The organism is Pseudomonas sp. B1(2018), from assembly GCF_003097365.1.
Taxonomy (GTDB): Bacteria; Pseudomonadota; Gammaproteobacteria; order Pseudomonadales; family Pseudomonadaceae; genus Aquipseudomonas; species Aquipseudomonas laurylsulfatiphila.
The window spans coordinates 173,015-230,685 of record NZ_PYUK01000001.1 but is presented as its reverse complement, the minus strand read 5'-3'; the positions used below and the strand labels follow the sequence as shown (position 1 = coordinate 230,685).

44 protein-coding genes (2 of these 44 running past the window's edge) are annotated in these 57,671 nt (G+C 61.0%); 33 read left to right on the top strand and 11 right to left on the bottom strand.

Annotated features, from left to right (window positions below; all coding sequences use genetic code 11):
- On the bottom strand, window positions 1-586 hold the 5' portion of the coding sequence (gene xerC, locus C9422_RS00940) for a tyrosine recombinase XerC (RefSeq protein ID WP_116579341.1). It extends 353 nt beyond the left edge of the window; only the first 586 of its 939 coding nucleotides appear in the window; its start codon is at window positions 584-586; its stop codon lies off the left edge, out of view.
- A 392-nt stretch (window positions 587-978) separates the two neighbouring features.
- On the opposite strand from xerC, the gene arnB reads away from it, so the two are divergent.
- From arnB to C9422_RS00870, 14 genes are all read left to right on the top strand, one after another.
- Entirely contained in the window at window positions 979-2,127 is a 1,149-nt protein-coding gene (arnB, locus tag C9422_RS00935) for a UDP-4-amino-4-deoxy-L-arabinose aminotransferase (protein ID WP_116579340.1), read from the top strand.
- The gene (arnC, locus tag C9422_RS00930) at window positions 2,124-3,143 is read left to right on the top strand and encodes an undecaprenyl-phosphate 4-deoxy-4-formamido-L-arabinose transferase (RefSeq protein ID WP_007974303.1); all 1,020 of its coding nucleotides are present in this window, start codon (window positions 2,124-2,126) and stop codon (window positions 3,141-3,143) included. Before arnB ends, arnC begins: the two co-directional genes overlap by 4 nt.
- Window positions 3,140-5,131 (top strand): bifunctional UDP-4-amino-4-deoxy-L-arabinose formyltransferase/UDP-glucuronic acid oxidase ArnA, encoded by a 1,992-nt coding sequence (gene arnA / locus C9422_RS00925; protein WP_116579339.1) that lies wholly within the window; start codon window positions 3,140-3,142, stop codon window positions 5,129-5,131. The genes arnC and arnA overlap by 4 nt, the downstream gene beginning before the upstream one ends.
- Window positions 5,131-6,015 carry a 4-deoxy-4-formamido-L-arabinose-phosphoundecaprenol deformylase gene (gene arnD, locus C9422_RS00920; protein ID WP_116579338.1) on the top strand — a complete coding sequence of 295 codons (885 nt, stop codon included), beginning with the start codon at window positions 5,131-5,133 and terminating at the stop codon, window positions 6,013-6,015. Before arnA ends, arnD begins: the two co-directional genes overlap by 1 nt.
- A complete protein-coding gene (gene arnT / locus C9422_RS00915) occupies window positions 6,012-7,661 on the top strand; it encodes a lipid IV(A) 4-amino-4-deoxy-L-arabinosyltransferase (protein WP_116579337.1) in 1,650 nt (549 codons plus the stop codon). The genes arnD and arnT overlap by 4 nt, the downstream gene beginning before the upstream one ends.
- Complete coding sequence (gene arnE / locus C9422_RS00910; protein ID WP_116579336.1) at window positions 7,658-8,002, top strand: 4-amino-4-deoxy-L-arabinose-phosphoundecaprenol flippase subunit ArnE; 345 nt, start codon at window positions 7,658-7,660, stop codon at window positions 8,000-8,002. Before arnT ends, arnE begins: the two co-directional genes overlap by 4 nt.
- A complete protein-coding gene (gene arnF / locus C9422_RS00905) occupies window positions 7,999-8,400 on the top strand; it encodes a 4-amino-4-deoxy-L-arabinose-phosphoundecaprenol flippase subunit ArnF (protein WP_116579335.1) in 402 nt (133 codons plus the stop codon). Before arnE ends, arnF begins: the two co-directional genes overlap by 4 nt.
- Window positions 8,397-9,776, top strand: a complete 1,380-nt coding sequence (locus C9422_RS00900; protein WP_116579334.1) for a UDP-glucose/GDP-mannose dehydrogenase family protein — start codon at window positions 8,397-8,399, stop codon at window positions 9,774-9,776. The genes arnF and C9422_RS00900 overlap by 4 nt, the downstream gene beginning before the upstream one ends.
- Before the next feature lie 5 nt (window positions 9,777-9,781).
- Window positions 9,782-11,365, top strand: coding sequence for an ArnT family glycosyltransferase (locus C9422_RS00895; protein ID WP_371924642.1), 1,584 nt, complete (start codon window positions 9,782-9,784; stop codon window positions 11,363-11,365).
- Window positions 11,366-11,452: 87 nt separating this feature from the next.
- Window positions 11,453-12,631 carry an MFS transporter gene (locus C9422_RS00890; protein WP_116579573.1) on the top strand — a complete coding sequence of 393 codons (1,179 nt, stop codon included), beginning with the start codon at window positions 11,453-11,455 and terminating at the stop codon, window positions 12,629-12,631.
- A gap of 159 nt (window positions 12,632-12,790) precedes the next feature.
- On the top strand, window positions 12,791-13,498 hold the full coding sequence (locus C9422_RS00885; RefSeq protein WP_116579332.1) for an HPP family protein: 708 nt from the start codon (window positions 12,791-12,793) through the stop codon (window positions 13,496-13,498).
- Between the two features lie 97 nt (window positions 13,499-13,595).
- On the top strand, window positions 13,596-15,059 hold the full coding sequence (locus C9422_RS00880; RefSeq protein ID WP_116579331.1) for a nucleobase:cation symporter-2 family protein: 1,464 nt from the start codon (window positions 13,596-13,598) through the stop codon (window positions 15,057-15,059).
- Window positions 15,060-15,125: 66 nt separating this feature from the next.
- Window positions 15,126-15,596 (top strand): LEA type 2 family protein, encoded by a 471-nt coding sequence (locus tag C9422_RS00875; RefSeq protein WP_116579330.1) that lies wholly within the window; start codon window positions 15,126-15,128, stop codon window positions 15,594-15,596.
- Between the two features lie 27 nt (window positions 15,597-15,623).
- Window positions 15,624-16,169 carry a GNAT family N-acetyltransferase gene (locus tag C9422_RS00870; RefSeq protein ID WP_116579329.1) on the top strand — a complete coding sequence of 182 codons (546 nt, stop codon included), beginning with the start codon at window positions 15,624-15,626 and terminating at the stop codon, window positions 16,167-16,169.
- Window positions 16,170-16,171: 2 nt separating this feature from the next.
- On the opposite strand, the gene C9422_RS00865 is transcribed toward C9422_RS00870, so the two are convergent.
- Together C9422_RS00865 and pssA are read right to left on the bottom strand one after the other, a co-directional pair.
- Window positions 16,172-17,188, bottom strand: a complete 1,017-nt coding sequence (locus C9422_RS00865; RefSeq protein WP_116579328.1) for an AraC family transcriptional regulator — start codon at window positions 17,186-17,188, stop codon at window positions 16,172-16,174.
- 176 nt (window positions 17,189-17,364) lie between these two features.
- Complete coding sequence (gene pssA / locus C9422_RS00860) at window positions 17,365-18,708, bottom strand: CDP-diacylglycerol--serine O-phosphatidyltransferase (protein ID WP_116579327.1); 1,344 nt, start codon at window positions 18,706-18,708, stop codon at window positions 17,365-17,367.
- 216 nt (window positions 18,709-18,924) lie between these two features.
- Between pssA and C9422_RS00855 the strand changes: the two genes are divergently transcribed.
- From C9422_RS00855 to C9422_RS00845, 3 genes are all read left to right on the top strand, one after another.
- Window positions 18,925-19,488, top strand: a complete 564-nt coding sequence (locus tag C9422_RS00855; protein ID WP_033047828.1) for a TetR/AcrR family transcriptional regulator — start codon at window positions 18,925-18,927, stop codon at window positions 19,486-19,488.
- A 55-nt stretch (window positions 19,489-19,543) separates the two neighbouring features.
- On the top strand, window positions 19,544-20,020 hold the full coding sequence (locus tag C9422_RS00850) for a nuclear transport factor 2 family protein (RefSeq protein WP_102700058.1): 477 nt from the start codon (window positions 19,544-19,546) through the stop codon (window positions 20,018-20,020).
- A 223-nt stretch (window positions 20,021-20,243) separates the two neighbouring features.
- Window positions 20,244-21,023, top strand: a complete 780-nt coding sequence (locus C9422_RS00845) for a TSUP family transporter (RefSeq protein WP_007974280.1) — start codon at window positions 20,244-20,246, stop codon at window positions 21,021-21,023.
- Here C9422_RS00845 and nudC read toward each other — a convergent pair.
- Complete coding sequence (nudC, locus tag C9422_RS00840; protein WP_116579326.1) at window positions 20,991-21,821, bottom strand: NAD(+) diphosphatase; 831 nt, start codon at window positions 21,819-21,821, stop codon at window positions 20,991-20,993. The genes C9422_RS00845 and nudC overlap by 33 nt on opposite strands.
- A 6-nt stretch (window positions 21,822-21,827) precedes the next feature.
- On the bottom strand, window positions 21,828-22,640 hold the full coding sequence (locus C9422_RS00835) for a crotonase/enoyl-CoA hydratase family protein (protein WP_116579325.1): 813 nt from the start codon (window positions 22,638-22,640) through the stop codon (window positions 21,828-21,830).
- A gap of 559 nt (window positions 22,641-23,199) precedes the next feature.
- On the opposite strand from C9422_RS00835, the gene glgA reads away from it, so the two are divergent.
- The 11 genes from glgA (at window position 23,200) to C9422_RS00775 (ending at window position 43,383) form a co-directional block, all read left to right on the top strand.
- The gene (gene glgA, locus C9422_RS00830; protein ID WP_116579324.1) at window positions 23,200-24,783 is read left to right on the top strand and encodes a glycogen synthase GlgA; all 1,584 of its coding nucleotides are present in this window, start codon (window positions 23,200-23,202) and stop codon (window positions 24,781-24,783) included.
- Between the two features lie 12 nt (window positions 24,784-24,795).
- Window positions 24,796-26,595, top strand: a complete 1,800-nt coding sequence (gene treZ, locus C9422_RS00825; protein ID WP_116579323.1) for a malto-oligosyltrehalose trehalohydrolase — start codon at window positions 24,796-24,798, stop codon at window positions 26,593-26,595.
- Window positions 26,588-28,666: a 4-alpha-glucanotransferase gene (gene malQ, locus C9422_RS00820; protein ID WP_116579322.1), complete on the top strand. Its 2,079-nt coding sequence runs from the start codon at window positions 26,588-26,590 to the stop codon at window positions 28,664-28,666. Before treZ ends, malQ begins: the two co-directional genes overlap by 8 nt.
- Window positions 28,663-31,458 (top strand): malto-oligosyltrehalose synthase, encoded by a 2,796-nt coding sequence (locus C9422_RS00815; RefSeq protein ID WP_116579321.1) that lies wholly within the window; start codon window positions 28,663-28,665, stop codon window positions 31,456-31,458. The genes malQ and C9422_RS00815 overlap by 4 nt, the downstream gene beginning before the upstream one ends.
- 21 nt (window positions 31,459-31,479) lie before the next feature.
- On the top strand, window positions 31,480-31,800 hold the full coding sequence (locus tag C9422_RS00810; protein ID WP_116579320.1) for a DUF2934 domain-containing protein: 321 nt from the start codon (window positions 31,480-31,482) through the stop codon (window positions 31,798-31,800).
- Between the two features lie 199 nt (window positions 31,801-31,999).
- Complete coding sequence (glgX, locus tag C9422_RS00800) at window positions 32,000-34,162, top strand: glycogen debranching protein GlgX (RefSeq protein ID WP_116579319.1); 2,163 nt, start codon at window positions 32,000-32,002, stop codon at window positions 34,160-34,162.
- 215 nt (window positions 34,163-34,377) lie between these two features.
- A complete protein-coding gene (locus C9422_RS00795; RefSeq protein ID WP_116579318.1) occupies window positions 34,378-35,136 on the top strand; it encodes a PIG-L deacetylase family protein in 759 nt (252 codons plus the stop codon).
- 270 nt (window positions 35,137-35,406) lie between these two features.
- Entirely contained in the window at window positions 35,407-36,207 is an 801-nt protein-coding gene (locus tag C9422_RS00790; protein WP_116579317.1) for an endonuclease/exonuclease/phosphatase family protein, read from the top strand.
- A gap of 273 nt (window positions 36,208-36,480) precedes the next feature.
- Entirely contained in the window at window positions 36,481-39,078 is a 2,598-nt protein-coding gene (locus tag C9422_RS00785; RefSeq protein WP_116579316.1) for an autotransporter outer membrane beta-barrel domain-containing protein, read from the top strand.
- A 300-nt stretch (window positions 39,079-39,378) separates the two neighbouring features.
- A complete protein-coding gene (locus C9422_RS00780) occupies window positions 39,379-40,446 on the top strand; it encodes an autotransporter outer membrane beta-barrel domain-containing protein (protein WP_116579315.1) in 1,068 nt (355 codons plus the stop codon).
- A gap of 81 nt (window positions 40,447-40,527) precedes the next feature.
- Complete coding sequence (locus C9422_RS00775; protein ID WP_256589841.1) at window positions 40,528-43,383, top strand: RHS repeat-associated core domain-containing protein; 2,856 nt, start codon at window positions 40,528-40,530, stop codon at window positions 43,381-43,383.
- Window positions 43,384-43,518: 135 nt separating this feature from the next.
- Here C9422_RS00775 and glgB read toward each other — a convergent pair whose 3' ends face one another.
- The 3 genes from glgB to C9422_RS00760 all read right to left on the bottom strand — a co-directional run bounded on the left by glgB (window position 43,519) and on the right by C9422_RS00760 (window position 51,228).
- Window positions 43,519-45,750 (bottom strand): 1,4-alpha-glucan branching protein GlgB, encoded by a 2,232-nt coding sequence (glgB, locus tag C9422_RS00770; RefSeq protein WP_116579314.1) that lies wholly within the window; start codon window positions 45,748-45,750, stop codon window positions 43,519-43,521.
- Window positions 45,751-45,752: 2 nt separating this feature from the next.
- Complete coding sequence (gene treS, locus C9422_RS00765) at window positions 45,753-49,094, bottom strand: maltose alpha-D-glucosyltransferase (RefSeq protein WP_116579313.1); 3,342 nt, start codon at window positions 49,092-49,094, stop codon at window positions 45,753-45,755.
- 136 nt (window positions 49,095-49,230) lie between these two features.
- Window positions 49,231-51,228, bottom strand: coding sequence for an alpha-1,4-glucan--maltose-1-phosphate maltosyltransferase (locus tag C9422_RS00760; protein WP_116579312.1), 1,998 nt, complete (start codon window positions 51,226-51,228; stop codon window positions 49,231-49,233).
- 203 nt (window positions 51,229-51,431) lie between these two features.
- Here C9422_RS00760 and C9422_RS32135 point away from each other — a divergent pair, with 203 nt between their 5' ends.
- Both C9422_RS32135 and C9422_RS31965 read left to right on the top strand, forming a co-directional pair.
- A complete protein-coding gene (locus tag C9422_RS32135; protein WP_165824736.1) occupies window positions 51,432-51,599 on the top strand; it encodes a hypothetical protein in 168 nt (55 codons plus the stop codon).
- A gap of 246 nt (window positions 51,600-51,845) precedes the next feature.
- Complete coding sequence (locus C9422_RS31965; RefSeq protein WP_133248991.1) at window positions 51,846-52,082, top strand: hypothetical protein; 237 nt, start codon at window positions 51,846-51,848, stop codon at window positions 52,080-52,082.
- Window positions 52,083-52,088: 6 nt separating this feature from the next.
- Here C9422_RS31965 and C9422_RS00755 read toward each other — a convergent pair whose 3' ends face one another.
- Window positions 52,089-52,589, bottom strand: coding sequence for an MgtC/SapB family protein (locus tag C9422_RS00755; protein ID WP_116579311.1), 501 nt, complete (start codon window positions 52,587-52,589; stop codon window positions 52,089-52,091).
- Between the two features lie 121 nt (window positions 52,590-52,710).
- Here C9422_RS00755 and C9422_RS00750 point away from each other — a divergent pair, with 121 nt between their 5' ends.
- The 3 genes from C9422_RS00750 to mapR all read left to right on the top strand — a co-directional run bounded on the left by C9422_RS00750 (window position 52,711) and on the right by mapR (window position 56,103).
- On the top strand, window positions 52,711-52,944 hold the full coding sequence (locus C9422_RS00750; RefSeq protein ID WP_015095303.1) for a DUF3203 family protein: 234 nt from the start codon (window positions 52,711-52,713) through the stop codon (window positions 52,942-52,944).
- A gap of 195 nt (window positions 52,945-53,139) precedes the next feature.
- The gene (ccoG, locus tag C9422_RS00745; protein ID WP_116579310.1) at window positions 53,140-54,552 is read left to right on the top strand and encodes a cytochrome c oxidase accessory protein CcoG; all 1,413 of its coding nucleotides are present in this window, start codon (window positions 53,140-53,142) and stop codon (window positions 54,550-54,552) included.
- 141 nt (window positions 54,553-54,693) lie between these two features.
- Window positions 54,694-56,103 (top strand): GntR family transcriptional regulator MpaR, encoded by a 1,410-nt coding sequence (mapR, locus tag C9422_RS00740; protein ID WP_116579572.1) that lies wholly within the window; start codon window positions 54,694-54,696, stop codon window positions 56,101-56,103.
- 149 nt (window positions 56,104-56,252) lie between these two features.
- Here mapR and C9422_RS00735 read toward each other — a convergent pair whose 3' ends face one another.
- Both C9422_RS00735 and C9422_RS00730 read right to left on the bottom strand, forming a co-directional pair.
- Complete coding sequence (locus tag C9422_RS00735) at window positions 56,253-56,999, bottom strand: SDR family oxidoreductase (protein WP_007974372.1); 747 nt, start codon at window positions 56,997-56,999, stop codon at window positions 56,253-56,255.
- Between the two features lie 178 nt (window positions 57,000-57,177).
- Window positions 57,178-57,671, bottom strand: the end of a protein-coding gene (locus tag C9422_RS00730; RefSeq protein WP_116579309.1) for a bifunctional diguanylate cyclase/phosphodiesterase. 1,588 nt of this gene lie beyond the right edge of the window; 494 of the gene's 2,082 nt are visible here — the last part of the coding sequence; the start codon falls outside the window, past its right edge — the gene reads right to left on this strand; it ends in the stop codon at window positions 57,178-57,180.

Below are 57,671 nucleotides of genomic sequence, written 5' to 3'. Positions count from 1 at the left end.
CCGGCGCGTACTTGATCAACTGCTTGTTGCCCTTGGCCGTCACCTGCAGGCTGCGCTGGGTGAAGTCGACCTGATTCAACTCCAGGTTCACCGATTCGGACTTGCGCATTCCCGAGCCGTACAAAATCCCGATGATCGCGGCATCCCGCAAGCCTTGTGGTCGCGGATCGGCGGCGCAGGCGGCCATCAGCTCCTGGATCAGCGTACGCCTGAGGTTGCGTCCCTGGGACAGCCGTGTACCGGCGATGCCCTTCACCGAGCGCATCTTCAACAGGTGCTCCTGAGAGATCAGGCTCATGCGCCACGCTTCGTTCATCACCCCGCGCACCGCGTTGACATACAGTGAAGAGGTGTTCGGCGCATAGCCATCTGAACGCAATGTAGCCACCAGTGCGATCACGTCTTCGGGCTGCAGGTTGTGCCAGGGTATCTCTTCGATATCGCAGTCTTCGAAGCCCAGGCGGTCGGCGGCGTCCTGCAACACATAGCGCATGGTCAGTTGGCTGGAGGGTGCCAGTCGCGCCAGATACAGGGTCAGCGGATTGGTCAGGGGCGTGCGAGAATCAGTTACAGGTAAGTCAATCAAACGAAACGGCCTTGAATGTAAACAGTTCAATGAAGCAACTAAGAAGAGAAATAACGATGATGTAAAAGACGCTACAACTGTAGGACCTTTCCTAAAATTCACGATAAACGGAAGAAGTCTGAACAGCGGCTTAATGGCCTTCAGATAAAATGATTCCCCAACCGTTTTTTCATGTTCCTTTCACAAAATCGGGCATAACCTTCTATAAAGTCGGCGCAACCCGAATGGACGTCCAACCTGCCGCCCACGGCGAAAAAAGTCAACCGATGCAGTTTTTTACCGCCAACCGGTAACTAGTTGATTTGATGCAAATTCTGTTTTAGCGTCTAAGCTGATTTTTGGATCCCTTTTAGCCTCAAAGGCTATTTACGTTTTCAGCCCCAGAGGTGCCCATGAGTCAGGCGTTTCTCCCTTTCTCCCGTCCCGGTATCGGTGACGAAGAAATCGCCGCCGTCGAGCAAGTATTGCGTTCCGGGTGGATCACTACCGGGCCGAAGAACCAGGCACTGGAAGAACACTTTGCCAACTACGTCGGTTGCCGGCATGCCGTGGCACTTTCCTCGGCCACTGGCGGCATGCATATTACCCTGCTGGCATTGGGCATCGGGCCCGGCGATGAAGTCATTACTCCGTCGCAGACCTGGGTGTCCACCGCCAACATGATCACCCTGCTGGGTGCCACGCCAGTGTTCGTCGACGTCGACCGCGACACGCTGATGACCGACGTGGCCATGATTGAAGCTGCGATCACGCCGCGCACCAAAGCCATCATCCCGGTGCATTACGCCGGTGCGGCATTCGATCTCGATCCGCTTTACGCCCTGGCCGACAAACACGGCATTGCCGTGATCGAAGACGCCGCCCACGCCGCAGGCACGCTATACAAAGGTCGTCACGTCGGCGCCAAAGGCACGGCCATCTTCTCGTTCCACGCAATCAAGAACATGACCTGCGCCGAAGGCGCCATGTTCGTCAGCGACGATGAAGCCCTGGCCTCGCGGGTACGCATGCTCAAGTTTCACGGGCTGGGGGTCGATGCCTACGACCGCCTGACCCACGGCCGCAAGCCCCAGGCCCAAGTGGTCGAGCCCGGATTCAAGTACAACCTGGCCGACATCAACGCGGCCATCGCCCTGGTGCAACTGGAACGCCTGGACGAGATCAACGCCAAGCGCACTCAACTGGCCCAGGCCTACTTGCAGCGCCTGGAAGGTCTGCCGGTGCAACCGCTGGCCGTCCCCGCTTATTCGCAACAACACGCCTGGCATCTGTTCATCCTGCGTATTGATGCCGAACGATGCGGGCTGGATCGCGAAGCGTTCATGAAAGCCCTCCAGGAGCAGAATATCGGCACCGGCATTCACTTCATTGCCACTCACCTGCACTCCTACTACCGCCAGCGCTACCCCAACCTGTACCTGCCCAACACCGAATGGAATTCGGCACGGCTGTGTTCGATCCCGTTGTTCCCCGACATGACCACCGATGATGTCCAGCGCGTCGTCGGCGCCATTGAAAACTGCATGGATAGAAGCCTTTGAGACCTTACCCAATCAACTTCGTGTCGATCGTCATTCCGGTCTACAACGAACAGGACAGCCTGCCGGAGTTGCTTCGTCGCACCGAAGCAGCCTGCCAGCAGTTGCACCATGCCTACGAAATCGTACTGGTCGACGACGGCAGCCGCGACGACTCCGCACAGATCCTGGAAGACGCCGCGTCGCGCGAAGGCAGCCCGGTGGTGGCCGTCATCCTCAACCGCAACTACGGCCAGCACGCGGCGATCATGGCCGGTTTCGAACAATGCAAGGGCGATGTCGTCATCACCCTCGATGCCGACCTGCAAAACCCGCCCGAAGAAATCCCGCGGCTGATCGAACAGGCCGAGCTGGGTTATGACGTCGTCGCGACGGTGCGCAACAACCGCCAGGACTCGGCGTTGCGCCGCTGGCCATCAAAGTTGATCAACCTCGCCGTGCAACGCTCCACCGGCGTGGCCATGAGCGACTACGGCTGCATGCTGCGCGCCTACCGACGCACCATCGTCGACGCGATGCTCGCCTGCCGTGAACGCAGCACCTTCATTCCGATCCTGGCCAACAGCTTTGCCCGCCACACCACGGAAATCCTCGTGACCCACGCCGAGCGTGAACACGGCGATTCCAAGTACAGCCCGATGCGCCTGATCAACCTGATGTTCGACCTGGTCACCTGCATGACCACCACGCCCCTGCGACTGCTGAGCATCGTCGGCGTCGGCATGGCGGCCCTGGGCATGCTGTTCGCCATCGCCCTGGTCCTTTTGCGCCTGGTGTTCGGGGCCGGCTGGGCCGGTGGCGGTACCTTCGTCCTGTTCGCCGTGCTGTTCGTCTTCACCGGTGGTCAATTCATCGGCATGGGCCTGTTGGGTGAATACCTGGGCCGCATGTACAGCGACGTGCGCGCACGTCCGCGCTTCTTCATTGAAAAGGTGCTGCGCAGCCAGCCCGCCTCCCCTGCTTCCGTTGTCACCGTCGACGGCCTAACTTCCACTTCTTCAGATCAGGTTCCTTCATGAGTGCAAAAGCTGTTGTCTTCGCCTATCACGATATTGGCTGTGCCGGCATCGAATCCCTGCTCTCCTCGGGTTTCGAGATCGCTGCGGTGTTCACCCACGCCGACGATCCGAAGGAGAACGCCTTCTACGGCTCCGTCGCGCAGCTGTGCGCCCGCCACGGCATTGCCGTGCACGCACCGGAGGACGCCAACCACCCGTTGTGGATCGAACGTATCGCCAAGCTCGATCCCGACTACATTTTCTCCTTCTACTACCGCAACCTGCTGAGCGAGCCGCTGCTGGCCACGGCGCGCAAAGGCGCGTTCAACCTGCACGGTTCGCTGCTGCCGCGCTACCGTGGTCGCGCACCGGCCAACTGGGTGCTGGTCAATGGCGAAACCGAAACCGGCGTGACCCTGCACCGCATGGTCAAGCGTGCCGATGCTGGCGCTATCGTTGCCCAGCAAAAAGTCGCGATCGAGCGCAGCGACACGGCGCTGAGCCTGCACGGAAAACTGCGCACGGCGGCCGCCGATCTGTTGCGCGATACCTTGCCGGCGCTGCTGCAAGGCAAAGTCAGCGAAACACCACAGGACGAATCCAAGGCTACGGTGTTCGGCCGTCGCACGCCGGCTGACGGCAAACTGGTCTGGGCCAATCCGGCCGAAGAACTGTTCAACCTGGTGCGCGCCGTGACCCAGCCGTACCCGGGCGCCTTCTGCGCGGTGGGCGAGCACAAGCTGATTGTCTGGAGCGCCGAAGTCGCCAAGGGCAACGAAGGCCAGGCACCGGGCCGTGTGATCAGCGTCGATCCGCTGCGCATCGCCTGCGGTGAAGACTCGCTGATCATCAACGCCGGTCAGCGCAACGACAACGGCCTGTACCTGAGCGGTCCGCAACTGGCCAACGAACTGGGCCTGGTGGACGGTTCCGTACTGCGCGGTGCCGAATCCGGTCGTGCCCCGCGTCGCACCCGCGTGCTGATCCTCGGCGTCAACGGCTTCATCGGCAACCACTTGTCCGAGCGCCTGCTGCGCGACGACCGCTACGAAGTCTACGGCCTGGACATCGGTTCGGACGCCATCGATCGCCTGCGCAGCCACCCGAACTTCCACTTCGTCGAAGGCGACATCAGCATCCACTCCGAGTGGATCGAATACCACATCAAGAAGTGCGACGTGGTGCTGCCGCTCGTGGCCATCGCCACGCCAATCGAATACACCCGCAACCCGCTGCGCGTATTCGAACTGGACTTCGAAGAAAACCTGAAACTGGTTCGCTACTGCGTCAAGTACAACAAACGCGTGATCTTCCCGTCGACCTCGGAAGTCTATGGCATGTGCCAGGACCCGAACTTCGACGAAGACAGCTCCAACCTGGTGGTCGGCCCGATCAACAAGCAGCGCTGGATCTACTCGGTCTCCAAGCAATTGCTCGACCGCGTCATCTGGGCCTACGGCCAGAAGGGCCTGAACTTCACCCTGTTCCGTCCGTTCAACTGGATGGGTCCACGTCTGGACCGCCTGGACTCGGCCCGAATCGGCAGCTCCCGGGCGATTACCCAGTTGATCCTGAACCTGGTGGAAGGTACGCCGATTCGCCTGTTCGACGGTGGCGAGCAAAAACGCTGTTTCACCGACATCGCCGACGGTGTGGAAGCCCTGGCACGGATCATCGACAACGACAACGATGTCTGCAACGGCCAGATCATCAACATCGGCAACCCGGACAACGAAGCCAGCATCCGTCAGCTGGGCGAAGAGTTGCTGCGCCAGTTCGAAGCTCACCCGCTGCGCGCCAACTTCCCTCCGTTCGCCGGCTTCCGCGATATCGAGAGCAAGGCGTTCTACGGCACCGGTTACCAGGACGTGTCCCATCGCAAACCGAGCATCGCCAACGCCAAGCGCCTGCTGGACTGGACGCCGACCGTGGAGATGAGCGAAACCATCGGCAACACGCTGGACTTCTTCCTGCGTGAGGCCATGCTCGAAATCGCGGACAAGCGTTGATGCAGGCGGGACTGCGGATTGATGTCGACACCTACCGAGGCACCCGTGAAGGGGTGCCCCGGTTGCTGGAAATCCTTGATGAAGCACAGGTCAAGGCGACGTTCTTCTTCAGTGTCGGGCCGGACAACATGGGGCGCCATTTGTGGCGCCTCATCCGTCCACAGTTTCTCTGGAAAATGCTTCGCTCCAATGCAGCCGGCCTGTATGGCTGGGACATTCTGCTGGCGGGCACCGCATGGCCCGGAAAACCGATCGGCCGCGACCTGGGGCACTTGATGCGTCAGGCCCGGGACGCCGGGCATGAAGTCGGCCTGCACGCCTGGGACCACCACGGCTGGCAAGCCAATGCCGGGCGTTGGAGCGATGCACAACTGGTCGAACAGATACGCCGTGGCGTGGACACCCTCAGCGACATTCTCGGGGCAAAGATCACCTGCTCGGCCTCCGCCGGCTGGCGTGCCGACGAGCGTGTGATCGAGGCCAAGCAAGGGTTCGGCTTTCGCTACAACAGCGATTGCCGTGGCCAGAGCCTGTTCCAGCCGCGATTGGCCAATGGTTGCCTGGGCGCACCGCAAATTCCGGTGGACCTGCCGACCTTCGACGAGGTGGTCGGACCGAGCGTCGCCGCCAAGGACTTCAACAGGTTCATCCTGGACCGGTTCACTCCGGAAAAACTCAATGTCTACACGATCCATGCCGAGGTAGAAGGGATTCTGATGGCCAACGATTTCCGTCAACTGCTGAGCGATGCGCGTCAGCGGGACATCCGTTTTCAACCCCTGGGCGACTTGTTGCCCCAGGCCCCTGACAGTCTGCCGGTCGGCCGCGTGGTACGCGGTGCGCTCGAAGGTCGCGAAGGCTGGCTGGGAGTGCAAGGCGCATGAGCAAACGCTGGGCTTTGCCGTTGTTGTTGGCCATGGTGGCGCTGGCGTACCTGCTGCCACTGGGCAGTCATGGCTTGTGGATTCCCGACGAAACCCGCTATGCCCAGATCAGCCAGGGCATGCTCCTGAGCGGCAACTGGGTATCGCCGCACTTCATGGACGTACGCTATTTTGAAAAACCGGCGGCCGGCTACTGGATGATTGCCCTCGGGCAGGCGTTGTTCGGCCAGAACCTTTTCGGGGTGCGCTTCGCTTCTGCCCTGAGCACCGGCTTGAGTGTGCTGCTGTGCTACCTGATCGCCCGCCGCCTGTGGAACGAACCGCGCAAGAGTTTTGCCTGCGCCTTGCTCTACATGAGCTTTACGGTCATCGCCGGGCAGGCCGGGTACGCCAACCTCGATCCGCAATTCACCTTCTGGGTCAACCTCAGCCTGGTCGCCTTGTGGTTTGCGCTGGACAGCGTCGGCCGCCGTCAACGGCTGGTGGCGTGGGCGGTGCTGGGCCTGGCCTGTGGCATGGGTTTCCTCACCAAGGGTTTCCTGGCCTGGTTGCTGCCCGTGTTGATCGCCCTGCCCTGGGTGATCTGGCAAAAGCGCTGGCGTGAACTGCTGGTCTACGGCCCGGTGGCGGTCGTGGTCGCCATCGCTGTCAGCCTGCCGTGGGCACTGGCCGTGCACGCCCAGGAGCCGGACTACTGGCGGTTTTTCTTCTGGCACGAACACATCCGCCGCTTTGCCGGAGACGACGCCCAGCATAACGCGCCCTGGTGGTACTACCTGCCGCTGCTGGTGGCGTTCAGCATGCCGTGGGTTGCCTTGTTGCCGCCCGCGCTCAAGCAAGCCTGGCAGACCCGGCGTCAGTCCGGTATCGGCTTCCTGCTGCTGTGGCTGTGGATGCCATTGATCTTCTTCAGCCTGAGCAAAGGCAAACTGCCGGCCTACATCCTGCCGTGCCTGTTACCCCTGGCCTTGTTGCTCGGCCATGCGCTGGCTGACCGGTTGAAGCTCGAACAAGGCCGCGTGCTGGGCATCAACGGCCTGCTGAACCTGGTGGTGGGCGTGGTGACCCTGCTGGCACTGGTTTACGTGCAACTGAAAAAGCCGATCTACGATCATGAACTGCACAACCTGGTGTTGGTGTTCATCGGCTTGATCGGCTGGATCATGGCCAACCTCCTGCAAGCCTTCCGCCCATTGCAGTGCTGGGCCGCCCCGGCCTTTGGCAGCCTGCTGTTCGCCGGTCTGTTGCCTGCCGGTCTGCCCAATTCCGTGGTCGCCAATAAAACACCTGACCAGTTCATCCTCGATCACGCCCAGGAACTGGGCCAGAGCGTCAAATTGCTGAGCAACGACCTGGGCGCCGCTTCGGCGCTGTCCTGGCGGATCAAACGGCCGCAAGTGGCTTTTTTCAACACGATAGGCGAATTGAAATATGGCCTTGCCTATCCTGATTCGCTTAAGCAGCGCGTCGACCCGGACCAGGTGCAACAGTGGATGCACGATGCCCGCCAGCAAGGCTCGGTCGGCGTGGTGATGCGGGTCAAGGGTGAGGAAGAGCTGCGTGAACTCGAACAGTTGCCCAAAGAGGGCAAGCGCTATGAACAAGGCAACCTGGTGATTTTGATTATCCCGCAGGCGGCACCATGAGCCTGCTATTGCTACTGGTGGCCTGCCTGCTGACCTGCCTGGGCCAGATAGCCCAGAAATATGCGGTGGAAAGCTGGCGCGGCAAACCTTCCGGGTGGATGGACAAACTGCGCTCGCCCTGGCTGTGGCTGGCTCTGGCTGCGTTGGGCCTGGGCCTGCTTGTATGGCTGCTGGTGCTGCAACGCCTGGAAGTCGGGGTTGCCTACCCGATGCTGAGCCTGAACTTCGTGTTGATCACTCTTGTTGCGCGTTTCGTGTTCCACGAAACCATCGACCGCCGCCACTGGGTCGGTGTGGCATTGGTGATCGGTGGCGTGGCTCTGTTGGGGCAACACGCATGAACCGCAGGCGCGGCATCACCTTCGCCCTGGGCAGCGTGTTGCTGGTCAGTGCCGCCCAGCTGGGCATGCGCTGGAGCATGAGTCACCTGCCATCGCCGGAACAGTGGCTCAGCGCACACATCGACCTCACAGCCATTGCCGTGGTGCTCGTGGCCATCCTCGCCTACGCCTTGTCGATGCTGTGCTGGCTCGCGGCCCTGCGGGACCTGCCCCTGGGCCGCGCCTACTCGTTGCTGAGCATCAGCTACGCGCTGGTGTACCTGCTGGCCGCCAGCCTGCCGCTGTTCAGCGAAGCGTTCAGCCTTACAAAAAGCCTTGGCGTGGCATTGGTCATCCTCGGCGTCATTACCATCAATTCTCGACCTGCTCGTGCGCCCGAATCAAGGAGTGCCCCATGAAAATCAGTGTGTTTGGTAGCGGTTATGTTGGCCTGGTGCAGGCAGCGGTATTGGCGGAAGTCGGCCACGACGTGGTCTGCATGGACGTTGACGAGAAGAAAGTCGAACTGCTCCAACAGGGACACGTGAGCATTTTCGAACCTGGCCTGGCCAGCCTGGTACGCGAAGGCCTTGACGCCAAGCGGTTGCAGTTCACCGGCGATGAAAAATTCGCCGTCCAGCACGGCCAGGTCCTGTTCATCGCCGTCGGTACTCCCTCTCGGGAAGACGGCTCGGCGGACTTGCGCTACGTGATGTCGGTGGGCGAAGCCGTGGCGCGTCATCGCGAGCAGCCGGCGATCCTGGTGGAGAAATCCACCGTCCCGGTCGGCACCGGCGACGCCTTGCGTGCACACATCGACAAATGCCTGCTCAGCGTCGGGCGTGTATTGCAGTTCGATATCGTCTCCAACCCGGAGTTCCTGAAAGAAGGTTCTGCCGTGGCCGACTGCCGGCGCCCGGACCGTATCGTCATCGGCTGCGAACGCGATGAAGTGCGTGAGGTGATGCGTGACCTGTACTCGCCGTTCAACCGCAACCACGAACGCATCATGTTCATGGACCTGCGCAGCGCCGAGCTGACCAAATACGCCGCCAACTGCATGCTGGCGACCAAGATCAGCTTCATCAACCAGATCGCCGAACTGGCCGAACACCTGGGTGCCGACATCGAATCGGTACGCCTGGGCATCGGCGCCGACTCGCGTATCGGCTACCACTTCATCTACCCCGGTTGCGGCTACGGTGGCTCGTGCTTCCCCAAGGACATGCGCGCCCTGATCCACAGCGCCGAAGAAGCCCATTGCTCCAGCGACCTGCTGCAAGCGGTGGAAGCCATCAACGAGCGGCAAAAGCACAAGCTGTTCGAGCGCATCAACGCGTTCTACAAGGGCGACCTGCGTGGCAAGACCTTTGCCGTCTGGGGCCTGGCCTTCAAACCCAATACCGACGACATGCGCGACGCACCGAGCCGGGTATTGCTCGAATCGTTGTGGGCCGCCGGGGCGAATGTCCGTGCGTTCGATCCGGAAGCCATGCAGGAAACCCAGAAGCTGTACCCGGATGAGTCGAAACTGATGCTCATGGGGACGCCTGAGTCAGTCTTGTCCGGCGCCGATGCGCTGATCATCTGCACCGAATGGCAACAGTTCAAGGCGCCGGACTTCGAGTTTATCCGCCAACGACTCAACGCACCGGTGATCTTCGATGGCCGCAACCTGTACGACGCGGACCGACTGGCGCGCATCGGATTTACCTACTTCCCGATCGGTCGGGGTGAGTCGCGCAAGTTGCCGATGCCTTACCAGCAATGGCTGACCGAATCAGTGGTCGCTTAAACGTCATGCTCCCCCACTTCCGCCGACAGTCCCTCGCGCTGGGACTGTTGGCGCTGGTGTTGTTCTGCGCCGGGATGTATCAGCAGCCGGCCATCGGCTTCGATTCGCGCTTCGTGCTGTTCGCCCAGGAGATGCTGCGCAACGGACCGTCTTTTTTTCCGACGACCTACGGCCAGCCCTACGCTGACTATTCGGGTCTTTCAACGGTATTCATCTGGCTGCTTTCATTGCCGCTCGGCCAGGTCACCAGCCTGACCGCGTGGCTGCCGAGCGCCATCGCCGCAGCGGTCATCGTCACCTTGATGTACCGCCTGCTGGCACCCTACTCCACGCGTTGGGCGCTGCTGAGCATCGCCCTGATGCTGTTGACCAACACCTTCATCACCGAAACCCGCGCCGTTTCCCTCGACCTGATGCTGGCGGCCGTTGCGTTCAGCGTGTTCTACCTGGGTTATGCCGCCGATCACTTCGCGGCACCGAGCCGCCGGGGCCTGATCTTTGCCTTGCTGATGCTGGGCTTCTGGATTCGCGGCCCCATCGGCCTGGTGATTCCTGCGGGGATGCTCTGCAGCTATTTTCTGGTCAATCGCCAATGGCGGCGCCTATTTGTCTTCGGATTGCTGGCATCGGTGCTATTGGCGGTGTGTGTCGGTCTGTTGCTGTGGCTGGCCGACGTCAGCGGCGGCCCGGCCTTCTTGCAGGATGTGATTCGCATGCAGTTCATGGGGCGCATGGACGGCAGCGAAGGCTCCAACGAAGTGTTGTATTACTTCACCAGCTCGATGGGCAACTACGCACTGGCCTGGCCGTTGGCCGTGCTGGCATTGGTGGCGGTCGCAGCTTCCGGTCGACAACAGTCAGGCCCGGCATTGCGCCTGACGCTGTACTGCGCAGCCGCCGGATTGATCGTGATGGTCGGCCTTTCCGTCCCGCAGGCGAAAAAGGCCCGTTACCTGCTGCCGATGCTGCCCATGGCGGCGATCATTGCGGCTTACCCGTTCTACGCCGTGCAGGGTCGGTTGTTCAGTTGGCTGCGCGTATTGATGCAAGGCTTATGGCTGCTGATTCCGGGGCTGCTGATCGTGACCTTGCTGGTGGTACAGCGCAGATTCCCCGAAGACGTCGCTCACCTCACTTCGTTGTTCATCATTCTCGGCGTGCTGCAAACAGTCGCCGTGGCAGCGTTCAAGCACCCCCGCTGGCGTGCACAGATTCTCGCTCTTTGCGCGGTCCTGGCACTCTGGTCGTTATACATCCTGCAGTTCGAGCCCATCCAGCGACAGCTTTACGACACCCGGACCTTCAGCCACGAAGCGTTTGAACTCGTGCAAAAAGACCCCGCACCCCTGGTGATGCACGCGATGGGCAAGGATGCCAAAGCCATCAAGTTCATGGTCAACATCAATCAAGGCCTGCAACCGGAGTTCACCGATTCCCCCCAGGAACTTGATGCCCTCGAGGGTCCGGCGTGGCTGATGATGGACCTGAACGTCTACAAGGCACTGCAAGGCTCGGCTATCGGTGGCTTGCCACCCGTGTTGAGCGGGCGTTTCGACAAGAATGACTTCGTGCTGCTGCACCTCAAGTAATTCCGTAGCAACGAGCGGGTGTCCGACTGCTAGAGTAGCGCTGACCTTGGGCTGATGCCGGCCCGATCGAATAAGGACATTCACGCCGTGACCCGTTATTCCCCCCTCATCCGCCGCCTGCTGATCTGCTCGCTGACCATCGTCGTCAGCCGCGCCATCACCAGCCCGTTACTCACGTTGTTCGTCAGCGACAAGCTTGGCCTCAATCAACAGGACGTTGGTCTGCTACTCGGCATTGCGGTGTTCGTCGCCACCCTGCTCTCCCTCTACGGCGGCTACATCATCGATCGTTTCGAAAAACGCCGACTGCTTGTGCTGTCGATGGCGTCCAGCGCGGTCGGCCTGCTGTTGCTGACCTTCGCCGAAAACCTCTACCTGACCACGATCACCCTGATCGTCACCGAAACCGCCTCGGCGCTGTTCCTGATCGGTTCGAAAGCCATTCTCAGCGACAACCTGCCCGTGGGCCAACGAGCCAAGGCGTTTTCCCTGAGCTATACACTGACCAACATTGGCTACGCTGTCGGGCCGATGCTTGGCGTGCTGATTGCCGGTGCCTTTGCCAGTGCGCCATTCCTGATCGCGGCGGCCATCGCTTTCTTCAGTATTTTCCTGATGACCGGCATTCCCGCGGATCCGGCCAAGGTGCCTCTTGCCGGTCAGGCGCAGAGTTTTCTGAAAACCCTGATCACCCTGAAAAACGACCGCACCCTGATCATGTTCACCGCCGGTTGCCTGCTCAGCACCGTGGTGCACGGGCGATTTACCTTTTACCTGTCGCAGTACCTGCTGGTGACCAGTAATCCCCGGCACACCATGGAAATCATGGCCGCCCTGCTCGCCTGCAATGCCATCAGCGTGATCCTGTTGCAATACCAGGTCGGGCGTTTTCTCAAACGTGAACAATTGCGCCAGTGGATTGTGGCCGGCACCGGCCTGTTCATCCTCGGCCTGATCGGCTTCAGCCTGGCGGACAGCCTGGTGAGCTGGTGCGTGGCCATGTTCATCTTCACTCTGGGTGAAATGATTATTTACCCGGCCGAGTTTCTCTTTGTCGACACCCTGGCTCCGGAAGAACTGCGCGGCAGTTACTACGGCGCGCAAAACCTTGCTGCGCTAGGCGGCGCGGTGAGCCCGGTGATTTGCGGCTTCATGCTGATGCACAGCCCGGCGCCGACGATGTTTTATGCCTTGAGTGCACTCGCAGCGCTAGGCGGTCTGCTCTGCTACATGAGTGGCCGACGGGGCGACTTAAAGCAAAATTAATGCACTGAAAGCTCATTAATATGAATTTGTCAGTAGCTGGATTGAACGGCACACTGTGCCTGTTCCTCCCCCAACAGTTGGAACACCTTCAAGGGCTTTCTGGGTTTCCCAGCTAAGCCCTTTTTTTACCTCGACTTTTTCTGCCGGAGTTTTCTCGCAATGCTTGCCCGCTGGTTGCCCGTCGCCATCAACACCCGCCCCACCGAATGGAGCCGCGCCGCCATCGGCATGGCCTTGGGCACGCTGCTCAGCGTCTGGCTCTGTAGCCTGGTGTTTGGCATCGAGGTGGCCCAGCACCTGATCGGCCCGCTGGGAGCCTCGGCGGTGCTGTTGTTTGCCGTGTCTTCAGGGGCGCTCGCACAGCCCTGGTCGATTCTGGGTGGCTACTTGTGCGCCGGGGTGATTGCGCTGCTGGTGGCCCATGTGTTGGGTCGAACCCTCGGGAGCGCCTGTCTGGCGGCGGGCATGGCGGTATTGCTGATGTGTTGGTTGCGCTGCCTGCATCCACCGGCCGGCGCATTGGCCCTGACCCTGGTGCTGGCCGATCCGGTGACCATTGCCATGGACTGGAAAGCCATTGAGCCGGTCATGCTCAGCGCAGCGACGATGCTGCTCTGCGCCCTTGCCTACAACAACCTGACCCGCGTTCGTTACCCCAAGGGCAGCAGCGAACCGGCCGTCATGATCCCGGCCGATCACCCGCCAGTCGACAGTCAGGCCATCACCGCCGAAGACCTGAAACTGGCGCTGGCAGACATGGAAGCCTTCTATGACGTCACGCCCGAGGACCTCGAACAGCTGATCCAGGCCAGCCAATTGCACGCCAAACGCCGCAGCGTCGCCGAGGTGTTCGCCCCGCGTCCGTAAGCCCCTGTTCTGGAGGATCTTTTGCCGTGGCCGGGCGGTTCTGGCATCCTGCGCCTCCATTTTCTGACCCGGCCCGCCTTCTGGCACGCAAACCACCATGACCGCCTCCGAAAAAGCCCCCGCGCCACGTAACAATGACCTGATCTACGGCCTCGATGACCGTCCGCACCTGACCGCCACCGTCTTCGCCGCCCTGCAACACGTGCTGGCGAGTTTCGTCGGCATCATCACCCCGACGCTGATCATGGGCAGCGCCCTGGGCCTGCAAAGCGAAATTCCCTATCTGATCAGTATGGCGCTGTTCGTCTCGGGCCTGGGCACCTTCGTCCAGGCGCGGCGTTTTGGTCCGGTGGGTTCGGGCCTGTTGTGCCTGCAAGGCACCAGTTTCTCGTTCATCAGTGTGATTCTCAGCGCCGGCTTCATGGTCAAGGCCCGGGGCGGTGGCACCGACGAGATTCTCTCGACCATCTTCGGCGTGTGTTTTTTTGCCGCGTTCATTGAAGTGGTGTTGAGCCAGTTCATCGGCAAACTGCGCATGCTGATCACCCCGGTGGTGACCGGGACGATCATCACGCTGATGGGGTTGTCGCTGATCAAGGTGGCCATGACCGACATCGCCGGCGGCTTCGGTGCCCAGGACCTGGGGGCTGCCAGTCACCTGGCCCTGGCGGCGCTGGTGCTGGGAACCATCGTGGTGTTGAACCGGGTCGACGTGCCGTTTCTGCGCCTGGGGGCGATTGTCATCGGCCTGACCCTCGGTTACGGGGTGGCCTGGCTCACGGGCCAGGTGGATTTCAACAGCCTGCCCGACGTCCCGCTGATGAGCGTACCGGTGCCTTTCAAGTACGGTTTTTCCTTCGACTGGGTGGCGTTCATTCCGGTGGCGGTGATCTTCCTCGTTTCGCCATTGGAGGCCGCCGGTGACCTCACGGCCAACTCGATGATTTCCCGGCAACCGGTCAAAGGCCCGGTGTACATACGCCGGATCAAGTCCGGCCTGCTCGCCGATGGCCTCAACTCGGCCATGGCGGCGGTGTTCAACAGCATGCCAATGGTGACCTTCGCCCAGAACAACGGGGTGATCCAGCTCACGGGCGTGGCCAGTCGTTACGTGGCGTTTTTCATTGCCGGTTTGCTGGTGGTGCTGGGCCTGTTCCCGATGATCGGCGCGGTACTGCAACTGATGCCCAAACCGGTACTGGGCGGCGCGGAGCTGGTGATGTTCGGCACCGTTGCCGTGGCCGGGATCAAGATTCTCGCCGAGGCCGGCCTGCATCGGCGCAACATGTTGATCGTGGCGATTTCCATCGGCATGGGCCTGGGCGTGGCCGCCGTGCCGGAAGTCCTGCGTGAACTGCCCAAGGCCTTGCACAACATTTTCGAATCGCCCATCACCGTCGGCGCGCTGTGCGCTATCGTTCTTAATATCTTCCTGCCTGAAGAGTTCATCGAGCTGGAAGAAGACGAATTCGATCCGGAGGCCTCCGTGCTTCAGGTGATGCAGAACCCCGATGTGACCACCAGGGATGAACCCGCAAAGGCTGCGGTGGTCGCACCGTAAAACCGCTGGACGGGCTCAGGGGCTGAGCCGGTGGCGGTACAGCCCTTTTCAGATGAGAGCACGTCCATGCGCAGCGTTCACGCGGTCCTGATTTCCCTCCTGCTCTGCCTGGGCGCCTGTTCCTCGCTGCCCAATCGAGACCCGCTGAAAATCAACGTCGTGGGTATCGAGCCCCTGCAGGGCGAGGGCATGGAAGTACGCTTTGCCGTGACAATCCGCGTGCAGAACCCCAATGACTACAACCTCACCTACAGCGGCGTCGCCCTGGATCTGGACATCAACGGCCAGCCATTCGCTTCTGGCGTCACCGATGAAAGGGGTGAGATCGGACGCTTTTCCGACACCGTCGTAAGCGTGCCGGTCAGTGTTTCGGCATTTTCGTTCATCCGCCAGACCTATGGCATCAGCCAGATGAAAACCCTCAACAACATGCCTTATATCCTGCGCGGCAAACTCTCGGGCGGGCTGTTCAACACGATGCGTTTCGTCGACAGCGGCACACTCAATCTGCCGGGGTCGACCACTGGCAGCCGTTAAAACCTGACACAAGGAGCAACACACGCCATGGAAGTCACGCCCACGCTCTACACCGAGCGGCTGATGCTGCGCCCGCTGGAACTGGCAGACGCTGATGCCATTCAGCAACAGTTCCCGCACTGGGAAGTCGTGCGTTACCTCAACGCCCTGGTGCCATGGCCCTATCCTGCGGACGGTGCGTTGATGTACCTGCGTCACAATGCGCTACCAGCTATCGCTCGTGGTGAGGAATGGCATTGGTCGATCCGCCTGAAATCGGCGCCGGAGCAGTTGATCGGCAACATCAGCCTGATGAGCGAACAGGACAACAACCGCGGTTTCTGGCTCGGTCCACAGTGGCAAGGTTTGGGCCTGATGAGCGAAGCCAGCGCGGCTGTGACCGAGTACTGGTTCACCATTCTGGGTCGCAAGGTGTTGCGTGTGCCAAAAGCGGCACCGAACATTGGTTCGCGCAGACTTTCCGAACGTACGGGCATGCGACTGATTGGCACGGATGAAGGCCACTTTGTCGGCGGGGTTTTCCCGAAGGAAACCTGGGAAATCACCCGTGAAGAATGGTTGTTGCGCCGCTGAACTCACTCGACGTCATTGAGAATCAGGCTACGGTAATGCCCCGGATTTGACCCCGACCACTTGCGAAAGGCCTTGTAGAACGAACTGGTGTCAGCGAACCCCAGCCGCGTGGCGATTTCGCTGAAGCTGATCGCCGGCTCGGCCAGCCAGACGATCGCCAGTTCCTTGCGCACGCTGTCCTTGAGACCTTGATAGGTTTGCCCTTCTTCGGCCAGCCGGCGGCGCAAGGTCGATGCCGACATGCACAGGCGTTGTGCCAGGGCCTCGGTTTCCGGCCATTGCTCGGCCGGCAGGTGACGCAGATCGTGTTTGATCCGGCTGGCCAGGCTCTGCGGATCACGGTACTTCACCAGGATGTTGGCCGGCGCGAGGGCCAGGAATCGCTTGAGCTCTTCGGGGCTGCGCTTGATCGGCAGATCCAGGCAATCGGCGGAGAAAATCATCCGCGTACGCGGCCGGTCGAAACGCAGGTTCTCGGAAAACATCACCTGATAGTCATCGCAGAAATCCGGTTTCGAACAGCGCAGTTCAATGGCCAGAATCGGAATCCGCCGCCCTGCCAGCCAGCAGGCAACGCCGTGGACGATCATCCAGTAAGTGAAATAGGTGAAGGCCCGGCGTGGCTTTTTGTCGTCTTCGAGCAGGACGATTTCCGCCAGGCTTTGCTGACGCACCAACTGCGCCGGCAGGTGTTCGAGGATCAACGACAGAAACGCCAGGCCGCCCGCCAGTCCCGCCGCCACGTTGGGTTGGAGCATGGCACTGCGACACAGGAATGCGAAGCTGCCGGATTTGAGTTTGCGTGGGTCCATGCCAAAAAACTCGTCATCCCCCCGCCGTGCCAGCAATCGCCACAGGCGCGCATAAGCGGTGGCTGGAACCCGGGCGTCGGAATTGCCCAACAGCTGAGGGTCGATGCCGACCTTGATCAACACCTCGTCCTTGTCGATGCCTGGCGCGCAGCTTTGCAACAGTGCTTCACGCACCAGTTGGATGGAGATGGTGTCTTTTTCCGACATGGATTGCGGCAAGCCCTGTTCTTGTTCGAGTGGGGGGCATATTAGCAAGATCAAAAGCCAAAACGAGCAAGATCAAAAGATCGCAGCCTGCGGCAGCTCCTACGCGCCGCAAGTGCTGCGAACGGACAAAATCCCTGTAGGAGCTGCCGCAGGCTGCGATCTTTTGATTTTAATCTTTAAAGAATGCGGTACAGCAGCCGCTCGATCCGCACACGACTCACGCGCTTGAGGAACTTGGCCACGCCCATCGGGTATTCGGCGAGGGTTTCCAGGTTCTGGAAGTGCTCGATTCGCCGCGTGTGCTGGAAAATCTCCGCCAGTTCGTGACGGCGCGGCTCCAGCCATTCGCCGTGCGGATCATCGATCAACAAGGCGTTTTCCAAATCGAGCCGGAACGCCCGCGGGTTGAGGTTGTTGCCGGTCAGCAAGGTATAGCGCCGATCGATCCACATGCCCTTGAGATGATAGGTGTTGTCACCATCAAGCCACAGGTGCAGGTTCAACTGACCGCTGTCGATGTTGCGCTGATGACGCTTGGCAAACCGGCGCAAGCTGATTTCGTACAGGTACGGCAGCGCCGAAATGACCCGGAACGGTTCGCTCGGCGGAATGTAGAAGTCATTGGCCGTCTTGTCACCGACCACAATGTCGATCTTCACCCCACGGGCCAGCGCGCGGTTGATCTCGCGGATGATCGCCAGCGGCAGGTTGAAGTACGGCGTGCAAATGGTCAACTGCTGCTGGGCGCTGGCGATCAGCTCGCAGATCACCCGGTTCAGCGGGTTGTTCTTGCCGACGCCGAGCAACGGGCTGACGGACAGACCGGTCCGGTCGGTGGTGCCTCGCGTGGTGTCGTACGCCGCGTGCTTGAGCCGGCTGCGCAGGTCACCGATGTCATTGCGCAGGCTGCGGGTCGTCGGCAGGTTCGGCAGGTCGAGGCGGTGCACCGCTTTGGAGGCCACCAGGCCGTGCTGCACCAGGTGCTGCATCGAATCGGCCAGTTCGCGATTGTGCAGCACGTGATAACGGTCGTAGCGGTACTTGTCGAACTTGTGCAGGTAGACGTTGTTCAGGCTCGCGCCGCTGTAGATCACGCAATCATCGATCACGAAGCCTTTGAGGTGCAGCACACCGAACAGTTCGCGGGTTTGTACCGGGACGCCATAGATCGGCACCACGCTTTCGTGGGTGCGGGTCATCTCCTGGTACCAGGCCGAGTTGCCCGGTTGCTTGCCGGCACCGATCAGGCCGCGCTGGGCGCGCAGCCAGTCGACGACCACCACCATGTCCAGTTCCGGACGTGCCAGTTTGGCCGCGTGCAAGGCATCGAGAATTTCCTGACCGGCTTCATCCTGTTGCAAGTACAGCGCAACGATGTAAATGCGCCGGGTCGCGCTGGCGATTTGCTCAAGCAGGCAACGACGGAATTCGGCAGCGCCGGAAAGGATGCCGACGGCATCGGCCGTCAGCGGAAAACTGCGCAGCTTGGGCAGCAGGGAACGTTTGAAAAGCGACGGCATAGGGCTCGCAATGGGTCGAATCCGAAGAGCCTGAGAGCTTACACCATCGCTGGGTTCGGGTCTTGTTACGGTCTGTAATATCCCCTTCGCGAGCAGGCTCGTTCCCACATTGAAATGCATTCCCCTGTGGGAGCGGGCTTGCTCGCGAAGACCATTTATCAGGCACTGCAAAAATATCGATTGACCAAGGAGAACGATCGTTCTACTGTTAGCCACATGAACGAAATCAATAGCAACGACACACGCGACATCATTCTGGATGTCACCGAAAAGTTGATCTACAAAAGTGGCATTGCCGCCACTGGCATGGATCTCCTGGTGAAAACCGCCGGTGTCTCCAGAAAAAGCATCTACCGCTACTTCGCCAACAAGGACGAACTGGTCGTGGCCGCCTTGCAACGCCGCGATCAGCGCTGGATGCACTGGTACCGCAGCGAAGTCGGCCAGGCCCAGACCCCGGCCGGGCGGCTGCTCAACCTGTTTACCGTACTCAAGTCGTGGTTCGCCAGCGAAGGCTTTCGCGGCTGCGCCTTCATCAACACCAGTGGCGAAACCGGCGACCCGCAAGACCCGGTGCGCCTGGTCGCCAAAGAACATAAACAGAAACTGCTCGACTACGTGTGCGAGCTGTGTACCGAACATGGTGCCGAGGACCCGCAGACGCTGGCCAGACAGCTGCTGATCCTGATCGATGGTGCCATTACCGTGGCGCTTGTAACGGGTGATCACAGTGCCGCCGATAATGCGCAATGCATGGCGCGAAAGTTATTGGACCTGTAGCAACCTGATCAAGCTCGACAATTGTTTTAACTTTAACTTGATACGGAGACTTGAAATGTCTAATGCCGAAGTTCGTCCGCCATTGCCCCCTTTCACCCGTGAATCGGCCATTGAAAAAGTTCGCCTGGCTGAGGATGGCTGGAATTCCCGCGATCCGGAGCGCGTGTCCCTGGCCTACACCCTGGACACCCAGTGGCGAAACCGCGCCGAGTTCGCCCATAACCGCGAAGAAGCCAAAGGCTTCCTGACCCGCAAATGGGCCAAGGAGCTGGATTATCGACTGATCAAGGAACTCTGGGCCTTTACCGACAACCGCATCGCCGTGCGTTATGCCTATGAATGGCACGACGACTCGGGCAACTGGTTCCGTTCCTACGGCAACGAAAACTGGGAGTTCAACGAGGACGGCCTGATGGCCCGTCGCTTTGCCTGCATCAACGACATGCCGATCAAGGAAAGCGAGCGCAAGTTCCACTGGCCGCTGGGGCGTCGTCCTGACGATCATCCGAGCCTGTCGGATCTGGGTCTGTAAACACTCACTGTAGGAGCTGCCGCAGGCTGCGATCTTTTGATCTTGATTTTTTAAGATCAAAAGATCGCAGCCTGCGGCAGCTCCTACATATAGAGGGATCGGCAGATTACATACATGGGATCGACGGATCGCGAGCTAAGCGGTCGCCGTCGGAAGGGGGTATGGGTAATATGTCGCCCCTTCCCCGCAGCCTCTTTCTGCACCCGCCGAATAAGCCGATCCCATGCCTTTCGAACTCAGCGTTGACCTCTCCACCCTGGCCATCCTGGCCCTTGTCGCTTTTGTTGCCGGTTTCATCGACGCCATCGCCGGTGGCGGTGGGCTGTTGACCACCCCGGCCCTGTTGACCGCCGGCCTGCCGCCGCACCTGGTGCTGGGCACCAACAAGCTCAGTTCGACCTTCGGCTCGGCGATTGCCAGTTTCACCTTCTACCGACGCAAGCTGTTCCACCCCGCGCAATGGGTGCACGCCATCGTCGGTACCCTGGTCGGCGCGCTGACCGGTGCCGTGGTCGCGCACTACCTGCCAGCGGAATGGCTGAACAAAATGCTGCCGGTGATCGTCTTCGCCTGCGGTGTCTATCTATTGTTTGGCGGCACGCCGAAAGCGCCGACGGACAGCGATGCACCGATCAAGAAAACGTGGCAGTCGACCCAGGGCTTCAGCCTCGGTTTCTATGACGGCGTCGCCGGTCCCGGCACGGGCGCGTTCTGGACCGTGAGTAGCCTGTTGCTCTACCCCATCGACCTGGTGAAGGCCAGCGGCGTGGCGCGTAGCATGAACTTCGTCAGCAACGCGGCGGCGCTGTCGATCTTCATCTTTTCCGGTCAGGTGGACTGGATCATCGGCCTGTGCATGGGCTCGTCATTGATGGTCGGCGCCTTCTTCGGCGCCCGCACCGCCATCAGCGGCGGCGCGAAATTCATTCGTCCGGTGTTCATCACCGTGGTGTTGGGCCTGACCGTGCGCCTAGCCTGGCAGCACTGGTTCAGCGTGGCCTAAACGCCGCGCCACGTAGACGTCGATCAGGTAACGGGCAATCGAGCGCGACGCCGGCAACGGCGGCAGCGCGTGCACATTGAACCACTGGGCGTCCTCGATCTCGTCTTCCTGGCAGACGATCTCGCCACTGGCGTACTCGGCATGAAAGCCGAGCATCATCGAGTGGGGAAACGGCCAGCACTGGCTGCCCATGTACTGGATGTTCCTGACCTCGATGCTCACCTCTTCGCGAACCTCGCGAATCAGGCAGTCCTCGGCCGATTCGCCCGGCTCGGCAAACCCGGCCAGAGTGCTGTAAACCCCCGGCACAAAACGTGGCGAACGCCCCAGCAGAATCTCGTCGCCACGGGTCACCAGCACGATCATGCTCGGTGAAATCCGCGGGTAATAGCGCAAGTCACACGGCTCGCAGTACATCGCCCGCTCACGCACCACCTGATGGGTCGCCTGGCCGCAATTGCCGCAAAAGCGGTGTTCGCGGGCCCAGGTGCCGATCTGTGCGGCGTAACCGAGCACCTTGTAGACCGTGTGATCGCCTTCGAGCATGAACGCCCGCAAGCCTTTCCAGTTGCAGCCCGGCACTTCGCCTTGACTGCGCAGCTCCAGCAGATAGACCGGCTCGCCATCGAGATGACCGATGCCATGCTCGGCGAGAATCGACAGATCCTGACGCTTCAACCATTCCCGTGGAAACAGGGCGCCATTGTCATCGAACAGAAAGCCTTCGGGGCTGCGCGCGACGGCCCAGCCGCCGGGTTGATCGGTGTCCAGTACTGCAGTGGTCCAGCGAGGAATCATGGTTAATCAATCCAGAAATTCGGGTTTCTGTTTGCTCATATGGGCAGCCATGGCCACGCGCAGATCGGTGGATTGCAACATGGCGGCGTTCCAGGTGGCGATGTATTCGAGGCCGTCATCGATGCGATGATCACGCATGTAGCTGATCATCTCCTTGGTGCCGGTGACGGCGATCGGCGACTTGCCGGCGATTTCCCGGGCAATCCCCATGACGCCGTCGAGCAGGCTGGCGTTGTCGCTGTAGACGCGATTGACCAGGCCCATGCTGCGCGCTTCGTCGGCGCCAAAGGTGCGACCAGTGTAAGCCAGTTCGCGCAGCATGCCGTCACCGATGATCCGCGGCAAGCGTTGCAGCGTGCCCACGTCGGCGGCCATGCCGATGTCGATTTCCTTGATCGAGAACTGTGCGTCCTCGGCGGCATAACGCATGTCGCACGCGGCAATCAGGTCGATGGCGCCACCCAGGCAGTAGCCCTGAATCGCTGCAAGCACCGGTTTGCGGCAGTTGTCGACGGCATTGAACGACGCTTGCAGGGTAAGGATCTTGCGCCGCAGCAGGCGCGCATTGCGGCCGACGTCCTTGCCCAGTTCATTGGCCACACCGGCCAGCATCATCAGGTCGATACCCGAGGAGAAATGCTTGCCTGTGCCGCTGAGGACCACCACGCGCACTTCATCGGTGTCGTCGATCCACTGGAAGATCTCGACGATCTCGCTCCAGAACGCAGCGTTCATCGAGTTGATCTTCTCCGGCCGGTTGATCTGCACATGGGCGATTTTATCAACCAGTTCGACGTTGAATGCGCTGTATTGAGACATGCCAAGAATCCTTTTGCGGGCAGAAAACGAGGCCCGAACTATAACAAGGCATCGCGACCGGCAGTAAGGCAGCGGTTCAGCCAAATCCGGGACTTGGCGCACGCACCGCATTGGTGCGCAGCCGCTCGATCACGTCGCACATTCATGTGACCGCCCGGTGACTTTTTGCGGCAAAAACGCAAAAAAACATGCACTTCGTCGGGGCGTTTGCACCTCGATCAGGCACGTCCGTACCGCTACAAACCGATTGTCGAACAATTTTGCCATCGGCCCTTTACCGCTCTAAGTTCTGGCCTAGACTCATTTTCTCAAAGCGAAACCGATCGGTCACAAAGTGGAAAAACAGTCGAAACTTTTTCCATTCCCGATCGGTCCTCTGACAAGAAGGTGCGTTGCGACTGGTGCAATCTTTGCAACGGCTCATTCACCCCTTTTGCTTCGACGCATCGGGCAGCGCTTGCTCACTGATGCGCAGCGCTTTTGCGCCCGGCCACGGGAATTGGCCATGAAACACCGTTTGCCAGACCTAAGAATTAGATCAACAGCACGGGAGATTCATATGATCAGTACGGCTTTGGAAATACAGGGAGAACGTGCTAATCAGGTCGGCGAATCGAGCGCCGTAACTGCCGCGAACACCCAACCCGTCAGCGTGCCCGGCACCAGGACGCTGACCCCGGCAGCCCAGCAGAATCCGAACCGTAAGAAAGTGTTGTTCGTGACCTCGGAAATTGCCGACCTGGTGAAAACCGGTGGCCTGGGCGACGTTTCCGCGGCCCTGCCACGGGCCATGGCCCATCTGCACGATGTGCGGGTGTTGATCCCGGGTTACCCGCAGGTGCTGCACAGCGAGAACCCCATTCATATCATCGGTGAACTCGGCGGTCATGCCGCGTTGCCACCGTGCAAGATCGGGCGCATGGACATGCCCGATGGTCTGGTCATTTACGTACTGATCTGCCCCGAACTCTACGAGCGCGAAGGTTCACCCTACGGCGCCAACAACGGCCGCGACTGGCCGGACAACCATATCCGTTTCGCCCGCCTGGGCCTGGCGGCGGCCGACATCGCCGCCAACCTGGCGCAAATCCACTGGTGCCCGGACCTGGTGCACGCCCACGACTGGCCGGCCGGTCTGGCCCCGGCCTACATGCACTGGCGCGGACAGCGCACGCCAACGCTGTTCACCATTCACAACCTGGCTTATCAAGGCGTGACCAGCTTGGGCTCGTGCCCCGAACTGGGCATTCCCCATCACGCGCTGCAACAGGAAGGCATGGAGTTCTATGGCAAGATGTCGTTCCTCAAGGCCGGCATGGCCTACTCGAGCCACATCACCACGGTCAGCGCGACCTACGCCCAGGAAATCACCACCCCGGATTTCGGCTGCGGACTCGACGGTTTCCTCGCTGCCAAGACCCAGCAAGGCCTGCTCAGCGGGATTCCCAACGGCATCGATGAAAGCTGGGATGCGGCCACCGACCCGCACCTGTTCTGCCCGTTCGAAATTGGCGACTGGGATGGCAAGGCGGTGAACGCCGCCCATGTGCGCGAGCTGTTCGGCCTGCAAGACTCCGAAGGGCCACTGTTCGCCGTGGTGTCGCGCCTGGTCTATCAGAAAGGCCTGGACCTGACCGAAGCGGTCTCCGAATACATCGTCAAATCCGGTGGCCAGATCGCGATCATCGGTCGTGGCGAGCCGGAAGAAGAGCAATCGATGCGCGAACTGGCCCTGCGTTTCCCCGGCCAGATCGGCGTGCGCATCGGCTTTAATGAAACCGATGCCCGGCGCATGTTCGCCGGCAGCGACTTCCTGCTGATGCCTTCGCGTTACGAGCCCTGCGGTCTGAGCCAGATGTACGCCCAGCGCTTCGGCTCGTTACCGGTGGCGCGCAATACCGGCGGCCTGGCCGACACCATCGAAAACGGCGTGACCGGCTTCCTGTTCGATGAATCAACGGTGCAGAGCTACCAGGAAGCCCTGAGCCGCGCGTTCAAGGTGTTCGCCTTCCCCGACCTGCTGCACGCCATGCGCTGCCGGGCCATGGCAGCGCCATTCAACTGGTGCAAGGCGGTCGAACCCTACGCCGAACTCTATGAACAGCTTGTGGCGAAAGCGTTGGGGAAATCGAACAAACAGTAAGAGGCTTTCAAGATGCCGTTACGGACCCTTGAGACCTGGCCCCACGGCGCAATCATGCTGGACGCAGAGCACACGCAATTTGCGTTGTGGGCGCCAGATGCGTTTTACGTCAGTGTCGAACTGGAACATGGACAGTCCTTGCCGTTGCTGCCCCAGGCCGACGGCTGGTTCGTGAGCAACATCCGATGCGCAGCGGGCACGCTTTACCGCTACAGCATCGACGGCGAACTGGAAGTGCCCGACCCGGCTTCCCGCGCTCAGGACGGCGATATCGACCGGCACAGTGTGGTGGTCGATCCGCTGGCCTATGCCTGGCAACACAGTGCCTGGTCGGGACGGCCGTGGAACGAAGCGGTGATCTACGAACTGCACGTCGGCACGCTCGGCGGTTTCAGCGCCGTCGAGCAGCATCTGGCGCGCCTGGTCGAACTGGGCGTCACCGCGATCGAACTGATGCCCATCGCGCAGTTTCCCGGTGAGCGCAATTGGGGCTATGACGGTGTCCTGCCCTACGCGCCCCAGGCTTCATACGGGTCACCCGAGCAGCTCAAACACTTGATCGACACCGCCCACGGTCATGGCCTGGCGGTGATTCTCGACGTGGTCTACAACCACTTCGGTCCGGACGGCAATTACCTGCATCGTTATGCCAAGGGCTTCTTTCGCGAAGACAAACAGACGCCGTGGGGCGCGGCCATCGACTTCCGCCGCCGCGAAGTACGAGACTTCTTCATCGACAACGCCTTGATGTGGCTGCTCGAATACCGTTTCGACGGTTTGCGCCTGGACGCGGTGCACGCCATTGAAGATCCGGATTTCCTCCAGGAACTGGCGCAACGGGTGCGCCAGCAGACGGGACCGGCGCGACATGTGTGGCTGATGGTGGAGAACGAACACAACCAGGCCGGTCTGCTCGAGCAGGGTTACGACGCGCAGTGGAACGATGACGGCCACAATGCCCTGCATGTGTTACTGACCGGCGAAACCGAGGCCTATTACGCCGACTACGCGCACAACCCCACCGAACAACTGGCGCGTTGCCTGAGCCAGGGTTTCGTGTTCCAGGGTCATGTCAATCGCCATGGCGTGGCCCGCGGTGAACCCAGCGGGCACTTGCCACCCGGCGCCTTCATCCTGTTCCTGCAGAACCATGACCAGATCGGCAACCGCGCCTTCGGCGAGCGCCTGCATCAACTCGCCCACCCGCAAGCGCTGCGGGCCGCCACGGTGTTGCTGCTGTTGTCGCCGATGATTCCGCTGCTGTTCATGGGCGACGAGTTCGCCGTCGAGCAACCCTTCCTGTATTTCACCAGCCATCACGGTGAGTTGGCCAAGTTGGTACGGGACGGCCGACGCAACGAGTTCGCGGCCTTCAGCGTGTTTGCCGACCCACTCCTGCGCGAACACATTCCTGACCCGAACGATCCGCAGACATTTGCAGCGTCCCGCCCCGTCCTGCCTTCGAACGGCCATACTGAGATGCACGACCTGTATCGCCAGCTGTTGCAGATCCGTCACCGGCTCCTCATTCCCCGCTTGCCGGGCACCCAGGCACTGGGAGTTGACGAGCTGGGCGAAGGCGCGGTCAGTGCCGCCTGGCGTCTGGGCGATGGCAGCGAGCTGCGCATTGACCTGAACCTCAGCGACAAGCCCGTAGTCCACACCTCACAGACCGGTGCCGCGCGGTTGTTCGAATACCCGCCACAGAGCGCCGATCTGCTGGACCGGGGCACCCTTGCCCCGTATTGCGCGCTCGTCAGTCTCGCCGCCGCAGCCCCTATGCCACTTCGTATGGAGAGCGTCCATGAGTGATGCGCAACTGGAAATTCTGGCCAGCCGTGCCGGCCTCGCGGTCGACTGGATCGACGCCAACGGCCGCCCGCAAAAAGTCGCACCTTCGGTGTTGCGCAATGTGCTGACCGGCCTTGGCCACCCGGCGGGCAGCGCCCAGGAAATCGACGCCAGCCTGCTGGAATTGCAAGCGGCGCAACAGACCCATCACTTGCCGCCATTGATCACCGCCGATGTTGGAGTTGGCCTGGATCTGGCGCGTTTCTTTGCACCTGAAACCCCTTGCGAAATCCACCTCGAAGACGGTTCGCGGCTCAACCTCAAGCTGGACGCCAACGCAAAACTGCCGGGGCTGGTACCGGTCGGCTATCAACAGGTCAGCATCGACGGGCAAACCTTCACCCTGGCGGTGGCCCCACCCCGTTGTTACAGCGTCGCCGATGCCGTGGATAACCCGATCCCCCGTGCCTGGGGCCTGAGCGTGCAATTGTATGCTTTGCGCCGTCCTGGCGATGGCGGTTTTGGTGACACCCAGGCGCTCGAGGACCTCGCCCGAGTGGCCGGTGAACGTGGCGCCGAGGCGTTGGCGATCAGCCCCTTGCATGCGATGTTTTCCAATGACACCCAACGCTACAGCCCGTATTCGCCATCCAGCCGTCTGTTTCTCAACAGCCTTTACTGCGCCCCCGGCACCATTCTCGGCGAGCGCGCCCTGCGCACCGCCATTGATGCCACCGGGCTGGCCATTGAACTCAAGGCGCTGGAAGAGCGTCCGCTGATTGACTGGCCGGCCGCCGCCGAAGCCAAGCATCGGCTGTTGCAGTCGCTGTACGAAGGTTTCGTCCAGGGTGAACATCCCTTGCACGAAGACTTCAGCAGTTTTCGTCACGCTGCCGGCGAAGCGCTGGAAAACCACTGTCGCTTCGAAGCCATCCAGGAGGCACGCGCCGCCCGCGGTGAGGGCCTCGACTGGCGACTGTGGCCCGAACCCTGGCGTAATCCGCGTAGCGCCGAACTCGCAGCTTTTGCCGAGGAGAATGCCGGGCGCATCGGCTTCTTCGCCTTCTGCCAGTGGCTGATCACCCGCTGCCTGGAACGCGCGCAAACCGCCGCCCGCGCCAGCGGCATGAGCATCGGCCTGATCGCCGACCTGGCCGTCGGTGCCGATGGCGGCGGCAGCCAGGCCTGGAGCCGGCAGGACGAACTGCTCGCGTCCCTCACCGTCGGCGCGCCACCGGACATACTCAACCGCTCAGGCCAGGGCTGGGGAATTTCCGCGTTTTCCCCTGAAGGGCTGGTGCGCAATGGTTTCCGGGCGTTCATCGAAATGCTGCGGGCCAATTTCGCCCATTGTGGTGGCTTGCGTATCGATCACGTCATGGGACTGCAGCGGCTGTGGGTGATCCCCAACGGCTCACCGCCGGCCGACGGCGCCTACCTGTATTACCCGGTGGACGACCTGCTGCGCTTGTTGACCCTGGAATCCCATCGGCACCAGGCCATCGTCCTCGGCGAAGACCTCGGCACCGTGCCGGACGGCCTGCGGGAAAAACTCATCGGCCGTTCGATGCTCGGCATGCGGGTGCTGCTGTTCGAGCAGGACAACACGCACTTCAAGCCGATCCTCGACTGGCCGGACAACGCCCTGGCCACCACCAGCACCCATGACCTGCCGACCCTCAACGGCTGGTGGCACGGCCGCGACATCGACTGGAACGCCCGGCTCGGCATGGTCGACGCCAGCGGTGAGATCGAATGGCGCCAGCATCGCGAGCGCGAGCGCGAGGGCCTGCGCCGGGCACTGAGTCAGGACCCGCAGAACTTCCGTGAAGAATCCCACGAAACCGACCAGGTGCTCGACGCCAGCGTGCGTTTTCTCGGTCATACCCGGGCCCCCTTGGTGCTGTTGCCGCTGGAGGATGCCCTTGGCGTGGAACAACAGGCCAACCTGCCCGGCACCATCGACACCCACCCGAACTGGTCGCGCCGCCTGCCGGGTTACAGCGAAGCCCTGCTCGATGGACCGGATGCCGCGCGGCGCCTGGAACTGCTTGCCTGTGCGCGACTGCAGGCGGCCGAGCGTGACCGATGACTCCACAACCGACCCGCCCGCTGCGCGCGACGCTGCGCCTGCAATTTCATAAAGGCTTCACGCTGGAAGACGCGGTGCCGCTGGTGCCGTATTTCGCACGCCTGGGCATCAGCCATGTCTACGCCTCCCCGCTGCTGCGTGCCCGAGCCGGATCGATGCATGGCTATGACGTGGTGGACCCGACCAGGGTCAACCCGGAACTGGGTGGCGAAGTGGCGCTGCGCAACCTGGTCAACGCCTTGCACGAGCAGGACATGGGGTTGATCCTCGACATTGTCTCCAACCACATGGCGGTCGGCGGCGCTGACAATCCCTGGTGGCTGGACCTGTTGGAGTGGGGACGCCTGAGTCCCTACGGCGAGTTTTTCGACATCCAGTGGCACTCTCCCGATCCGTTGATGGAAGGCCAGCTGCTCCTGCCGTTCCTGGGCAGCGATTACGGCGTGGCGTTGCAGGACGGCACGCTGCCCCTGCGCTTCGATGCCTGGCACGGCAGCTTCCATGTCGAGCACTACGAACATCGCTTTCCCATTTGTCCCTGGGATTACGGCGAACTGCTCAAGACCGATGCAGCGCTCGATACCGAGCAGGCCGAACAACTGAAAAACCTGGCCGATCGCTTCAGCACCCTGAGCTACCAGACCGACGCCCACAGCCTGGCCATACCGCTGAAGGCGGAACTGCGCGATCTGGTCAGCGATCCGCTTATTGCTCAAGCCATTGAGCAACACCTGAAGCACTACGACTCACTGACCGACGAAGGCTTCCAGCGCCTGCACAACCTGCTGGAGCGCCAGAGCTATCGCCTCGCCAGCTGGCGCACGGCCGCCGATGACATCAACTGGCGGCGCTTCTTTGATATCAATGAACTCGGCGGACTGCGCGTCGAGCGCCCCGCGGTGTTCGAAGCCACCCACGCGAAGATCTTCCAACTGGTGGCCGAGGGGCTGATCGACGGGTTGCGCATCGACCACATCGACGGCCTCGCCGACCCGCGAGGCTACTGCCGAAAGCTGCGGCGTCGGGTCGACAGCCTGTCCAAAGGGCGCCACCTGCCGATCTTTGTCGAAAAAATCCTCGGCGAAGGCGAGTCTCTGCACCTCGACTGGTCGGTGGACGGCACCACCGGTTATGAATTCATGAACCAGCTGTCACTGCTGCAACACGTCCCACGGGGCGCGCAGACACTGGCCGATCTCTGGCAGCGCCACAGTGAGCGGCCCGCTGACTTCTCCCTGGAAGCACAACTGGCCCGCCAGCAAATCCTCAACGGTTCCCTGGCCGGCGATTTCGAAAGCGTCGCCCAGGCCTTGCTCCAAGTGGCCCGAGACAATCTCATGACCCGCGACTTGACCCTCGGTGCGATTCGCCGGGCCTTGCAGGCGCTGATCGTGCATTTCCCGGTGTACCGCACCTACATCGGCCCCCTCGGCCGGACAGGCCAGGACGAGGTGTTTTTCCAGAAGGCCATGGCCGGCGCCCGCCAAACCCTGGGCGAGGCAGACTGGCCGGTGCTCGATTGCCTGGCCGGCTGGCTCGGTGGCGAGCCCTGGCGGCAACGCCCGGTCGGTCGCCAGCGCAAACGCCTCAAGCACGCCTGCGTGCGCTTCCAGCAACTGACCTCGCCTGCCGCGGCAAAAGCGGTGGAAGACACTGCGTTCTATCGTTCGGCCGTCCTGCTCTCGCGCAATGACGTGGGGTTCAGCACCGAGCAGTTCAGTGCGCCGTTTGCCGACTTTCATCGGGCCTGCATCGAGCGCCTTGAAACCTTCCCGGACAATCTGCTGGCCAGCGCTACCCACGACCACAAGCGTGGCGAAGACTCACGCGCGCGGCTGGCGGTACTGAGTGAACGCAGCGGCTGGTACAGCGAGCAGATCGGCCTGTGGCGCGCCCTCGCCCGGCCATTGCGCCAGGACGATCAAGTGCCGTCGGCGGGCGATGAGTTGATTCTGTATCAGGCGATCCTCGGCAGTTGGCCGCTGGAGTTGGCTATCGATAATCCGTCGGCGCTCGAGGACTACGCCAAACGCCTCTGGCAATGGCAGCGCAAGGCCCTGCGCGAAGCCAAGCTGCAAAGCAGCTGGAGCGCGCCCAATGACGCTTACGAGCAAGCGACCGAGGACTTTATCCAGCGCCTGTTGCTCAGCCCCGAAGGTGAGCTGCTGCGTGCGGCCCTCGCCAGGGCGGCCCGATCGATTGCCGCCCCCGGTGCCCTTAACGGTTTGGCGCAAACCTTGCTGCGCATGACGGTGCCCGGCGTGCCGGATTTGTATCAGGGCAACGATTTCTGGGACTTCAGCCTGGTCGACCCGGACAACCGTCGCCCCGTGGATTACGCCAGTCGCCAGCAGGCACTGCAGCACAGGGTAGACCTGCCGGATCTGTTATCGAACTGGCAGGACGGGCGCATCAAGCAAGCCCTGGTTGCGCGTACCCTGGGCCTGCGCGCCGAACATGCCGAGCTGTTTCGGCGTGGTACCTACCAGGCCTTGGACGTGCTGGGCAGCGAGGCCCATCGAGTGCTGGCTTTTGTCCGCGAACGGGAGGAAGAACGCGCCATCGTGATTGTGCCGATACGCTGTGCCGAACTGCTGGAAAACAGTGCCGTACCCCAGGTCCACGCGCCGCTGTGGGGCGATACCCGGGTCAAACTGCCGTTCACCGTTGCGGACGAACATCTGAAGGGACTTTTCACCGGCATCACAGTCACACAACACAGAGAGCTGCTGATCAGCGCCGCGCTGGGGGATTTCCCGGTCAATCTCATTATTCAAACTAACCACACTTGAGTTCAGTTCAGGAGCATTGCGATGAGTACCGACGATAAACGTATCCGCGAATTCGCCTATCAGATCTGGGAGTCCGAAGGAAAACCCGAAGGCCAGGAAGCCCGCCACTGGGAGATGGCGTGCAAACTGGCGGAAGCCGAAGCCCTGGCACCAAAGAAACCTGCCAAGGCAGCGGCGAGCAAAACCCCGGTCAGCAAAACGGCCAATGGCAAGGCCGGTGAAAGCAAAGTCGTTGCGCCCAAAACCAAGGCCAAGCCCGCAGCGGCCTCGAAAGTGATCCCGCCGGGAGAAAAGGCCGTCGAGAAAAAGCCTCGAGCACCACGAAAACCGCCCGCGGTTTGATTTGTCTTGAGGCCCCTTCGCGGGCAAGTCGAATCGTCGCACCGCCGCTCCCACAGGGAACTTGCAGCCACACCACCAAACACTGTGGGAGCGGGCTTGCCCGCGAAGAGGCCATCACTTCCAGCATTGATGTTGCCTGACACACCGCCTTCGCGAGCAAGCTCGCTCCTACAGGTAACTCCCGTTTGCAGGAGCACTTATGACCAGCCCAAAGAAAGCCCCCGCGCCAGCCCCCCGCGCTGAAGCCACGCGAATCCGTGAAGGCCTGCCCTTCCCGCTGGGTGCCACCTGGGACGGACTGGGAGTCAACTTCGCCCTGTTTTCCGCCCACGCCACCCGGGTTGAACTGTGCCTGTTCGACGACAGCGGCGAGGTTGAGCTCGAACGCATCGAACTGCCCGAATACACCGACGAGATCTTCCACGGCTACCTGCCCGACGCTCATCCCGGGCTGATTTACGGTTATCGCGTCTACGGTCCGTACGACCCGGCCAACGGTCATCGCTTCAACCCCAACAAACTGCTGATCGACCCCTACGCCAAACAACTGGTCGGCAAGTTGAAATGGTCCGAAGCGCTGTTCGGCTACACCATCGGCCACCCCGACGCCGACCTCAGCTTCGATGAACGTGACAGCGCGCCCTTCGTGCCCAAGTGCAAGGTCATCGACCCGGCGCACACCTGGGGCCACGACCACCGCGTCAGCGTACCGTGGGACAAGACGATCATTTATGAAACCCATGTGCGCGGCTTCAGCATGCGTCACCCTTCGGTCCCGGAAAACCTGCGCGGAACCTTTGCCGGGCTGATGGTCGATGACGTGTTGGAGCACATCCGCAAGCTCGGCGTGTCAACCGTGGAGTTGCTGCCGATCCACGCGTTCGTCAACGACCAGCATTTGCTGCACAAGGGCATGACCAATTACTGGGGCTACAACAGCATCGCGTTCTTCGCCCCCGACCCGCGTTACCTGGCCAGTGGCAAGATTGCCGAGTTCAAGGAAATGGTCGCGCACCTGCACGAAGCGAATCTGGAAGTGATCCTCGACGTGGTCTACAACCACACCGCCGAAGGCAACGAGCAAGGCCCGACCCTGTCCATGCGCGGCATCGACAACGCGTCCTACTACCGTCTGATGCCCGATGACAAGCGCTTCTATATCAACGATTCCGGCACCGGCAACACCCTGGACCTGAGTCACCCGTGCGTGCTGCAGATGGTCACCGACTCCCTGCGCTACTGGGCTTCGGAAATGCACGTGGACGGTTTCCGCTTCGACCTGGCGACCATACTCGGGCGCTACCACGACGGTTTCGATGAGCGCCACAGTTTCCTCGTTGCCTGCCGGCAGGACCCGGTGTTGCGCCAGGTCAAGCTGATCTCCGAACCCTGGGACTGTGGCCCTGGCGGTTATCAGGTCGGCAATTTTCCACCAGGCTGGGTCGAGTGGAACGACAAATTCCGCGACACCGTGCGCGCGTTCTGGAAGGGCGACGACGGTCAACTGGCGGACTTCGCCAGCCGCCTGACCGCTTCGGGGGATATGTTCAATGAACGGGGTCGGCGCCCCTACTCATCGCTGAACTTCGTCACCGCCCATGACGGCTTCACCCTCAACGACCTGGTGTCGTACAACGACAAGCACAACGAGGCCAACGATGAAAACAATCAGGACGGCAGCAACAACAACCTGTCCTGGAACCACGGCGTCGAAGGCCCCACCGATGATCCCGAGATCAACGCGCTGCGCCATCGGCAGATGCGCAATTTCTTCGCCACCCTGCTGCTGGCCCAGGGCACGCCGATGCTGGTGGCCGGCGACGAGTTCGCCCGCACCCAGGAGGGCAACAACAATGCGTATTGCCAGGACAGCGAGATCGGCTGGGTCAACTGGGACCTCAGCGAAGACGGCAAGGCCCTGCTCAAGTTCGTCAAACGCCTGATCAAGTTGCGCCTGACCTACCCGATCCTGCGCCGCGGGCGTTTTCTGGTGGGTAACTACAACGAGGACATCGGCGTCAAGGACGTGACCTGGCTGGCGCCGGACGGCACGGAAATGACCACCGAACATTGGCACGATGCACACAACCGCTGCCTGGGCATGCTGCTCGATGGCCGCGCCCAGGAAACCGGCATTCGCCGCAAAGGCGCCGACGCGACGTTGATGCTGGTGGTCAACGCGCATCACGACATCGTCAATTTCCGTCTGCCGGAAGTGCCTGACGGCGGTTTCTGGACGTGCATGATCGACACGAACCAGCCGTCGATCCGTGGCCAGGAACGCTTCGAGTTCGGCCACGAGTACTCGGTTACCGGCCGCTCGTTGCTGCTGTTCGAGTTGCAGCATGAGGAAGAGGAGTGACGACGAAGTCCAGGCATTGAGCGCGCGACTGCCGCAGAGCGGAAAAATCATTTTGGCCGGGTTCGCGACGCGACGAATAGCGTTGCATGAGCAATACTCGATTCGCGGCCATCCAGGGTTGGGGTTGCCGCGCCCCGCTATCCACCAGCCCTCACGGGTCGGCCGGGCTTGTCTCGCGCACGACTGAAGGCGAAGCAGCACAAGGACGTATACCCATGAAATCCGTTTCCCTCAGCGAAGCCAGCCTGCCCTCCCAGATCTGGAACAGCGCCCCGCAACTGGACAGCATTGCGGTCATCAACACCCAATCCCTGGTGCCAGCCGGTGCACGCGCAGTGCTCATTGCCCCGCACCCCGGCGATGAAGTCGTGACCTGCGGCGGCCTGCTGCAATTGCTCAGCAACCTGGGCCACCCGCTGCAATTGATCTCGATCACCGACGGCAGCGCCAGCCACCCCGGTTCCCGGCAGTGGTCGGAAAAACGCCTCAGCGTATTTCGTCCCCAGGAAAGCGTGGAAGCCATCCGCCGACTCGGGTTGCCGATGCACAGCCTGAAGTGGATCCGTGGCGGGTTTACCGACAACGCCCTGGTGGAGCACGAAGAACGGATCGTCCAATTCATCAGGCGCTACCTGCGCCCGGGTGATGTGGTGTTCAGCACCTGGTGCGAAGACGGCAATGTCGACCACGACACCGTCGGCCGCGCCAGTGCCAGGGCGGCGGCCAGTGTTGGCGCCACCTACACCGACGTGCCGTTCCGGGCCTGGCACTGGCCGGCGCGGGACCGGGAGCTGATCCCCTGGCATCGTGCGCGCAAGGTGCGCCTCGATGCCTGGACCGTCGCCCGCAAGAGCCACGCCACCCACGCCTACGCCAGCCAACTCGACGGTGAGCCCGCCATCGGCCTTGCGCCGTTGATGCCGCGCACGCTGCTGGAGCGCATTCGTTTGCCTTATGAAATTGTCTTCGTCTAAGCGCACTGCGCCGTTCTGTAGGAGCGAGCTGGCTCGCGATGGAGGTCAACGATGATGCGGGGAGCCTGACACCGCGCGGTGCTCTCAGGTTTATCGCGAGCAAGCTCGCTCCTACAGGGGGCATTGGCCGCCGATGTTAAAAACACATACCGCCTAAGCCTTAGAGCGCCGCAGAGTGTCAGATCTGGCGCCTTGGCGTTAAAGGCAAACTGAACTGCCCGTCCATGCATCAGTCGCATGCATAGGCAGCCCCCAATCACAGGAGCGAACGTGGCCAGTCATTCCAAGCGGCAATCAGCTGAATCGGTGCCGTTGAGTACTCCCCCGGACATCCACCGACTGCGCGTGCTGACGGTCAACACCCACAAGGGATTCACCGCGCTCAACCGGCGCTTCATCCTCCCCGAACTGCGTGAAGCCGTGCGCAGTACGTCGGCGGACCTGGTGTTTCTGCAGGAAGTGGTCGGCGAGCACGACCGCCACTCCTCACGCTACAACGATTGGCCACAGACCTCGCAATACGAATTCCTTGCCGACAGCATGTGGAGCGACTTCGCCTATGGGCGCAATGCCGTGTATCCCGACGGTCACCATGGCAATGCCCTGCTGTCGAAATACCCGATCCGCGAATACCGCAACCTGGATGTCTCCATTACCGGCCCGGAACGCCGCGGCTTGCTGCACTGCGTGCTGGACGTGCCGGGGCACAGCGAAGTGCATGCCATCTGCGTGCACCTCAGCCTGCTGGAAAGCCATCGTCAGCTGCAATTGCAGTTGCTTTGCCAGCTCCTCGAGTCCCTGCCGGATGATGCGCCGGTGATCATTGCCGGCGACTTCAACGACTGGCAGATGCAGGGCAATGCCGCCCTTGCCCGCCGCGACTACCTGCACGAAGCCTTCGAGCGCCACCATGGCCGCCCGGCCAAAACCTACCCCGCGCGGTTCCCCCTGTTGCGCCTGGATCGCATCTACCTGCGCAATGCCAGCAGCCATGAGCCGCAGATACTCGGCAACAAGCCGTGGACGCACCTTTCCGACCATTTGCCGTTGGCGGTGGAAGTGCATCTTTGAATCGCGGCGATTGAGTGTGAAGTACCGAGAAATCGTCCCCCACCTGTTATTTCTGACAGTAGCCATCCTGGATCCGTGCCTGCTACGTTGTTGCCGCCCTGACGGAAATCCGCAGGGGCTTGCGACACACACGTAGCGCCTTGGTTGCCAAAGGTACTTGCGGGTCATAGTTCCTGCCGATGTTGTCTTGCAACTCGCGCTGCCAAGCATGTCTGGTTCCTGGTCATCGATGACGGCCAAAGGAACGGAAGTTGATCCCATCGCGGAGGCAACATGGAGTTTTCGCCAGATCTGTCCAAGTACCGTCATGGCGCCTGCCTGTTCTCGATCTGGTTATGTGCGAACTGGTCCCAACCCGCCTACGCCGCCTGCACACTCACCCCTACGGCCGGCGACGACAACTTCGTCTGCGACAGCGGCACCAGCGCGCCGTTGACCGACTTGTCGGGCAATAACACCCTGACCTTCCCCGCCAATGGCACCGGCAGTATCAACGGCAACGTGACCTTCGGGGCCGGCGCCGACGCTGTGAACATGGCCTCAGGCACCGTGGCCGGTGCCGTGGATCTGGGCGACGGGGCAGACAGCTTTATGATCAGCGCCGGGCAAGTCAGCGGGGCGGTCAGCCAAGGCAATGGCATCGATGACTTCATCATGTCCGGCGGAACCATTAAGTCCCTGGCCCAAGGGGACGGCCGCGATACCTTCCTGATGACAGGCGGCACCATCCTTGGCGCCTTCGAAGATGGCGACGTGGCCAGGATGACCGACGGCATCATCGACCGGGTCGACATGAAACTCGATAACAATATCTTCGATATGTCCGGTGGGCAGATCCTCCGCAACCTGGTGACCGGTTTGGGCACCGATGAGATCATCGTTTCCGGGGGGCGTATCGGCGGCAACATCAGTGTCAGCAACGGCAACGACAGCATCACCGTTACCGGCGGAGAAATCGTCGGCGAGATTCGCGCCGGCAACGGTGATGACACGCTGGTGTGGGACGGCGGTGGGATCATCCGCTCGCAAGTCCTGCTGGAGGCAGGCAACGACCGCGCCACTTTGAGCAATCTGACCGAAAGCACCCTCGCACTGACCCCGAGCATCAATGGCGGTAGTGGCAATGACCTGCTGACGTTCGATCACACCACGTCATCGGGCGCTGCCCGGTATATCAATTGGGAAACCCTCAATCTGGTCAAGGGCTCGCGCCTGGATCTCGATGGCATTCTTCAATTGGGGGACAGCACCACGGGCACCGGCGTGTTCAACATCGACGGCAGCAGCGTGCTCACGTCAACCCAGGGCAGCATCACCTCTTCGACCGCGGGCCGCCTCGCCACCTTGAACAACAGCGGGGTCATCGACCTTGCCGGCGGTAACTCGCGTACCAACGACACCTTGACGGTTGAAGGCAATTACGTGGGTAACGGCGGCCAGTTGCTCCTGCAAAGCGCAGTGGGCGATGACAGCTCCCCCAGCGACAAGCTGGTGGTCAACAACGGAACGCTGACCGGCAGCACCCTGATCAGCGTCACCAACGTTGGCGGCGCGGGTGCCCTGACCCGGCAAAACGGCATCCAGCTGGTTCAGGCCCAAGGCACGGCGGTCAGCGACAACACCGCGTTCGCCCTCAAAGCCCGGGTTTCGGTTGGCGCCTTCGATTACCGTCTGTTCAAAGGCGGCATCACACCGGGCAGCGAAAACAGTTGGTATTTGCGCTCCTCGGTGGTGGCGCCGCCCGTGGTTGCCGTCGCCAACCCGGATCCCGCCTTGCCGCCGACGCTGGAACCCATTGTGGCAGTGCCGGTCGCCGCGCCTGTGGTCGTGGCTACCGGGGTTCAAGGCGCTGGAGGCGTCGTGACGCTCGAGGCTCCTGTGCTACCGGCCGCCATACCCGGCGCAAAACCTATCCCCCTGTATCGCGAGGCAGTGCCTGCCTGGTCGGTGGTGCCGCCGGCTGCAGCACAGTTGACCCTGACAGCACTGGGTACCTTTCATGACCGTCAAGGCGATCAGCGTCTGCTGAGCGAAACCGGGGCCCTGGGCGCCGGTTGGGGCCGGGTCTACGGCAAGAACCTCGAGCAGACCTGGGCCGGCACCGTCACACCGAGACTGGACGGCTCGCTCAATGGCTTCCAGGTCGGCAATGACCTGTTCAGTTCGCAACTGGCGGGTGGGCAAACCCAGCGCAGCGGTTTCTTCATCGGCCACAGCCGCCTGCAAGGTGATGTCAACGGTTTCAATCAGGGCTTCGAAGGCAAGCGCTCAGGCAACGTCGAGCTGAAAGGCGACAGCCTTGGCGCGTACTGGACCCTCATCGATCCCGCCGGTGCCTATTTCGATGCCGTGGCCATGTACACCTGGCTCAATGGCGACAACCGCTCCGAAAGTGGCCTGAAGATCGACAATGACGGCCACGTAACGACGTTGTCGACAGAAGTCGGATACCCGATCGCCGTGTCTGGCAACTGGGTAGTCGAACCCCAGGCCCAGGCGATTTACCAGAAGGTCAAACTCGACAGCCAGGACGACGGCATCTCCCATGTCTCGTTCGATTCCGACAGTGCCTGGACCGGCCGCGTCGGCGCACGCCTCAAGGGTCGCTACGAAGTCAGCGGCCGACCGCTGGAACCCTATCTGCGAGCCAATGTCTGGCACACCTTCACCGGTACCGATACGGTCACTTTTGACCATGTCGATCAGGTCGAAACCCAACAACGAACCTCGTCCGCCGACCTCGGAATTGGCATGGTACTGAGCGTTGCCACCTCGGTCAGTGTGTACGCAGGACTTGACTACACCAGCAATATCGACAGCAACCAACAACGGGGAACGTTCGGTAACGTGGGGATTCGGGTCAGGTGGTGAGGAATTGAAACCGCTCTATCCCGAGGTTTTTGACGATTGCTCGAATAAACAAGAACCTGGAAACACACCATTGAACAGGCCCTTTTTAAACCATTACCACTGATCGGCCATCTTCTTGACTCGACTGTTTCGGTCTTCTTGACTTCAAGTTACTACCCCCGAAAACACTACCAGGACCCGCCGCGGGCTCCCGTAAAAACGGGCAGCCCGTGACGCCGCCTAATCCATTCGGTCGCCCCTCATTCGGGGTAGGAGAGACGCCAGAACGAGATACCGCATGCGACTGCAAGGTAGACCTCCATGAAAACTTCACTCACTTCACAAGAGATCAAATTCACTTTTTGCACTGTATCGAGTTCACTTCTGCTGTGTTCCTCCATTGAATTGCTCGCCGCCACTGCCGAGCAGGAAACAACGCCGTGGTATCGCCAGGACATCCCGACTATCGGTCTGACTACCCTTGCAGCAACCTGGCCCGGTCAATTCAGCGCCCATCCCGATCTGCGCAGTTCCAACCTGACCACCGAAGATGCCGCGCCCACGGCCTGGGACCAACTCTACGGCCAGCCCTCTCGCCAGGCACAAACCGATTACATTTCCCAGGCTATGGCCGTTCCCGGCACCCACGAACTCAAAGGCCCGGCGATCCTCACTCTGCAAAGTGCCGACGGCCATACGCAAAGGGTTGGCCTGGTCGGCGGCACGAGTCAGTACTCGCTCAACAACAAGGGCGCGCAGATCACCCCGGCCATGTCCGATCCCAACCGCGACGCGCTCAACCTCCGGGGGCAAAGCCTCGGCGCCTATTGGAGCCTGACCGGTCCACAAGGCTGGCACGTCGACCTGACCGCCAGCGGTGGCCGGGTCAACGGCTTCAGCCGCAACGAACAAGGGACCCGAAGGGCCACCGAGGGCAGCGCGATGACGCTGTCGGTGGAAGGCGGCTTCCCTATCGGTCTGGGTGAAAACTGGGTGATTGAACCCCAGGCGCAATTGATCAATCAGCGCATCACCCTGGACACCCCGTATGCAGGCTCGGGCAACGCCTCTTCCAGTGACCTGACTTCGTGGAGCGGTCGAGTCGGTGCGCACTTGAAAGGCAGTTACGACATCAGCGGGATGCCGGTCGAACCCTACGTGCGGACCAACTTGTGGCACACCGTGTACACCGGCAATGCCGTGACCCTCGATCAGGTCGACAAGATCAGCAGCAGCCGCAAGTCCTCGACCGTCGAACTGGGCCTGGGTCTGGTCGCCAGAGTCACCCCGACCGTGAGCCTGTACGTCAGCGCCGACTACAGCAGCGACGTGGACGACAATGATTTGAATGGGTTGATCGGCAGCCTGGGTGTGCGGATGCGTTGGTAAAACAGGTATTTCTTACAGTATCCAAGGCAATGACGGCGATGCATTGTAATGGGCAAGTCACCCTGATCGAGGCCGGCACGGATGTCTGTGGACCATGCGCATCACGGCACGCCCACCCTTGCGGTGTCAGACCCGCGCGGGCTGGCGGTCAGGGCCATTCAATACCATCGGCGGCAAGCGGTTGATCCGGTTGAGACACGGGTCACGCATCAATGCTTCGACGCCGCCGGACGGCCCGTGGCCAGTCGGGATCCGTATCTGTTTGCCTTGGCGCAGAACGATGTGTCGGTGCCGGCCAACCTCAGTCAGGTGTTCAGTTTGTCCGGCGTGCCATTGGCGAGTGACAGCCTTGACGCCGGGTGGCGGGTCGCGTTGCAGGGTGCTGCCGGGCAAATCGTTGAGCGTTGGGACGGTCGTGGCAGCTGCACGCTGACCGAGTTCGATGCACTGTTGCGCCCCGTGGCGGTGCGAGAGCATGGCGGTGAGAGCGCAGAACACGTGATTGAGCGCTTTACCTATGCGGGGGTTGATGCCGACACAGCCGAGCATAACCTCTGCGGCCAACTGATTCGCCATGACGATCCGGCCGGCACGCTGCACCTGAAGGAATTGGGGCTCGGCGGTGCAGTGCTGCAACAGGTTCGGCACTTCTTGCGCGATGCCGACTCACCGGATTGGCCGGCGAGCGAGGCCGCCCGCGACGCCTTGCTCGAAGCCGGCGATGGCGCCACCACGTCCCATGTCTACTCGCCAGGCGCCGAACCCCTCCAGCAAACGGATGCGTTGGGCAACCGCCAGCGCTTTGCCTACACCGTCGCCGGCCAATTGAAAAACACGCGGTTGACCCTGGTCGGTGAGGACGAGATGACGCTGGCCAGCGCTCTCCATTACAACGCCTCCGGCCAGATCGAGTCGGAAACCGCCGGCAACCGCGTCATCACCCGCCATCGCTACGACCTCGCGGACGGACGCCTGATTGGCTTGAGCGCGCACAAAGCCGATGGCACGCCCCTTCACGACTTGTGCTACCGCTACGACGCCAACGGCAACGTGCTAAGCCTCGAAGACGCCGCCCAACCGATCCGCTACTTCAACAACCAGCGCATCGAACCGCTCAAGACCTATCGCTATGACACCCTCGGTCAACTGATCGAAGCCCGCGGCTGGGAAGCCAAAACCGGCCACGGCGGCCCCGCCCTGCCCGACCTGAACCCCCTGCCCCTCGACCCCAGCCAGGTCGCCAACTACACCCAGACCTACCACTACGACGCCGGCGGCAACCTGCTGGACCTGGTGCACGTCGGCGCCCAGCCCCACGGCCGCCTTTTGACTCGCGCCAAATACAGCAACCGCTGCCTGCCCGAACGCAACGGCCGGCCACCGACTGAAGCGGAAATCGCTGCCGGGTTCGATGCCAACGGCAACCTGCGTGAACTGCAAACCGGCCAGACGCTGGAGTGGGACCTGCGCAATCAACTCACCGTCGTACGCCCGGTGGTGCGCGAAGAGGCTGAGGACGACTACGAACGCTATATCTATGACAGTGGCGGCCAACGTGTACGCAAGCTTCGCGCGAACCAGACCAATGCGCGCACGCTGATCAGCGAAGTGCGCTACCTGCCCGGTGTGGAGATCCGCAGTCATGGCGGCACCGGGGAAGTCCTTCACGTGATCACCGCCAGCGCCGGTAGCAACAGCGTGCAGGTGTTGCATTGGGTCGCCGGACAACCCGAGGACATCGCCAACAACCAGGTGCGTTACAGCCTCAACGACCACTTGCAATCCAGCGCCCTGGAACTGGACCAGAACGCCGACCTGATCAGCCAGGAATGGTATTACCCGTTTGGTGGCACGGCGTGTTTCGCGGCGCGTTCGGCCACAGAAGCCAAATACAAAACCGTGCGGTATTCGGGCAAGGAGCGGGACGCGACGGGGCTTTACTATTATGGGTTCAGATATTACGCGCCGTGGTTGCAGCGGTGGACTAATCCGGATCCGGCGGGATATGTGGATGGGATGAATTTGTATGCGATGGTGAGCAACAGCCCCATCAATCTTGGAGATCTGGAAGGGCATGCAGGGGTAGAACTAACAACTGCTGATATTAGCCGTATAACAAACACCATCAAACGTGACATGGGCAACCTTTCTCAAGAGGATGTCCTTGATGTTGTTAATCAGTACTTGAAGGGAAAAGGTGCTGACCCAAAACAGTATGCTGGTACGATCATGTCAGGGCTGGGCTTTGCAGCAACCGCTACAACCGAAGCGCCACAGACAAGAAAAGTGGTAGTCACCCCATCCAAAAAAAACATCCCCACCCCAAAAAATAAATACGACATAAAAACATTTATCGCGCTATACACAACAACCCATGGATCAGACACGATCAATAATGCAATGAGAAAAGGATCAAAAATAAAAATAGATGAAACAACGGTAATACGCGAAATACGGGCTCGAGATGAAAAGCTATTTGAAGGACGCAGCGGGATAGCATTTAAAAAAAACATCAAAATAGCGGCTAGTGTCTTCGATTTAGACGATGCCAAAAGTGTAAGCCACCAAATATATCATCAAGAAAATACAAAACTGCGAACTTATTTTCGAGGAGGCAGATTAACCGACGCGGCATTGAATGCTTACGAAGCAGCCAAAGAAAGTGGCACCGTACTTCATTCCATGAGTTTTCTCTCAGTATCCCTCGATCAATCAGTTGCCGAAGAATTCAGATCCAACTTAGAAGGTGGCATCTTTAAAATAAAAGGCTTTAGCGCCGCAAGTATGAACGGCGCAACTTCTGCATCGGCAGTAAAAGGATCTGTATTTACACCACACGCAGACTTTGATGTTATAGAAGTTGATAAGGCAAACCGAATTATCCATCTTCACGAAAAACGGGGGTATACAGGTCCCAGAAGTCCGTTGCCGCATTAAGGATTCAGGAAAACAAAGGCAACTACCAGCTGAGTTTGAGATTGCAGGATTTCCCCGCAATATAGAATCTCCCACAGGATCACATGGAACCTGTGGGAGCGAGCCTGCTCGCGAAGGCAGCGATGCGGTCCCGGATCACCCCTCCGGCCGCAACATCAACACCGCCAACGGCGGCAAATTCAACACCAGCGACAACGCCTGCCCATGGCTCGGCGTGTCCTCGGCCATCGCCCCGCCACTGTTGCCGTAATTGGAACCGGCATAAATCGACGAATCGCTGTTGAGCACCTCGTTCCACTGCCCCGCAAACGGCACCCCAACCCGATAAGCCTCACGCGGCACCGGCGTAAAGTTCGCCACCACCAGCACAGGCCGGCCGTCCTTGCTCCAGCGCAGCCACGCATAAACACTATTGATCGCATCATCGCCGATCAGCCATTGGAAACCCTGCGGCACATCGTCCTGCTCATGCAGTGCCGGTTCTTCGCGGTACAGGCGATTGAGGTCGCCGACCAGTTTCTGTACCCCCTTGTGCTCGGAGTACTGCAGCAAGTACCAGTCCAGTTGCTGATCGTGGTTCCACTCGCGCCATTGGCCGAATTCGCAGCCCATGAACAACAGTTTCTTGCCCGGGTGCGCCCACATGAAACTCAGGTAGGCCCGCAGGTTGGCGAACTTCTGCCAGCGATCGCCGGGCATTTTGTCGATCAGCGAGTGTTTGCCGTGTACCACTTCGTCGTGGGAGATCGGCAGGATGAAACGTTCGGACCAGGCGTACACCAGGCCAAAACTCAGTTCGTTGTGGTGATGGGCGCGGTACACCGGGTCCTGCTGGATGTAATGCAGCGAATCGTGCATCCAGCCCATGTTCCATTTGTACGCAAAGCCCAGGCCACCCTGTTGCGTGCCCTGGCTGACGCCCGGCCAGGCGGTGGATTCCTCGGCGATCACCAGGGCACCGGGTGCTTCGAGGGCGACCACATCGTTGAGGTGGCGCAGGAAGTCGATGGCTTCCAGATTCTCGCGCCCGCCATGGCGGTTCGGCACCCATTCGCCGGCCTTGCGCGAGTAGTCGCGGTACAGCATCGAGGCCACGGCATCGACGCGCAGGCCATCGACGTGGAAATGCTTGAGCCAGTGCAGCGCCGACGCCAGCATGTAGCCGTGCACTTCGGTGCGCCCCAGGTTGTAGATCAGCGTGTCCCAATCCTGGTGGAAACCTTCCTGCGGGTTGCCGTACTCGTACAGCGCCGTGCCGTCGAACTGGGCCAGGCCGTGGGTATCGGTCGGGAAATGCGCCGGCACCCAGTCGAGAATCACCCCGATGCCGGCCTGGTGGCAGGCGTTGACGAATGCGGCGAACTGGTCCGGCGTGCCATAACGCGCACTCGGCGCGAATTGCGACAGTAGTTGATAACCCCATGATCCACCGAACGGATGCTCCATGATCGGCATCAGTTCGATGTGAGTGAAGCCCAGGTCTTTGACATAGGGAATCAGTCGCTCGGTCAGTTCCGGCCAGGTGTACTGGCGGGCCACTTCACCCAGGTCGTCCAGTTCGCATTGCCACGAACCGGCGTGCAATTCGTAGATCGACAACGGCGCCGTCACCCGCTGGTGGTCGCCACGGGATAGCATCCAGTCCTGATCCTGCCAGTCTATTTTCAGCGGCGAGGCGACTTTCGAGGCGGTGTCCGGCGGCAGACTGGTGGCCAGCGCCATCGGGTCGGCCTTCAGCGGCAGGATGCCGTGGGCACCGAGAATTTCGTACTTGTAGGCGTCCCCTGCTTGCAGACGCGGGATGAACAACTCCCAGACCCCGGTGGGATGCCGCAGGCGCATCGGATGGCGGCGCCCGTCCCAGACGTTGAAATCACCCACCACCGACACCCGCCGGGCATTCGGCGCCCACACCGCGAAACGCACACCGTCGACGCCGTCCACGGTCTTGAGCTGGGCACCGAGGCACGCACTGAGGTCGCGGTGATTGCCTTCGGCAAACAGGTACAAATCCATGTCGCCCAGCAAGGGGCCGAAGCTGTAAGGGTCTTCGGCCGTCTGCTCGCCGCCGGCCCAACGGGTGCGCAGCAGATACGCTTGCGCGCGGTCGAAATGCCCGACAAACAATCCCGGCGTCTCTGTGGCTTGAAGACTCCCAAGCGCTTCGCCCGAGTCCCTGGCCAGGACTTCCACACTCAGGGCGCCTGGCAGATAGGCGCGGATGAACTGTCCACCGGCACCATCACTGTGAGGGCCAAGTATGGCAAAGGGATCGATATGCTCGGCGCGCACCAAGGCATCGATATCCCGTGCGCCGGGCAGCAGCGCTCCTTTGTGATGACCCTGTTCCTTGTTCGAGACACTCATGACTACTCTCCACCAAGATCGGAAAAGGGTTTAAGCCCACTCAATAATCCATATAAACCGTGCAACGGCACGGGCAACCAGGTGGGGCGATTTTCCGCCTCATAGGCCACTTCATACGCCGCCTTCTCCAGACCGAACAACGCCAGCGCAGCGTCTTCGCCTTCGGGATCTTGCCATGCATGGGCAAGACTAGCTGCCGCCAGCCGATAGGCGTCGACAAATGCTGTTCGCGCTTCACTCAAGTAGCGCTCGGTGACCCGCACACGCGCGGCATCGGCCGCCGCCGTGTTATCGACGTTGTGCACGTTGATCGCCATTGCCGCCGCATAGTCGAAGGAACGCAGCACGCCACTGACATCCTTGTACGGGCTGTGTTTGCCCCGACGTTCATGCAAGGGCCGCGCCGGTTCCCCCTCGAAGTCGATCAAGTACGCATCGCCCTTGATCACCAGCACCTGGCCCAGATGCAGGTCGCCATGCACACGAATGCGCAAGCCGCCCGCAGTCTTTTTACCCAACGCTTGTACATGTCCGAGAATGGCTTTTTTGTTGTCCAGTAAATGGCTGACCAGGGTCTGGTCCGCCGGGGTCAGTTGATGTTGATGCTGCTTGAGCAAGTTCAGCGCGTGCTCGATTTGCGTTGCGACATCCCTGGCCGAGGCCAGCGCGTCCTTCTGCGTGGTGACCTGCGGCGAGAAGTCCGGGTTGGCACTCGGGGCTGCCAGCACCTGATGCATTTCCCCCAGGCGCCGGCCCAGCATACCGGCAAAATCTTTCAGTTCGCCTAGCGCGTTGTAGTGTTGCTCCTGCTCGGACATGGCGTCGGCCAGTTCATCGCGCAGCGCCCGTTCGAGGTTGTTTTGCGTCCATTCCCAGGCATCGCCCTGATTGTTCAGGTAGCCCTGGGCGATCATCAGCAGGTTGTCCTCACCCGCCCCGTCCCGGCGCACCACGGCGCCCAGCAGTGGCGAGATATTGCTGAACCCGGCTGCGGTCAGACAGGCGCTCATTTCCAGTTCAGGATGCACGCCACTGGCGACCTTGCGGATCAGCTTGAGCACCATGCTGTTGCCGATCACCACCGAGCTGTTGGACTGTTCCGCCGACAGGTAGCGCACCGGCGAATCGGCGTTGAGGCCGAGCTTTTCCAGTTCGGCAGTGGACTCGAAGCGAATGTCGCCATCGCTGCTGGGCAATACGGTACCGGCCTGAATCCCTTGCAATACGGCATGCACGAAGGATTCCAGGCTGAAGGCATCGGTGATCAGGCCGACCTGGCGTCCGCGCCGTACCCGCGACAGCGCCAGCTGCTGCGGTAGCGGCGTACCGACCTGATCCTCGGAGATAAAGCCGAACGGCAACTGATAGCGACTGCTCTGGCCAGCGCTGATGACATTGATCTCACTGAACAGCACCGGATGTTGCGCATCGCCGAAGCGCACGCCGTAGGCCAGATCGACCTGCTCGATGGCGGCGTCCTTGCCGGCGAACCAGCGACGATTCTGCAACCAGCTGGGCAGGATGCTTTGCTCAAGGGTGTGGCGTGACGGCGCTTCGAGCAGTTCTTCCATGCGTTTTTTCAGCACCAGCGTGGTGAAGTCCGGCAGGCTTTGTGCGGGTTCCACATGCCAGCTGGGCATCTGGTTTTCCGCGGCGAGGCCGAACCAGTAGAAGCCGTAGGGCGCGAGGGTCAGGAGGAAATTCAACTGGCCGATGGGCGGGAACGCGTTACCCCCGAGCATCTCCACCGGCACCATGCCGACGTAGGCCGACAAATCGAGCTCGGCGGCCTGGGCACTGCGCGACACGTTGGCCACGCACAGGATGACTTCGTGTTTGCCGTCCGCCCCCGTGTATTCACGGGTGTAGGCCAGAATCCGCCGGTTGCTCGGCGACAGCATCTTCAATGTACCGCGCCCGAAGGCCTTGGATTGCTTGCGCACGGCGAGCATGCGCCGGGTCCAGTTCAACAGCGAATGCGGGTCGCCGGCCTGGGTTTCGACGTTGACCGACAGATAGCCGTATTGCGGGTCCATGATCGGCGGCAGTACCAGGCTGGCCGGGTCGGCGCGGGAGAAACCGCCGTTGCGGTCGATGGACCATTGCATCGGCGTGCGCACGCCATCGCGATCGCCAAGGTAGATGTTGTCACCCATGCCGATCTCGTCGCCGTAATACAGGGTCGGCGTGCCGGGCATCGACAGCAACAGGCTGTTGAGCAGTTCGACCCGGCGTCGATCACGCTCCACCAGCGGCGCCAGACGCCGGCGAATCCCCAGGTTGATCCGCGCGCGACGGTCGGCGGCGTAGTAATTCCACAGGTAATCGCGTTCCTTGTCGGTGACCATCTCCAGGGTCAGTTCATCGTGGTTGCGCAGGAAGATCGCCCATTGGCAGTTGGCGGGAATATCCGGGGTCTGGCGTAGAATGTCGGTGATCGGGAAGCGATCTTCCTGGGCCAGCGCCATGTACATGCGCGGCATCAACGGGAAGTGAAAGGCCATGTGGCATTCGTCGCCGTTCAGGCCTTTCTTGTCGGTGTCGCCGAAGTACAGCTGGGTGTCCTCCGGCCACTGATTAGCCTCCGCCAGCAGCATGCGGTCGGGGTAATTGGCGTCGATTTCGGCGCGGATCTGTTTCAGGACGTCGTGGGTTTCCGGCAGGTTTTCGTTGTTGGTGCCGTCGCGCTCGATCAGGTAGGGAATCGCATCCAGGCGCAAGCCGTCGATGCCCATGTCGAGCCAGTAACGCATCACCGACAGCACCGCTTTCATGACTTGCGGGTTATCGAAATTCAGGTCCGGCTGGTGGGAGTAGAAACGGTGCCAGAAGTATTGGCCGGCGACCGGGTCCCAGGTCCAGTTGGACTTCTCTGTATCGAGAAAGATGATGCGGGTGCCGTCGTATTTCTGATCGTCGTCGGACCACACGTAGAAGTCCCGCGCCGCCGATCCGGGTTTGGCCTTGCGTGCGCGCTGGAACCACGGATGCTGGTCGGAGGTGTGATTGATGACCAGTTCGGTGATCACCCGCAGGCCGCGTTTGTGTGCCTCGGCAATGAAACGCCTGGCATCGGCCATGGTCCCGTAGTCACTGTGCACGCCGCGGTACTCGGCTATGTCATAACCGTCGTCGCGCCGTGGCGAGGGATAGAAGGGCAACAGCCAGATGGTGTTGACGCCCAGGTCGGCGATGTAGTCGAGCTTGGCGATGAGGCCGGGAAAGTCGCCGATCCCGTCGTTGTTGGAGTCGAAATACGATTTGACGTGTACTTGATAGATCACCGCATCCTTGTACCAGAGCGGGTCCTTGATGAACGTGGCTGCCTTGGGTTTCTTCGCCATGTGAAACTCCTGGTGAATTCATAAAGGCCGCTCTCAATACGCCCCTGTAGGAGCTGCCGCAGGCTGCGATCTTTTGATCTTCTCTTTAACGCAAAAGATCGCAGCCTGCGGCAGCTCCTACAGGGGGGCGGCGCATTCAAGAGGCGGTGATGCGCCAGATCCCGAACGGCTGGTACGCCGGGTCGATCCGCATGAACTGATGCTTGCCATGCCAGGTCCAGCGATGGCCATTCATCAGGTCTTCGCCCTGGGTGCTGGCGTCGTCGGGCAGGCCCATTTCCCACAGCGGCAACTCGAAGTTCGCCTCCTGCACGTTGTGCGGATCGAGACTGACCGCCACGAGAATAAAGTTGCTGCCGTCAAAGCTGCGTTTGCCGAAGTACAGGATGTTGTCGTTCCAGGCGTTGTAGACCTTCAGGCCCAGATGCGTGTGCAGCGCCGGGTTCTGCCGGCGGATGCGGTTGAGCTGGGCAATCTCGGCAATGATGTTGCCCGGCGCGTTGAAGTCCCTGGGGCGGATCTCGTACTTCTCGGAGTCGAGGTACTCTTCCTTGCCCGGCACCGGTGCCGACTCGCACAACTCGAAACCCGAATACATGCCCCACAGGCCCGAACCCATGGTCGCCAGCACGGCGCGGATGAGGAACCCGGGACGCCCGGACGCATGCAGGAACGCCGGGTTGATGTCCGGTGTATTGACGAAAAAATTCGGCCGATAGCACTCGCGCCACGGCGATTCGTTGAGTTCAGTGAAGTAAGTCGCCAGTTCGGCCTTGGTGTTGCGCCAGGTGAAATAGGTGTAGCTCTGGGAATAACCGACCTTGCCCAGGCGCGCCATCATCGCCGGAGTAGTAAAGGCCTCGGCCAAGAAGATCACTTCGGGGTACAGCGCCCGTACATCGGCGATCAGCCATTGCCAGAACGGCAACGGCTTGGTGTGCGGGTTATCGACGCGAAAGATCTTCACGCCCTCCTCGACCCAGCCCACCACGATGTCACGCAACTCCACCCACAGGCTCGGAATCGCCTCGGGGGCATAGAAGTCGACGTTGACGATGTCCTGGTATTTCTTCGGCGGGTTCTCCGCGTATTTGATCGAGCCGTCGGGCCGCCAGTTGAACCAGCCGGGGTGCTGCTTAAGCCATGGGTGGTCCTGGGAACACTGGATGGCGAAGTCGAGGGCGATTTCCAGGCCGTGGGCCGCAGCGGCCGAGACCAGTCGACGGAAGTCTTCGCGAGTCCCCAACTGCTTGTGAATCGCCTCGTGCCCGCCCTCCTCGCTACCGATCGCATAAGGACTGCCCGGATCATCGGGGCCTGCCGTCAGCGAGTTGTTCGGGCCTTTACGGTAGCTGCGCCCTATCGGGTGGATCGGCGGGAAATACAGCACGTCGAAGCCCATGTCGTGGATCATCGCCAGCCGCGAATGCACGTCGTTGAAAGTACCGTGGCGTTCCGGGCTGTCAGTGATCGAACGCGGAAACAATTCATACCAACTGGCGAACTGCGCCAGCTCGCGCTCCACATCCACCGGGTACTCCGGACTCAGGCTCAGGTAGGCACGATGATCGACGCGGGCCATGAGGTCGGCGCTACGCGGGTGCAAAAACAGTGCGACCTGCTCGGTTTCGAGCAGTCCTGCCAGTTCATGGTGCAATGCCGCCAATTGCTCACTGAGTTGCCCGTCACTGCGCTCGGCGGCTTGCTGCACCTGGATCCGCCCTTCCTGCAATTCGAGGCTGACGGGCACCGCTGCCACATGCTTCTTTTCCAATTCGTAGCGAAAACTGGCGAACTGATCGATCCAGGCTTCGATACAGTAAAGATAACGGCCCTGACTGTTCACTCGGAACTGCCCCTGCCAGCCGTTGTTGCCCAGATCGTGCATGACAGCACTTTGCCAGACGTCCTCGTCCTCGGCCCGCCAGCGCACGCGAACCGCCAGCTTGTCATGCCCGTCGGCAAAGACCTTGGCCGTGACCACCACATCCTGTCCCACCACGGCCTTGACCGCGAACTGCCCGCCTTCAAGGGTCGGCATGATGTTTTCTATGACAATGCGCGGCAGCAACAGCGCCTGCGCCAGCGGCATGTGCGGGTTGTAGCTCAACTCAGTCGGTTTTTCAGCCGTCATCGAGCCTCTCTCCTTACGCCCCATGGACGCGCTTGTGTCTGGTCGCCACCCCGTTGGGCCATTCGCCCCGGGACCTACTCACTTAGGTTCCGAGCGACAGCCGCCGGGAAAAGTTCATCGGCAATTTGCGGAATCAAATCGTTCGCGCAGCAGTCCATCTACTTAAGCACGACTCACGCCATGTGCCACCGGAGGCCTGACCAATGAACAATCCATTCCCGGCTGAAACCCCCGATCCAAACATCGACAACCCGGTGATCCCCCCCAGCGAACCACAACCGGTGCCAGAACAGGAGCCGCCCGGCACGACCCCGCCGCCAAGGGAAGAACCGCCAGCGACGATGCCGCCGGTGATTGTGAATCCTGAATGAAGACAGTTGATCGTTCCTGCCTCGACACCAGGGACGATCATCAAAAATGAACGACGCTTCCCAAGTACCTGTAGTACCGATCCTAAAGCGCCAATTCTGCCCGTCCGACTCTTTACGAAACCTGCACCCCGCGCCTTATATAGCCATCACTTCTGCAGCCTTGAGTGTGGTTAGTCATGAAAACGTTTTTTTCCAGCGTCAGCGAATTCACAAACAGAACTAGCGCACAGTCCCACGCGCTAAACCGTGAACGACCCACCGACGGCTGGCCATCCCTTGAAAATATTCAACTACGAATTTCTTTGCTTCAAAGCCGAACGCAATCCCTCTGAACAATCAACCAAAAGCTCGATCATCAGGGAACTGGAGAAACATCTGCTGCACAGCGATATGGACTACAGCCAGCACGAACTCTCGGAAACGCAGAGCGACGAGCAGGATTCAGACTGTGGAGCGACTTGCGCAGACAGGGTGAATCCCTGACAGCTCCTAGGGTCGATGATCCTTGTCAATCAGCTTCACGATCCTCGGCATAACACTGAACACCCCCAACGCCAACAGCGTGCTGAGCACTGCCGTCGCCTCCCGGCCCAGCCCGGTGGCGACGCCTATGGCGGCGGTCATCCACAGGCCGGCGGCGGTGGTCAGGCCCTTGACGTCGCTTTCGTCGCCTTCGTGGTTTTTCAGGATGGTGCCGGCCCCGAGAAAGCCGATACCGGCAATCACGCCCTGCACGACCCGACTCATGGCATCGGCCTGTGAGCCGGACATCTGCGGCACCAGCACGAACAGCGCCGCCCCCATCGCCACCAGCATGTGGGTGCGCACGCCCGCGGCCTTGCCCTGGTGCTCGCGTTCGAAGCCGAGAATCCCGCCCAGCACGGCAGCCATCAGCAGACGCACGGTCATCCGCGTCAATTGCGAGGCATCGGTGATGTCGGCGAACTCGGCTTGCAGGGTCACCCAGACTTCGTGCCACCAGGCGTTCATGGTGTTGTCCTTGTGAGGAGCCATGGAGAGTGGACCGCAGCGACCATTAATCGGTCGCACAGAACGATGACCGGCGGTTGCGGCCTGAAACTTCAGATACCCCCTGAAAAAGGATTCCGCCATGACCGTTCGCATCGAGAACCAGACCTGCTTTTTCACCACCGAAAATGGCGAACAAATTCGTCTGTGCCCTGACGTGACCATCGTCACCGATGGTCGCAAAGCCATGTCGGCGGTGGACATCGAAGGCCAGCGCATCTACATCACCGAGGCGGAAGCCGACGCCTTGACCGTCGCAGGCGCGGTGGATGGACGCCGGCACCTGAAAGCCAGCGACAGTGATTCGGTGATTTGACTGACGTTGATCAACACCCGCCGCAGCTGTTGTGCATAGGCGCTTGCACCTTTGTGCGACGGCTGCTTCAAGTTGTCGCAGGCCGGGCGAACACGGCCATCTGATCCGCTTTTTAATGCAATACCTGAGTCTGTTATGCAAACAGATCGCCGCTCATAGTGCTCTTGCCTGATGGAGGCTGATGAGCGAAAGACCATGAGCGAAAGAATCCCCGTCCGAACCGTAGAAACATTCGAGCCTTCGCGTCCAAAGACGAAGGCCATCACCCGCGACAACCTGATCCACACCCGCAGCTTCACCGGGTTGTTCCGCAACCTGCGCATCAGTGGCGCGGGTTTTCTGTTTTTGCTGTTTTTCGGCACTGTCTGGTTGAACTGGGGCGGCCGCCAGGCGGTGCTCTGGGATCTTTCCGAAAGTAAATTCCATATCTTCGGCGCAACGTTCTGGCCGCAGGACTTCATCCTGCTGTCGGCACTGTTGATCATCGCCGCGTTCGGCCTGTTCGCGATCACTGTGTTTGCCGGCCGGGTCTGGTGCGGCTACACCTGCCCCCAAAGTTCCTGGACCTGGATCTTCATGTGGTGCGAGAAAATCACCGAGGGCGAGCGCAACCAACGGATCAAGCTGCAAGCCGCGCCGTGGGGCATCAACAAGCTGATGCGGCGCTCGGCCAAACACACCTTGTGGCTGGCCATCAGCCTGCTGACCGGCCTGACCTTCGTCGGCTACTTCACCCCGATCCGGCCACTGGCCGAAGAGTTGCTGACCTTGCAAATGAGCGGCGTCAGCCTGTTCTGGGTGCTGTTTTTCACCGGTGCCACCTACATCAATGCCGGCTGGCTGCGTGAAGCGGTGTGCATGCACATGTGCCCTTACGCGCGGTTCCAGAGCGTGATGTTCGACAAAGACACCCTGACCATTTCCTACGACGTGGCCCGTGGCGAAAACCGTGGCCCGCGCAAACGCGAGGTCAAACCCGCCGAGGTTGGTCTGGGCGATTGCATCGATTGCCAGCTCTGCGTACAGGTCTGCCCGACCGGCATCGACATCCGCGATGGCTTGCAGATGGAATGCATCGGTTGCGCCGCGTGCATCGACGCCTGCGATTCGATCATGGACAAAATGGGCTACGCCCGAGGATTGATCAGCTATACCTCCGAGCATCAGTTGCAAGGTGGCAAGACGCACCTGCTGCGTCCGCGCCTGATCGGCTACACCGCCGTGCTGCTGGTGATGATCGCCGCCCTGGTGGTGGCATTGGTGGAACGGCCGATGGTCTCGCTCGATGTCAGCAAGGACCGGGGCCTGTTCCGCGAAAACAGCCGGGGCCAGATCGAAAACATCTACAGCCTGAAGGTGATCAACAAGACCCAGCAGCGTCAGGACTATCAATTGAGTCTGGTCGATGCCGATGATTTCGAGTTGCAGGGCAAGGCCGTGCTGAGCCTGGCGCCGGGTGAGATTGTCGATCTGCCGGTGTCGGTGGCGATGCTCTCGGAGCGCTCGGCCAGCAGTTCGCAGAGCATCAGTTTCAAGGTAATCGACAGCGATGAGCCTGGCGTCTACAGCGTGGCGAAGAGCCGGTTTGTTGCGCCAATGAATCGCTGAGCCTTTAAGATGCAGAGCGTTAAAGATCGCAGCCTTCGGCAGCTCCTACACAAGCAAGCCGATCCATTGGAGCTGCCGTGGCTGCGATCCTGGCGGTACCACCGTCACCTCTTTCCAAAAGACACCCAACCGGGCTTTTTGATGAAACGCTACGAGAAATTCGCCGACGACATCGCAGAACTGATCCGCTCCGGCGTCCTCGGACCGGGGCAACGTGTGCCGTCAGTGCGCTACGCCAGCCAGACCTACGGCGTCAGCCCGTCGACGGTGTTCCAGGCCTACTACCTGCTGGAACGCCGCGGGCTGATCCGCGCCCGTCCGCGCTCCGGCTATTTCGTCAATGCCCATGCGCCGCGACCGTTTTCCGAGCCGGTGATCAGCAGCCAGGTCAACGAATCCACGGAAGTCGACGTCAGCGAACTGGTGTTTTCGGTACTCGACTCGATCAAGGACCCGAACACCGTGGCCTTCGGCTCGGCATTCCCCAGCCCGACGCTGTTCCCGCTGCAACGCTTGTCCCGCTCCCTGGCCAGCGCCACCCGCGAGATGGACCCGCGCATGGTGGTCACCGACCTGTCGCCCGGCAACCCGCAGCTGCGCCGGCAAATCGCCCTGCGCTACATGGTGGGCGGACTGATGCTGCCCATGGAAGAACTGCTGATCACCAACGGCGCCCTGGAAGCCCTCAACCTGTGCCTGCAAGCGGTGACGCAGCCTGGCGACCTGGTGGCCATCGAAGCCCCGGCGTTCTATGCCTGCCTGCAAGTGCTCGAACGCCTGAAACTCAAAGCCGTGGAAATCCCCGTGCACCCGCGCGACGGCATCGACCTCGGCGTGCTCGAGCAAACCCTGGAGCGTCATCCGATCAAGGCCTGCTGGTGCATGACCAGCTTCCAGAACCCCATGGGCGCCACCGTGCCCGAGGCCAAGAAACAGCAACTCGTGGAACTGCTGCGTCGCCACCAGGTGCCGCTGATCGAAGACGATGTCTACGCCGAGCTGTATTACGGTCAACAAGCCCCGAAACCGGCCAAGGCCTTCGATACCGAAGGCCTGGTGATGCATTGCGGCTCGTTCGCCAAGAGCCTGGCCCCCGGTTACCGCATCGGCTGGGTCGCCGCCGGGCGCTACGCGCAGAAAATCGAACGCCTGAAACTCATGACCTCACTGTGCGCGTCGATGCCTGCGCAGGCAGCGATCGCCGACTACCTGCAACACGGCGGCTACGACCGACACCTGCGTAAATTGCGTCACGCGCTGGAAGACCAGCAAGCCGCCATGCTCGCCGCCATCGCCCGCTATTTCCCGGCACAGACGCGGGTCAGCCAACCGGCGGGCGGGTACTTTTTGTGGTTGGAATTGCCGGAGCAGATGGATTCGTTGAAGTTGTTTCAGATGGCGCTGGCGCAGGGGATCAGCATTGCACCGGGACCGATTTTTTCGCCGATGCAAAGGTTCAGGAATTGTATTCGGTTGAATTATGGGAGCCCGTGGGATGAGGCGGCGGAGAAGGCGATGGAGACGCTGGGGCGGATTGTGCGGTCGTTCTGATACACAGGCGTCGCCCGGTCAAATGCCTTCGCGGGCAAGCCCGCTCCCACAAGGAATCTCGGGTGTTCACAGACTTTGCGTACACCAGATAACCCTGTGGGAGCGGGCTTGCCCACGAAGAGGCCAGCACTGATAACGCAAACCTCAGATCAACGCCCACCACCCAGATCAACAAAAGTCCCCGTCGCATAGGAAGCCTTGTCCGACAACAACCAGACAATCGCCTCCGCCACTTCATCCGGCCGCCCGCCCCGTGCCATCGGAATCGCCGATTCCAGCTTGCTGACCCGGTCCGGATCGCCGCTCAAGGCATGGAAATCGGTGTAGATGTAGCCCGGGCGCACCGCGTTGACACGGATCCCCTCACCTGCCACTTCCTTGGACAGGCCGATGGTGAAGGTGTCCAGCGCACCTTTTGACGCCGCGTAGTCGACGTATTCGTTGGGCGCGCCCAAGCGTGCGGCCACCGAGGACACGTTGACGATGCTGCCGCCCTGCCCGCCATGCTTGGGCGACATGCGCAGGATCGCGTGCTTGGCGCAGAGGATCGGCGCCAGGACGTTGGTTTTCATGATCTTGAGGATGCGGAACTCGGACATTTCGTCGACCCGGGACTTTTGCCCCACGGTGCCGGCGTTGTTCACCAGCGCGGTAACCCGGCCCAGTTCATTGTCGACCCGATGGAACAGCGCGATGACTTCGTCTTCGATGCTGACGTCGGCCCGTACCGCAATGGCTTGCGCACCGAGGGCGCGGACTTGCTCCAGCACGCCGAGTGCAGCCTTTTCGTCCGCCTGGTAGTTGATGCAGATCCGATAGCCCTGCGCGGCGGCCAACAGTGCGGTGGCGGCACCAATGCCGCGACTGCCGCCGGTGATGACGATGACTTTGTCCATGCGAGCCTTCCCCCAATCAAAGCTTAAGCGGTCGGGGGCAAGAATAACCGCCATTGATGGTTTTTGCATGGCTTCGGTGGCGTTTGCATAGACGCCATCGCGGGCAAGCCACGCTCCCACAGGTTCTGCATATTCTGTGGGAGCGTGGCTTGCCCGCGATGAACGATGACACGGACTTTCAAGCCAGCGCCAATCGCTCCGAGCGATGGATTTCCATCATGAAACCTGCGGCCGGCAGCGGGTGCCCCAGCAGGTAACCCTGCAACGAGTCGCAGCCCAGTTGCGTCAGGAAGTCCTGCTGCGAGTCCGTCTCCACACCTTCGGCAACGATGCGCAACCCCAGCGCCTGGCCGAGCGCCACGATGGCCGAAACGATGGCGGCGTCATCACTGTCGCGCTCCAGGTCGCGGACAAAACCGCGGTCGATCTTCAGTTCGTTGGCCGGCAGGCGCTTGAGGTACATCAAACTCGAGTAACCGGTGCCGAAATCGTCGATGGACAGGTCGACTCCCATTTCCGAGAGCTCCTGAAGCACCGTCATGCTCGCGTCGGCATCGCTCATGGCGGTGGTTTCAGTGATTTCCAGGGTCAGGCTGTTGGCCGGCAGATGGTGAGTCGCCAGTGCCTTGGCGACGCTCTGGACCAGTCCGGCATGGCAAAACTGGATGGCCG

Coding starts and splice junctions, on each gene's coding strand:
- mapR (WP_116579572.1), top strand. CDS start 54,694: ATGAAACGCTACGAGAAATTCGCCGACGACATCGCAGAACTGATCCGC.
- C9422_RS00855 (WP_033047828.1), top strand. CDS start 18,925: ATGAACGAAATCAATAGCAACGACACACGCGACATCATTCTGGATGTC.
- C9422_RS00850 (WP_102700058.1), top strand. CDS start 19,544: ATGTCTAATGCCGAAGTTCGTCCGCCATTGCCCCCTTTCACCCGTGAA.
- C9422_RS00875 (WP_116579330.1), top strand. CDS start 15,126: ATGCGCAGCGTTCACGCGGTCCTGATTTCCCTCCTGCTCTGCCTGGGC.
- C9422_RS00750 (WP_015095303.1), top strand. CDS start 52,711: ATGACCGTTCGCATCGAGAACCAGACCTGCTTTTTCACCACCGAAAAT.
- C9422_RS00880 (WP_116579331.1), top strand. CDS start 13,596: ATGACCGCCTCCGAAAAAGCCCCCGCGCCACGTAACAATGACCTGATC.
- glgA (WP_116579324.1), top strand. CDS start 23,200: ATGATCAGTACGGCTTTGGAAATACAGGGAGAACGTGCTAATCAGGTC.
- C9422_RS00810 (WP_116579320.1), top strand. CDS start 31,480: ATGAGTACCGACGATAAACGTATCCGCGAATTCGCCTATCAGATCTGG.
- C9422_RS00835 (WP_116579325.1), bottom strand. CDS start 22,640: ATGTCTCAATACAGCGCATTCAACGTCGAACTGGTTGATAAAATCGCC.
- ccoG (WP_116579310.1), top strand. CDS start 53,140: ATGAGCGAAAGAATCCCCGTCCGAACCGTAGAAACATTCGAGCCTTCG.
- malQ (WP_116579322.1), top strand. CDS start 26,588: ATGAGTGATGCGCAACTGGAAATTCTGGCCAGCCGTGCCGGCCTCGCG.
- C9422_RS00780 (WP_116579315.1), top strand. CDS start 39,379: ATGAAAACTTCACTCACTTCACAAGAGATCAAATTCACTTTTTGCACT.
- C9422_RS00845 (WP_007974280.1), top strand. CDS start 20,244: ATGCCTTTCGAACTCAGCGTTGACCTCTCCACCCTGGCCATCCTGGCC.
- C9422_RS00900 (WP_116579334.1), top strand. CDS start 8,397: ATGAAAATCAGTGTGTTTGGTAGCGGTTATGTTGGCCTGGTGCAGGCA.
- arnT (WP_116579337.1), top strand. CDS start 6,012: ATGAGCAAACGCTGGGCTTTGCCGTTGTTGTTGGCCATGGTGGCGCTG.
- C9422_RS00870 (WP_116579329.1), top strand. CDS start 15,624: ATGGAAGTCACGCCCACGCTCTACACCGAGCGGCTGATGCTGCGCCCG.
- arnD (WP_116579338.1), top strand. CDS start 5,131: ATGCAGGCGGGACTGCGGATTGATGTCGACACCTACCGAGGCACCCGT.
- C9422_RS00795 (WP_116579318.1), top strand. CDS start 34,378: ATGAAATCCGTTTCCCTCAGCGAAGCCAGCCTGCCCTCCCAGATCTGG.
- treZ (WP_116579323.1), top strand. CDS start 24,796: ATGCCGTTACGGACCCTTGAGACCTGGCCCCACGGCGCAATCATGCTG.
- arnF (WP_116579335.1), top strand. CDS start 7,999: ATGAACCGCAGGCGCGGCATCACCTTCGCCCTGGGCAGCGTGTTGCTG.
- pssA (WP_116579327.1), bottom strand. CDS start 18,708: ATGCCGTCGCTTTTCAAACGTTCCCTGCTGCCCAAGCTGCGCAGTTTT.
- glgX (WP_116579319.1), top strand. CDS start 32,000: ATGACCAGCCCAAAGAAAGCCCCCGCGCCAGCCCCCCGCGCTGAAGCC.
- C9422_RS00760 (WP_116579312.1), bottom strand. CDS start 51,228: ATGACGGCTGAAAAACCGACTGAGTTGAGCTACAACCCGCACATGCCG.
- C9422_RS00865 (WP_116579328.1), bottom strand. CDS start 17,188: ATGTCGGAAAAAGACACCATCTCCATCCAACTGGTGCGTGAAGCACTG.
- C9422_RS00885 (WP_116579332.1), top strand. CDS start 12,791: ATGCTTGCCCGCTGGTTGCCCGTCGCCATCAACACCCGCCCCACCGAA.
- C9422_RS00815 (WP_116579321.1), top strand. CDS start 28,663: ATGACTCCACAACCGACCCGCCCGCTGCGCGCGACGCTGCGCCTGCAA.
- C9422_RS00755 (WP_116579311.1), bottom strand. CDS start 52,589: ATGAACGCCTGGTGGCACGAAGTCTGGGTGACCCTGCAAGCCGAGTTC.
- C9422_RS32135 (WP_165824736.1), top strand. CDS start 51,432: ATGAACAATCCATTCCCGGCTGAAACCCCCGATCCAAACATCGACAAC.
- C9422_RS00785 (WP_116579316.1), top strand. CDS start 36,481: ATGGAGTTTTCGCCAGATCTGTCCAAGTACCGTCATGGCGCCTGCCTG.
- C9422_RS00895 (WP_371924642.1), top strand. CDS start 9,782: ATGCTCCCCCACTTCCGCCGACAGTCCCTCGCGCTGGGACTGTTGGCG.
- nudC (WP_116579326.1), bottom strand. CDS start 21,821: ATGATTCCTCGCTGGACCACTGCAGTACTGGACACCGATCAACCCGGC.
- arnE (WP_116579336.1), top strand. CDS start 7,658: ATGAGCCTGCTATTGCTACTGGTGGCCTGCCTGCTGACCTGCCTGGGC.
- treS (WP_116579313.1), bottom strand. CDS start 49,094: ATGGCGAAGAAACCCAAGGCAGCCACGTTCATCAAGGACCCGCTCTGG.
- glgB (WP_116579314.1), bottom strand. CDS start 45,750: ATGAGTGTCTCGAACAAGGAACAGGGTCATCACAAAGGAGCGCTGCTG.
- arnB (WP_116579340.1), top strand. CDS start 979: ATGAGTCAGGCGTTTCTCCCTTTCTCCCGTCCCGGTATCGGTGACGAA.
- C9422_RS00775 (WP_256589841.1), top strand. CDS start 40,528: ATGTCTGTGGACCATGCGCATCACGGCACGCCCACCCTTGCGGTGTCA.
- C9422_RS00735 (WP_007974372.1), bottom strand. CDS start 56,999: ATGGACAAAGTCATCGTCATCACCGGCGGCAGTCGCGGCATTGGTGCC.
- arnA (WP_116579339.1), top strand. CDS start 3,140: ATGAGTGCAAAAGCTGTTGTCTTCGCCTATCACGATATTGGCTGTGCC.